Below are 57,671 nucleotides of genomic sequence, written 5' to 3' on the forward strand. Positions count from 1 at the left end.
AAAAAATGGTTGCTGAAACCGGGAACTCCCAGTTTGGGGCTTCAGGCGTTTCGAGAAATGCGTTTGGAACGTTTTTTTCCGGAAATTCGCGGGCTGGGCCCTGACTGTTCCGACGAAAAATTGGGAGCTTTGCTGGACGGCGTTTCCCAAAAGTTGCCGCAGCTTCCGGATTTGGATTCGCAAGAAATTTTGGCGTTTACGGCGTTGCTTTCCGGGGCGGAAAATGTGCAGGCGGTAAATCGCTTTTTGTCGCGGATGACCAACGAAGTCTCGCTGTTAAAAAAATGTCCGCTTTTGTTTTCGTTCTTGCCCGACTTGCTTTCTCGCGCCAGCAGCCCGCAAACCGGTTTTGACGATGAATTCCTTCGCCGGGCAGCAGTAAAGCTTGGCGGTCTGAAATTGGCCGCGCTCTATTTGCCATCGACGCCGCTTTTAACGGATGCTACTAGGGAGCAAGCCGCAGAAATTTTTGTGTCGCGGGCAAGTGCGCTTGGCGTTTTGGACGCTTCGCCAGAGCCGTTTTTGAAAGGGGCGGACTTGATTCAAATGGGGCTTCGCCCGGGGCGTTTTTTTGGCGAGCTAATCAAAGAAGAATTTGAATGGCAACTGCAAGGGAAGATTTCTTCCCATGAGGAAGCTTTGGCTTTTGCCAGAAATCGTTTGGAATGTGGAAGAGGGGCTAGTGATTAGGGGTGGGGGTGCTCCGACTAGTTCGACTGGTTCAGCAGGCTCACCAACCGGCGGTTACCGAGCTTGCCGAGGTGCATCAACCATGGTTCGACAAGCTCACCAACCATGTACTTTGTCATTGCGAGCTGCGTTAGCAGCGCGGCAATCTTAGGCACATTGAAACACGAAAAAGCCTCCGGGGAGAATCCCGGAGGCTTGAAATGTGATTTGCCGAGAATTACTTCACACGGATTTTCTGAATTTCCTTGCCCACGCGGACGATGTAAGTGCCGGCGTTTTGCAATTCCATGGAAAATTCCGGGGAGTTCACCACACCGCGACGCAGCACGCGGCCTTGCAAATCGAGTACTGCAAAGGCGGAGCCGATGCGGGCGTTCTGGATTTGGAGAGTGCGGTTTTGAACGTGGAGATTGAAGCGGGGATGCGCGCTAAAGTGGAGAGCATCCGGATCTTCAGAACTGGAAGAACTCGACACGCCGCTGGAGGAACTGGGAGCTTCCGAGGAGCTGGATGCAATCACGCTCGAAGAACTCTGCACCGCCGAAGAGCTGGATTGCACAACCGCCGAGCTGGACGACATAATGCCGAACGAACTCGATGATACGGAAGAACTGGAGGCGATCATGCTCGAAGAACTCTGCATCGCCGAGGAGCTGGAAGCGATTGCACTCGAAGAACTTTGTGCTACGGAAGAACTGGACCCCTGCGAAATTGCCGTGCTGTCGAATACCGCCGTATAGATCGCATTACCGGTAACCGGCACAATACTCGGACTCCAGCCTTTAAATGTGTAGTCGTATTGAGTGGAAGAGGGCTTGGTTGGAGTGTTGCCGTTGTATGCCGGAGTTGCTCCGTAGCCAACCTTGGTACTTTGTAATGTCGTGAAACCATTCCTGAAAGTGACCATAAAGGTCTTCAGGGAACTGTCGAATACCGCTGTGTAGGTCGCTGGCTCCGTAGCTGTCGCAAGGTTCGGGTTCCAGCCATAGAATGTGTAGTCGTATCCTGTGGTGGAGGCCTTGGTCGGCGTCTTGCCCATATATTTAGGAATACTGCCGTATTTAGCGACTGAATTTTGCAAAGTGTCGCCGTCAGCATTCAAAAAGACGATAGTAAGCTTGCTATACTTGGCTGACAGCGTGGTATTTCCCGTAAAGACGGTAGTCGGTTCTACCCGTGAGTCAAGCGAATCAAACCAGCCAATGAAATAGAATCCCGAATCGGGAGCGGGAGGTTCCGGGACAGAGTCCAACCCACCAGCCGCATTTGTCGGACGGCTTGCCCAAAGGTTGCCTTCGGTGTCCATAAAATCAACAATATATAGAGAATCGGACTCTAATGCATAATAAGCCGACACCTTTTTGTCGCTGGAAAGCGTGGACTTTTCCGAGAATATATTGCCGTCGGTATCGAGCCAGGCGACAAAGACATAGCCCGAGGCGGGTTCGGGAGTTTCGGGGAATTGAACGACCCCTTTGTTGTTGGAATAACGGTTAGTGGGTACGCCTTCGTCATCGAAAACGACCTTATAGATTGCCTTGTTCTGAGCATCGGCAAAAATGGGATAGCCGCCGTTCCGGCTCCAGATTTTGCTGTTTTCTTCCGTGCCCCCTGTGGAATTGAGCTGCCAGGCAAACAGGTCACGCTGCATATTGGCGGTGGAAAAGCCGCCCACATTGATTTTGCTGGCCGAACTATCGCTGCCAATGGCTGCCAGAGAAAGGGAGTCCGAATCAAAATAGACATTTTGCAAGGAACCCTTGCTTAACCCCACCAAGGCACCGGCGTAACCAACAGTATAAGAGTTGCTCGTTTTAAAGGAATAAGAAACGGAATCCGTCGCACTGTAGGCGTTTTTGATGGTCATACCGGAATCCAAATACCCCGCAAGTCCGCCTGCATAAAGAAGGTGTCTATAACTGCTGTTAGGAGACACTGCGCTGGTATCCTTGGCACGAACACTTCCCGTATTGTATGAATCCAGAATCTGCCCTTTGTAGCTCCATCCTATGAATCCACCCACATAGGAATATAAATTGGTATTGGAAGAAGAGGTCGAGACGGTCCCTGTAATGTTTCCGCTGTTTTGGGAGTTGCTGATGGTCACCGTGCTGCTGGAAGAGGCGTAGCCCACGAAACCGCCGGAGTAGGAGTGGGAGTAGGAGTAGGAGTAGGAGGAGTTTGCGCTCACCGCCCCGCGTTCGTGGAATGGCTGATGGTCACCGTGCCGTTGGCGTCGCCCACGAAACCGCCGGAGTAGGAGTGGGAGTGGGAGGAGTAGGAGGTGGAGTTTGCGCTCACCGCCCCCGCGTTCGTGGAATGGCTGATGGTCACCGTGCCGTTGGCGCCGCCCACGAAACCACCGGAGTAGGAGTCGGAGTAGGAGTAGGAGTAGGAGTCGGAGTTGGATCTGGAGTTTGCTCTCACCGCCCCCGCGTTCGTGGAATGGCTGATGGTCACCGTGCCGTTGGCGCCGCCCACGAAACCACCGGAGTAGGAGTCGGAGTAGGAGTAGGAGGTGGAGTTTGCGCTCACCGCCCCCGTGTTCGTGGAGTTGCTGATGGTCACCGTGCCGTTGGCGCCGCCCACGAAACCACCGGAGTAGGAGTCGGAGTGGGAGTAGGAGTAGGAGGAGGTGGAGTTTGCGCTCACCGCCCCCGCATTTGTGGAGTTGCTGATGGTCACCGTGCTGCTGGAAGAGGCGTAGCCCACGAAACCACCGGAGTAGGAGTGGGAGTGGGAGGAGTAGGAGGTGGAGTTTGCGCTCACCGCCCCCGCGTTCGTGGAATGGCTGATGGTCACCGTGCCGTTGGCGCCGCCCACGAAACCACCGGAGTAGGAGTCGGAGTAGGAGTAGGAGTAGGAGGTGGAGTTTGCGCTCACCGCCCCCGTGTTCGAGGAGTTGCTGATGGCCACCGTGCTGTTGGAAGAGACGTAGCCCACGAAACCACCGGAGTAGGAGGTGGAGGTGGAGGTGCTCACCGCCCCCGTGTTCGAGGAGTTGCTGATGGTCAGCGAATCCGTTGCATATCCCACAATTCCCCCGGCATAACGCTTCGACTGAACAGAATCGCCCATAAAGGAAACGGAGTCCATTACGCCCGAAGCCCGCCCGGCTATTCCCCCTGCGCTTCCTCCGTGATAATTTCCCTTTGCCGAAGTTACCGAACCCGCCGCCGAAATGTTTCGCAGGTTTCCCCGGCTATAGCCTGCAATCAATCCCACATTGCTCACCGAATCATTGGTGTAAACGGAAGCCCTCTGCAAGGACAGGTTCTGCACCCAGCCGTCGCGGGCAATCACGCCAAAAAGCCCCAAGTTCAGCGTGTCCGTCGCTTTCGTACTGGAATCCTGGACTTTCATCCCATAAATCGCAAATCCCCGCCCATCTAGAACGCCTTCAAACGCCGTGGAGGTGTCCTTGCCAATCGGGATCCAACTCACTGATGCCAAGCTTGCCGTATCTCGCCCAAACACAATGTCGTTGTCCAGCACCGCGTTGATTGCCGTGCTGCCCCCATTTACCTGTTCCGCAAACCAGGCAAGCTCCTCTGGCGTGGTAATCTCGTAAAAAATCTTCCCGCCGATTTTTCGGGTCGATTCGGGTTCGCTGGTGCCGCCCGTCCAGGCGGCAAAGGCCTGTATCGTCGCCACCAACAGAAAGAGGAGTATTTTGGTGTATCTCATGGGTTATTTCTCCTTATTTTGAATTTTCGCGGAATCGGGGGCAATTTGCAACTGAATATCCCCGGTGACAAAAAAAGTTTTTGTTTCGTTTATTTCAATCGACGACGATGGCTTTTTTTCTGACTGGCTATTTGAAAATTCGCTTTTCATATAAGCACCGAACCCAAATAAGCAGATTAGCCCGAAGAGCATTAAAGCGGACATGACTCGCCAAAAGCTGCAGCAATCATTGTCTTTTTCGTTTTTGTCGTCTTTGCTTTCAGAATATTCAGAGGGCGGTTTTCTATACGGCAAATTCAAAAATTGACAAAAACATTCTGCATCTTTATGACAACGGACAATTTTGCCCACAACAAAGCTGATGATTCCATAAATGGCGACAGTAATCCCTAAAAAGACAAGCACACTGCAACACAACGCCAAATAATCTTTAAAGGCTGCTAGGTTATCGCTTAAGAAACCTTTGAAAATAATGCAAAAAGCCGCAACCAAACAGAGCAAAACCAAGAACAACTTTCCAACAAAGTGGGGCGTTGACTCATACTTCGCCCTGTTCCACTCAAATTTCAAAAGCGTGGAAACGGCAGAATCGATGTTTTTTAGGGTAAGAAAATTTTTCTTCTGCTGCAATTCCTCCAACTCGTCAAGAATCTTTCTATCCTCTTCATCATTCGGATTCAAGCGACATTGAAAGAAGCATTTAGCTTCATGATAAGAATGGAATACGACCGGGAATATGTCTTCTTCGGGTTGCTTATCCGATTCCGGTAAAGTGGTTCGCTGATACAGCCGGTGCAACGCCTGCAAGCCGTCCCGCAAATCGTCCCTCCATTTCTTGCGTTCTTTGGTGATATTGTCCACCCGAATGCGGTTGTCGGAAGTGTTCTTGGTCACTAAAGCCGTGAACAGGGAACCGCTAAAAAATCCAGCGATAACAGTAAAAATGTTGTCCATATTCCAGCCCTACATCTAAAAGTCGTCCCCATCGGCGGAAACTTTTTTCACTTTGAAATCGTCATCCGTTTCCAACCGAATTTTTCGCCTAGAAAAGAACGCACCCGAAATCAGTAAGGCATTTGGATTGTTTTGCTCTAAGGTAAAAGAATTCCTCACGTAATAAAGTTTCGCATCCACGGGAACTTTTTCCATATTGACGAATACATTGTATTCATTGAATTCGTCTTCTTTGCCTTCTGTCTTTTTCCGATAAAGATGGTTTTCCGTCCCTCGGATTTGGAAGAGAATCTTTTTGTCCTCTACCGAAAATTTTGTGACTATGGCGTAAATGAAATAAGTTTGGGAGGTTTGTGGAGAATTTTTAGGCACTACAAGTTCTCCTAATATAAAGTGATTTTATGAATCTCTACGGAGCTATCATAGAATTTCCCTTCATCCACTTCTACCAGAATCTTTTGGTTATTGCCTTTGGCAATCAGCAGCGTTTGAAGCTCCCACTGGCGCCCATCTGTAGGGACCTTAAATTTGTCAGAAATTTCCTTCAGTTCGGCTTTGTCGTTTTCATTCCAAAACACGTTATATGTTTTCTCACCCCGTTCCAGATAGTAGCCGTCCACGCCCCGAATGGTAAACGAACCATCCGAAGACAGGGTTTTCACGTAGCATTCGATTTTATAAGGCATCCCTTCTCCTTTTGACAATTACTCGTTCCAAAAATCTTCCGAGTTCAATCTTAGCCGGGTTCCCTTCCAGTCCGGATACACCACGTCCGGCGTCATTCCCAGCATTTCCAACTCTTCCAGCAGACGCTTCTTCGCCTGTGCGGGGACCCTGACCTTTCGCCGGATCATTCCGTCCTGCGGGTCGTCTTTCCACTGGGCGAGCTTTGTCCTGTCGCCATCCATTCCGTAAATCAGGAACGCCCCCTGCTGCGCTCGGACGCGGGGGTTGTCCAGTAGCGGGTGGACGCAAAAAATGCTCTCCATATCCTTTTTGTCTATCCATTTTTCGAAATAGGGCTTTTCCGCCCGGATTTCATGGACCAGGTGCTGGATTTTTGAATCCGTATTGAACGCCTTGCGGTTGTTTTCTTCGTCTGCCCGGAGGTTTCGGATGTCCAGCCCCTCCTTGTAGTCGTAAACGGCGATGTTGGCGACGACGCTCACCGCGTCCGAATGGAAATTCTTGATTTTGTGGTCCGGCGCTTCATAGACATAGATGACGCCATCCGCATTGCCGAATTCCTTTTCGGTCATGCCGTAATCGGGGTCGATGTAGCAAGCGAAAAACAGGGATTGCAGGGCGCTGGTCGTAATGTCCAAAAGACGGGTCGGAATCCCGTAATGCTGCATGAGCACCAGGCGTTCAAAGGTTGATTTGCATCTGGCGAACTCGTCCGGAATGCGGCGTTCCGTTTCGCGGAACAGCTTCGCTTCCTTTTCCATGTTTCTTCTGCCGATGCCCGGCGTCGCCCCCGTACTCCCGAAATCCTTTCCTTCCCCACGAAAATAATAGCGCACACCCGAACGACGGTTCCCGCACACGTCCAGCCCGTAATGTTTGTAGTGGTTCAGGCATTCAATCCAGTCTGCGATCGAGCGAATTTCGTCCATTTCAGTCCTTTGCCGGTGCGTAAATCATTGCGTCTTTCTTTTTTTTTCGCAGAAGTGCGCTTCTGCGAAAAAAACATCTCGGGAAAAGGTTTTGAATGCGGCCTTTTCCCGACTCGGAGCCGCTACCGAGCTAAAAGGGGACAGGTTGGAACACTTCCGGCAAGGAAATCCGCTTGTCGGGGTTAGGATTCGTGTCCTCGGAGTTGATTTCAGTCAAACTTGCAAAGATCCGGTGGGGATTTGTAACCTTTTCGTATTGACAAGTTTACAAATCCGACTTATATTTTGCTTGTCGGTCACGAAAACTTTCGCAGAAGAGTACTTCTGCGAAATTCACTGCTGGGCCGGCTTGCGCCCGGAACCTCCCGATTTTCCAAAATTTTCGTTCCAATAATCACAATTTCTTTGCGGAGCAGGATTTTGCGCCCGCTTCGGGTTCTTCACGAACTCCCAGAACGCTTCCTGTACGCGCCGCTTGCTCTCGAAAGTCGGGTGCACGTAAAAATCCAGCGTGGTGTGGGTGCTGGCGTGACCGAGAAGTACCGAGAGAGTTTTCAGGTTCGCATCGGAAGTCAGCGCATGGGTGGCGAAGCTGTGCCGCAGGGTGTGGATGTGGGCGTCCACTTCAATTCCCGCCGCCTTCAGGAACTTTTTAAAATGGTTCTGCAATGTCCGCTGGTCGTGCTTCACCAGAAAACTGTCCGGGGAATTTTCCCTCGCCATTTTCTTCAGCCATTGGAGCAGATTTTTCGGGATGGGGATTTCCCGGTGGCCGCTTTCGCTTTTCGGCGGGCAGAGCTTGCGGACGGTCTTCGGGGGCTTGGCGATTCCCATTTCGGCTGCGTTTTTTGTGTCCGATCCATTTGCCGTTTCACCCTTTTCATTCGGCAAGCGTTCCAGCGTCCCGTGAATTTTGATGGTGTTCCGAACAAAGTCAAAGTCCGAAAATTTCAATGCGCAGGCTTCGCCGAGGCGCATCCCGGTGAACGCAATCAGCAAAAGGCTCCGGGCCGAATTTTCCAGTTTCGGGTTTTCGTTCTTTTCCAACGCATCAATCAGCGCGGCCAGTTCCTCAGGCGAGAGGGGAACCGCTTCTCCCTTCCGAATCGCCCCAGCGTGGGGAAAGTCCAGCGCACCAAAATCCTCCGGTGAAAGCGCCGATTTCAAAATCTGCAGCAAGGTCGCCAGCACGAAATGCCTCGTGGAATCCGCAAGCTCTCCGAGAGCGCTTTCCGCAAAATTTCGCACGAGAGCCGAATCAAAACCGACCAGTTCCACTTCGCCAAAATACGGCAACAGATACTTTTGCAAAATATTCCCGTATTTCGCCCGGGAACTCTCGCTCCAGCCCAAGCATTTCTTTTCAAACCACCTTTCCGCCGCTTCCTTGAACTGCATGGAATCTCCTTTATTACATTACGGTGCAAAGTTTGCAAAAAAAGACGTACTCTGGCGACTTGCTGTCTGGCGTTTTTCCGTCATTGCGAACCCGCCAAGGAGAAAATCTGCCTCATTTGAAAGCGACCGTCATTGCGAACCCGAAGGGTGAAGCAATCCTTTTCACGCAGACAAGATTGCTTCGGCTTTGCATCCCTGAAACTAGGAATCTCCGATTCCGTAGTTGAAGTATCCCTGGAAGGGACAATTCGCCTAAAGGAAGCAGAGCTTCCAAGGCTCATGGGCCGCTATCGCGGCTCGCAATGACGGGTGGGTCGCAGGGATTGCTTCGCTATTGTGCCTGGCGTTTTTCCATTTGCCCAAACTCTTGCTGACAATTTTTGAGTGTTTTTCCATTTGCCCAAACGCTCACTGACAATTTTTGGGCATTTTTCCGATTGCCCATGAGTTCGCTGGAGATTTTTAGGCGTTTTTCCGGTTGCCCATGAACCCGCTGGAGATTTTCGGGCGTTTTTCCATTTGCCCAAACTCTCGCTGGGGATTTTACGTCATTGCGAACCCCGCAGGGGTTATACGACACTTGTCAATTTATTGACTTAGTGGAGTTATACTCGAAGTGTAGAAGCAATCCTTTTCCGCTGACAAGATTGCCACGCCGCTATCGCGGCTCGCAATGACGAGGTGCCAGCACAGATTGCTTCGGCTTTGCATCCCTGAAACTAGGAATCTCCGATTCCGTAGTTGAAGTATCCCTGGAAGGGACAATTCGCCTAAAGGAAGCAGAGCTTCCAAGGCTCATGGGCCTTGCTCGCAATGACGTACCGCTGGCTTGGATTGCCACGGCGTTATCGCGCCTCGCAATGACGAGGTGCCAACAAGGATTGCTTCGGCTTTGCATCCCTGAAACTAGGAATCTCCGATTCCGTAGTTGAAGTATCCCTGGAAGGGACAATTCGCCTAAAGGAAGCAGAGCTTCCAAGGCTCATGGGCCTTGCTCGCAATGACGTACCGCTGGCTTGGATTGCCACGGCGTTATCGCGCCTCGCAATGACGAGGTGCCAACAAGGATTGCTATGGCTTTGCATCCCTGAAACTGGGAATCTCCGATTCCATAGTGGAAGTATCCCTGGAAGGGACAATTCGTCTAAGGGAACAAGTTCCCAAGACTCATGGGGCTTTGCATCCCTGAAACTAGGAATCTCTGATTCCATAGTTGAAGTATCCCTGAAAGGGACAATTCGTCTAAGGGAACAAGTTCCCAAGACTCATGGGCGAAGGCGAGCACCTCGCGACCCGCGGGAAAATTCACCTTGTGAAAAGAAGTTCTTGTTTTGCAGAAGAGTTCACCTTATGAAGAGCCATTCCACTTTAAAAGGGAGTTCCCCTTGTGAAAGAAAATCCTCCGTCTGAAAAAAAGTTCTCCTTGCAAAAGAAAATCCCCCGCTAGAATAAATGACCCACATTCGTCAAGGCGAAAAACGCAAAGCGGCAGGAAGCCACTTCTCCCAGCTCATTTCCAGCGGAAAACTTTGAAAATGCCGAGCGGAACGGCAACCGTAATGATGGGAATTTGCAGCAGTTCCGTAATGGGAATGGCAAAGAGAAGTCTGGTTTCGCGAAGCCGAATCGCTCCAATGGACAAAAAAAGCACATCGATGGCGACTTTGCTCGCAAAAGGAATGAAAAACCAGGCCCAGGGGAAATCGAGAAACAGGGCGAGCCACGGGGAAATAAAAAGCCACACGTAGAAAGTGTAAATCAGAGTCAGGAAAAACGTGTAGAGGTGATTGCTGTAGCTGGTACCGTTGCTGGACCAGCGAGCGCGTTGATTCAAAAGCCCTTTAAAAGAATCGACGGGCGCGGTTTCTACGACGGCGTTTTCATCTAGGTTGTAGCAAAAACCGACATTCGGTTCCTGAATCATTTTGTGCACAAGCATGTCGTCGTCGCCCGAAGAAAGGTGCACCAGATCGCCGAATCCGCCGACTTTAAAAAAGAGTTCTTTTTTGTAGGCGAGAGCTGCCGCGCTGGCGACCATCGGGATCCCCATGCTGAATCCCGCCGCTTCAATGGACGTGTAGCCGAGGGTTTCCAGTTTTTGAAAAGCGTGGACAATGCTCGGCGAACCCGAATTCTTTTTGGGACCTTGCACAATGGCGATATTTCCGCGGAAACGGCTCGCCATCGAGCGAATCCAACCTCGGGGCGGAATGCAGTCGGCGTCCATCGTCATTAAAATTTCGTGTTTCGCCGTTTTAAATCCCGTTTCCAAAGCCCGCTTTTTGGGGCTTTCCAAAAAGGGCGCGTCCATAGGAATATGCACAACGGAAAATCTCGGGTGCCCGGCGGCAAATTCTTCCAAAATTTGAGCGGTTCTGTCTGTAGAGCGATCGTTTACGCAGATGACTTCCCATTCTCCGCTGTAATCCTGAGCGTCCAAAGCCTCCAAAGTCCGTCGGGCGTGTTCTTCTTCATTGCGAAGGGGGACTATAACCGAGACGCTCCAGAGTTTTTCCGGCTGCCCGCCATTCTTTTTTGCCCGCAGAAGCCCTATGGACAAAAACAGGAATAAGGACACGTAGAGCGCGGAAAGAACGCTGATGATACAGAGGCTGAGCATAACGCGCAAAATATATTTATTATTATGCCGAATTATGATTCATCCTTCCGCCTATGTGAGCCAGAACGCCAAAGTTGCAGACAGCGCCTGCATCGGGCCTTGGTGCATTGTGGAAGATTTTGCGGAAATCGGAGAAAATGTGGTTTTGGAATCGCGGGTCCATGTTTTGCCCTTTGTGAAAATTGGAGCGGAAACGCGGATTTTTGACGGGGCGAGCCTCGGCAACGTGCCACAGGATCTCAAGTTTGCGGGGGAACGGACTTTTTTGGAAATCGGCGAGCGTTGCGTTATTCGGGAATACGCGACTTTGCACCGGGGCACGGCGGAAACGGGAAAAACCGTTGTGGGGGATGAATCGCTGGTGATGGCGTACGTCCATGTCGCCCATGATTGCCAAATCGGAAAAGGCGTGGTCATATCGAATCGGGTACAGCTTGCCGGGCACGTTCAAATTGGGGATTATGCCAATTTGGGCGGAACCGCCGGCGTTTCGCAGAATTGCCGGATCGGGGCTTATAGTTTTGTCGGGGCGGCGCTGAAGGTGGACAAAGATGTGCCGCCTTATGTGAAGGCTCTGGGAAATCCGCTGCGCTTTGCCGGCGTGAATCTCCACGCCCTTCGTCGTTTTCCGGAACGTTTTTCGGTCTCGCGGATGGTGGAAATCGAAAAGCTCTACCGGGACTTTTTTCACTCCCGCTGTCCGGTCGAAGAAAAAGCAAAAGAAATGGTGAAATGTCAAGATTCTACCATTCGGGATTTTTTTCTTGTCGAAAATCGCCCGTTGATCCGCTAGCTCTGTGGTTTAGTGATTAGTGATTAGTTGTCAGTTATCAGTTGTTGGAGTTCATAGGAAATTGCGATCGAAGCAATCTCTCCGAAAGGGATCGTCATTGCGAGGAGCAAAGCGACCCATGAGGCTTGGGAACTTGTTCCCTTAGACGAATTGTCCCTTTCAGGGATACTTCAACTACGGAATCGAAGATTCCAAGTTTCAGGGATGCAAAGCCGCGGCAATCTTTTTTACGGAAAAGATGACTTCGTCATTCTCTTTATTCATTCCTCGCCATGACGCACTTTTGAAGCGTCTTCGTTGTCATTGCTCTCCAATTTGAAGAATTCTCGTTGTCACTTTAGAGGGCTGCCTAAATGGAAAAAGCGGCAAATTGTCGCTTCTTTTGAAATTTTTAGATGGCTTTAATTTTGGGATTTATATATAAAATTCCACCTCGATTTGCTTGCTTGGTGCCCTTCGATAAATTCAGGGACCGTCGGTTAGTGCACCTCGGCAAGCTTGGTAACCGCTTGTCGAACTAGTCGAACCATGGTTAGCGACTAGTGATCAGGAGGTAGTGGGGAGTTGGAAATATAGGAGAAACGGCTAGCCAGAATGCAAAACACCTCGCAACCCGCGAGAAGAAATTTTCCTTGTGAAAAAGAAATTCCTGTATTGAAAAAGAGTTCCACTTTGCGAAAAAGATGTTCACACTTTGAAAAAATTTTTAATTGAGAGTATCTGGTGGAAGATCGTATATAATTCCCTTAATTTTGAAAGAAAGCCTCTAATGCTCCGGGATACCAAGAGTTGTTTGAACGGTCGTAAGCTTCAAAACCGCCGACTTTGGTGAATCCCCAGAATGTCCAACTGATGTCGAATTTTTCGGCGGCGGCAATCGTCTTTTTATTCCAGAGAGCCCAGTATTTATCGCTCGGACCGTCCGTTCCGCAGCTGCTGCGGGACCCTGCCGCCACCCCGAATTCCCCCATATTGAGCGGCACATGGTCTCCATTTACATCCGGGTAAAGTCTTCTGGCGAGGCTTACATAGCTGGCTATATCGGTTTGTGCCGTGTTGGCGTAAGAATTGTCGGCGTCGCATTTATAGCCGTGGCCTTCATGACTAAAGGTGTAGGGCTCGTAATAGTGTCCCGAATAGATGATGTTGCCGTCCTGCGGAAGTTTCAACGCTTCCAGATCGGCGAATTTTGCCGCATGATAGGATTCGAACATGATTGTCTTTCCCGGAGCGGCGGCGCGGATGATGCTGTAGGCGCTGAGCATCACGTCGTTCAACACGTCCGCATTTTTAATAGTCGGTTCGTTCAGGATTTCCAGAACGAGCATGGAATCGGGAAACGCGTTCAGCACCGTGGCGACCTGCGCCCAAATGGCCAAAAAGTGAGCTTTTTCGGCTTCGTAGGCGGCGGAATTGGCTTCGGGATTGTCAGCATAATTATTGGCAGCATTCATCAGTTCGTAATACCAGTGAAAATCGACAATGACTGCCAGCCCTGCCTGGATGGCCAGTTGCACATCTTCGACGACACCGGCAAGGCGGTCGGGGTTGACCTCGTGGGTGACGGGGTTGGAATTGTGTTGCCAGCGCACCGGAATTCGCACGGAATTGAACCCCGCATTTTTGATAATCTGGAAATCCTCGTCCAAAATGGGGTTGCCCCATCCGCCGTCGAGGTAATCGTTATAGCCGTAATTATAAGGATCGGCGGGAAAGTGGCAATCTTTATCCTTGCATACACTATAAGATTGCGAATCCCAGGCGTTTCCCAGGTTCATTCCCCTGCCGAGCCGAGCGTTCATGGCTCTCCCTTGGGAATAGTCGATGGGAATGGCTACTTCTGTATCGGAAGTGGAACTGGAAGATTCCGCTTTGGTCATGCCGCCGTCGTCGGAACAACCGGTTACGAGGATGGCGAAGAGAAGTGCCGAGAAGAAAATTTTCATGAAAACTCCTTAAAACCGTTTTTCCCAAAATAGATTATTTGCGAAAGGGGACGTTTTTTATCGCCAAAAAAAGATGTTTTCAATAGAAAACGGCGAAATTGGTGTGATTTACAAAAAAATAGGGCCCAAATGCAAGACTGAAAGCGTTTTTTTGCAAAAAAGCGAATTTGAAATGGAGAAAATCTATTTATATTGTTGCTTACTGGATTTTTGGAGAATGTGAAAAAAATATGAATGCTACGCAAAAACCCATTTGGAAGTGCTTGTTGGCAACGCTTCTTTTGGTTTCAATCGCTTCTGCCGGTTTTGAAGATTATCGAGACCGGGATCAGTCACGCTTTATCATGAAACCCGCAAAACCGTTCCGCCCCGATAAGGATGTCGTATCGGTAGTGATGCGCGAAGCCATTCCGCGTGGCGGCGGGTATACTTACCAATACCCGCGCGAAAACCCTGAACCGGTCATGACGGACAAGTATGCGAAAGAAGGCGCGCTTTCCATGGAAATCGAGCTTATCGCGAGCGATTATTCCGGCGTGGCCATTTGTATTGCCGGTTCCGTGGATCTCACTCCGTATTTGGAAGAGGGCGTTTTGGAATTTTGGATTAAGGGCGAAAAGGGCGGCGAAAACGCTTTGTTCGTGCTGGTGGACGATGGCGTGAAAAGCGGTGGCGAATCGCTTCAGGTCAAGCTCCGTTCCAAAAGCCTTGGCGAAATTACGACGGAATGGACGCATTTCAGCATTCCGTTGAAACTTTTCGGAATGACGGGTCTGTATTGGGATGCGAAAAACACCCGTGACGTTATGCTTCCCTTTGCGTGGGACAAGTTCAAGGGATTCCGCTTGGAAGTCCGCAAGGATGAAAACGAATCCTTCAAGGTGTGGATTGATGATATTGTAATCAAGAAACACGGCAAGCCTTATGAAGGCCCGGCCAACTATCCTTTCCGCAATGCGATTTAAGAGGGCTTTATGCGTAAACTAGTTTCTTCTTTTCTTATCGCTTCTTGCGCAGCTTCGGTTTGGGCTACACCAACCCAGTTGCAGTTGGACTCGATTCACGCCTCTTTGGATACGCTTTCTAGCAATATGGAATCCACTCTGCTGGGCAAGGACGATCTTCCGGTCGCTGTTTCCGGTTTTATGGCGTTCCGCGTCAAGAATTTCCATTATTCCAATACGTCTCCGGCGTTTGCTAGCGACAAGGCCCGTATGGCGGTGGACGCTATTTTTAAGGCGAATATCGTCGCCATGCCGAATTCGTACATGACTTTATGGACGAATTTTGCGTTCCCGTTCGACCTTTCCGGCACGTTCGGTAACAAGTATGCGACGCAGCCGACGGGCGTTCCGACTTATGATGAACGCGTTCTGTACGATCATTCCACGGACTATTATTCTTCGACTATCGATGAAGAGTTCAATGTCGGAGCCGATATTCGGGCGGGTGTCTTCGGGGCTTATATTACCGCCGGCGGTGTGATTTGGATGAACTCCTCTCCGCTGACCATTTGGGAACGTGAAACCGCTCCCCGTTTTGCCTGGCAATACGAACTTTTCGAGGACGAAAAGACGGTCAGCACTTACTACAAGGAAAAGGTTTTCAAACCGGTGAAAGAAGGCGGTCGTGCGTTCTGGACGAACCGTTCTTTTGGTGGCGTTTTTGCGAATGTCTATCAGCTGCCGTATAATATGAAAGCGCAATTGCTGGTCTCTCAGCCGATGGATGCGGATATGGGAACTCGCGATGGTCTTCGTCTTTATGCCGGTCAGCCGGGCGAACTGGAAACCTACGGTTTGCACGATATGCGCGGCTCCATTTACCACGCCCGTATTGCCAAAGAAAAAATTCTGGACAATTTGACGGTTGGTGCGAACTATATCGGGGTTGTTTTTGACAAGGGCATCATTTACGAAGACGAATTCCGGGGCCAGTGGATTACTGCGGGTTATGATCCGATGCTTTTGAATACCCACGTGGCTTCTATCGATGTGAAGGGAAACATCACTCCGAAGCTCTACTTGATGGCGGATATCGCTTTGAGCATGACGGATTCCATCAATTTCTATGAGTCGGAAGAGGCTGCCGATGGATATGCCGAAGACGCTTACAATTCCGCGATGGCGACTCCGCAAGTGGGCGTGTATATCAAGGCGCAAAGCAAATACATTGACGGTTGGCCCATTACGGTGGAAGGCATTTATTTGCCGAAAGATTTCTATTCCCCGTATTCTTTGAGCAATCCTTCCCGCTTTACCAGCTGGCGTAAGGATGAAGCCTACCTGAACGGAGGTTCTCTCCGCTATACGCCGAATATGATGGGCTTGAACTTCAAGCTGGAACCGACTTTCAATCGCGGCTATTTTGATTTGCAATACGGTCAGCACCGCCAGGTGGAAGAAGGCAACGATGTGATTGTTTTCAACTATCGCTTGAACGGTCGCAACATGTGGGAAAGCACCAATTCTTGGACCAAGCACAAACCGATTTTCTGGGCGGACTCGGGAAATGCGGATCCGAAAGCGAGTGGTTATGTTGCCCGTACAGGCATTTTGGAGCCTGGCATCGGCATTAAGCTTCGCCGTCAGCGCGGTGGACTTTATGGTGGAACTTGGGAAATGTGGGAATCCTTCACCGCGTATGAAAACGTGCAGCAAATTGCCAAGGGAGAGGTTCCGAGCCACGCCAAATGGTATTCTTTCCTTTCCTTTATGGGTGGCTATGACATTGGGCACTGGTTCGGCACGGATCGCAATATCATGATGACGGGCTATGCTGCGCTTTCCGGAGTCTCTACGACGATCGCTCCGATTGCCTACAGCGAAGACCAGACTGATATGCTCCTTTGGAGCTTCTTCGGGCAGTTTGAACCCGCCATTGCCGTAACGCCGAAATTCCACATGGTCGGTCTTCTCGGTATTGAAATGTTCCGTTCCAAGAACGCCTTTACCAGCTATAGCGTATCGAATGGCCTTGCCAAGACTTCTTCCCTGTATGGAGAAGTTAATTCTTCTTATTATTCCTATGCTCCAATAAATTATTTGGAAACTGCCATCGGAATTGGTTTCGATTGGGACTTTGCAGATAGAGCCGGTCTGCACGTCCGTTATAAGTGGATGACCCATTCGGATGAAGTCCTCTCTGTGAACGATTGGCATATGCATTATATTTCGGCGGAAACCAAGGTCTGGTTCTAAAGGAGAGAGCGTAAACAATGAAAAAGAATATGAAAAAGTTTTTGATCGCTTTCCTTGCTGCTGCCGTAACAGTCCCCGCTGCAACAGAATGGCAAACTCAAGAAAGGCTGGACGCTAAAGTAGATTCCATTCAGGCGAAACGTGGAGTCGTTATCGGCGGGAAAATTCGCGCGGCAGCTCAAGCTTCGTATTTTGACACCGATCAGGATCCGACCGGAAAGAATAAAATGCCGGAAACGGAGCGAAATGAAATGGCGAATGCCGACATCGATTTCCATTTTCGTCCGTATGAATTTGTTCGGGCTAATGTGATGTTCCGAATGGGCGCGGGAATGCAGGAGTATTTCTCGTCCGCCTCCAAAACCCTTTCCGTCGGCTGGATAAACGTCGAAGGGAATATTGGAAATAATTTCTATTGGGTTGTCGGTGATTTCAGGCAGCAATACAGCCCGCTGACTCTCTATTCTCCGGATGTGGAAATTCTTTACGAGCCGACCATTTTCGCTCGTAAACGTCACATGGCGGAGTCGCAGGAACTTCTTGAAGGCAATCAGCGCAATTTGCAGGGTGCCAACGTGCAATTCCGCGAGTATTTTGGAAAATCTCTTGGGGAATTCCGTGCCGAAGCGATGGTTGCCCGTATCAATAGAACTTCGGTCTTGGATCTTTCTGGTGCCGAAGGCAATATCTTGCCGAACGATTCCGTTGCCGGAGCGAGTCAGGCTGCCAATATGGATAAATGGGTAGTTGCCGGGAATTTGGAATTGTTGCCGATGGACAAAAATCTGTATATCGGCGTGACTCCGATGTACATCTTCGACAATGAAGATTCCTATTCCTACACCTATCGTCATCAAAATCTGTTTGTTGGCGATCCTTATGAATTGCAGCCGATTAACCCCTTTGATATAGATCCGCAGAAAACATTGATTGTCAGTGGCCGTGTCGGTGGCGATATCGCCGGTTTCTTGGGCAACAAGAACCTGATCCTCGATCTGGTCGCGGAATATGCCTATTCTTCGGATGATGTTTACAACCATTCGCAGATTCCTGTTGTCGATGAACTGGGAAATCCGGTGATGAATTTGGAAACTGGTGAAACGGTGATGCAGGACGTTGCTGCAAAGGAAACCTTGGACGGTTCCGCCCTTTTAGTAAACTTGAATGTGGGCTATAAGATGGATGCCGACTGGAGCCTTGTTCTTGGCGTGGACGTTGTCCGCAATGACAGCAACTGGTTCAACAATTTGGCGCAGTCTCCGAAATTCTTTGCTCGCCGCATTCTGAATTCGGATGTGGATGGCAATTCGATTAAATATGGCGTCAATTCGCCTCTTTATTCCACCTTTGACGCTCTTTATAATTATTCCCCTAAGTTCTCTCCTGTGGCAAGCTCTTTGCGAACGGATGACTCTGGTTTGAAAGATGGACAAATGGACAGCTACAATATAGCTCCGTTCAATAAGAGTTCTTGGAAATCCAATGTCTATACGCGGGCGCAGTTGGCTTTACTCGAAGAAATGAGCGATCCGGCTTTGCAGCTTTCGTTGCCAAACGGTCTTGCCACTTCTAACCGGATGGGTGGTCGCGGCAATCTGGTATTTGACTTGAAGGATTTTGCGGAAGCGCAGGTTCTCGGCAGCTACTTTACACAGGTGTCTCCGCTGATTGGCTATAAGGAAGCGACCTATTTGGAATTTGGCGGCGGGGCCAAGGTCGATGTGTTCAAGATTCTCGGATTCCAAAAGCCGCTCGAACTTTCGGGTTCCTATAAACATTCCGAACGCAAAATCGATACGGACAATTGGGCGTCTTTGGGCTTGGTGGATGGAACCGCGGAACTCAAGAGCGATTTCATTAACGCCGGATTGTATGTACAATATCTGCCGCGACTCGGATTTACCGCCGGATTCCAGTATGTCAAAACGGAATACAATACTTACGAAGGCTTGCATAGTGGATTGGTTGCGCCTTTGATGAGCGGCAAGCAAATGCAATGGATGGTCGGGCTCGACTATTCTCTAGCCAAGAATGCTTGGCTCTCCATCAATTACGGAATGATTTCGGTTTCGAACGAATACAACACGGCTGCCGTGGTAGCTTCCGGCTCTGCTGACGAAGCCTTCAACTTGCCTTCTTACTACGATGTTTCGACGGATGCAAAGGGAAAGTTCAAACATGAATTTAGCCAATCGATCATCGAAGCTTCCATTAATGTGGAATTTTAGTGGGAGGGACTAACGAATGAAAAACTTGAATATGAAAAACTTGCTCAGCTTCTCTTCGGTGTTGTTCCTTTCTGCAACGGCGGTTTTTGCACAGCCCGAACAGAATGAGACTGCACAACAGTCGGTGGCGAATCAGCAAAAGTCCCTGCTCGAAAAATTGGACTCGCTGAATGACGCCGTTCTCGGATTGCGGGTAAATGGATCGGTCAAAGCGGGAGTCTTGACCTCCATGGCGAAATCCGACCAGTTTAGCGACAATTCCCCGACGCAGGAAACGCAGGCTTACACCACAGCGAATCTGGTCTTTACCGCAAGACCGAGTTCCGAAACCGAGGCTAGGGTGGAACTTCGCTTGCATAAGGATTGGCAGAGTGCCTACGAAGAAAACAACAATCCGGTTATTGGGCATTGGTTCTCGTACGATGGCTTGATTCTGAATAAGCACGTTTCGTTCAATTTAGGCTATATGCGAGTCGGTTATACGCCTTACACGTTGTGGACTCCGCAACCGAACTTTTTGCAGGAACCGGAAATTTTTGCAGAGGAACGTGCCGAAGCAATGGCCGATCGTAACTTGGACACGACGAATAATCGTCTGCTTCATGGTTTGAATGTTGTTTATAACAGCGGCAATCTCGGCGTTATAGATAATATTCAGGCGCAGGTGACCGGAGCGCGTTTGCGCAACATCGCCAAGAAAAACGACGAGTCTTTCTTTGATTTCGATTGGGCTGATCGTTATCTGTTAGGTGCACGGGCTGGTGTAGATGCTTACGGTGCCCATATCGGTGCGAACTATGTTTGGGTTTTTGACCGCGAACTCAGTTTTTTGGCTCACGACTTGGACTTGGAGGATTCGCTTGCCTTGGATGAAAATCAGGTATTTTCCGGCGAAATCGGCTTTGATTCCCAGAAATTGCTTCCGGATCTTCCCGTTGTATTTGGCGTCACTGCGGAATTTGCCATGTCCTGGTGGAATGCGGATCTGTACTATTCGGGAAAGAAAACTTCAGAAGAGTATTCGTTGAAAAAGGGAACTGTTCCGAATGAGGATGGAGGACTGGATTCCATTGCTTATGTGACGGTAATAACTTCGACAAACAATGAAACCTTTAAGGAGGATTTTGCTGACGATAACGGGACAAGCTTCTACATTGCGCCGTATGTGAAGACGTCTTTCGCCGATTTTAATTTGGAATTGCGTGGACGTTATTTGCAGAATGATGAAAAGTTCTGGTCAGAATTGGCTTCTGCCCCGGCTTATCGTGGGAATGCGGTGATTTTGAATGCGAACGGTCTCTATTCGGATTCCGTCTATGCGGCTTTGGTGTCCGCATTCGGTATGTCGAGTCTGGAAAATCTCTACTTCCGAGTGTATAATTCGAATCCTTATAATGCTTCGAATATTCAGTCTGCGTCAACGGCGAATGTCCTTTCGTCCGGCGCATCGGAATCCAGTTTGATGTATTCCCGCCTATATAATAACTACAAGAACGTACATGTTTACCGCAATGGCTACAATGCCAATACCGTTAAACGCTTGGACTTGAACGATGCCCTGTTTCTGATGGACGGATCGCTGGATATGGCTCTTCCGTATGGTATTGCTACGCCGGATCGCAAGGGATTTGATGTCGCTTTTGATGGTGACTGGAATGCGGCGATTCATTTGAATGTGCGTTTTTCGCAGTATAATCAGGATGCCATTGACAACAAATACACGCAGTTTGGTGTGGGTGCCGGCGTTCGTTTGGACAAGGTGCTGCAAGAATTTGGCGTAGATGTTGATCGCATTTTGATTCAAGGCTCCTATGCCCACTCCGAAGAAGATCATTACTTTGAACGCAAATCCGACCGTATTATGGCTGGCGTTTCTGCGGAAATTTGGGGACCGATCGGCTTCCAGGCTGGTTTTGAACAGTTCAAAATGGAATACGGAATTGCTCTGCCTGTGGCGACAGCCGCTTCCATCAATAAAGTCGAAGAAATGCTTTTCCGTGTTGGTCCGCGAATCAAGATAGCTCCGGCTTCCTATTTGTCTGTTCAGTATGGACTCTTGACCGATAAGGTTTCGTTCATCCGCTCTGATGAAACAGGAGTGGTAAATGATGAACTTTCTATTGACAAAAACGTGATTATGGCAGATGTAACGGTAGCGTTCTAAGAGGTGCGACTATGATGAATAAAACTCTTAATCTTTTTATGGCATTGAGTGCTGTGGCTATCACGGCTTGCTCCTCGATGGATGTTTCTTCATCGGAAGCTTTGGAAGGAAACTACCCGAAAGATTTTACTGTAGAAGCTTATCTCTCGGTTCATCCTGAATTGGCCGGTCTGCAAATTCAGGATCTTATCAAAGCTCACAATGATTCGCTGATGCTGGAAAGCGAAGCGATTGCTGCGGATACTGCCGCATTTTTTGCGGACACGGCTTCTTTGCACCAGATTTATGTGAATCCATATTTTGCCGGTTATAGCGAAGAGCTTTGGGTGGAAGACTGGACTCCAAACGTTATCAGCGAAACGGTCTGTGGCCTGGATACCACTTATGTGACTGTTAAGCCCGACACATTGAAAGCGTTAAAAGTCTGGCTTGGCGAAATCACCTATGATGCCGCTGGAAAAATTATCAGGGTTGAAGGTTTTTCGGATTCTCTCAAAACGGAGCCGGTTGCTTTTGACATTGACGGCGTACTTAATACAATTGTAAATCGCTCGCCAAGTAACACGGGAACAGTCGTGGATTCAACGGATTGCAAAGTTGTAGAGACCAGAACCGAGGGAGAAATTCCAAAGGACAAGAGGAGACGCCTGGTGAACTTCAACTTCAACGACAATCTGCTGGATTTGGTCGAACTGGAATCGCTTTTGCAGAACGATTTGAATATGGACGTGATTGCTCTTCAATTTATCATGTATGGTCAGTCTCATGGCTGGGCGTATCGAATCTGTACAGATGAAGAAAAGAATAATCCCGTGCAGACGGAAACATATCCGGCTGTTAAACTTTATTGCGATGATGACGGTATCATCCGCGAAATTGCGGAGTGAGGATTCTTATGAACTTGAAATTGATCGCTCTTTCTTTTGCCTTGGGCATGACGACGATTGCCAATGCCGCTGCTGATAAGGTAGTGGGATATTTCCCGTATTGGAGCCAGTATTCCCAGTTTGCTCCGAAAGATATTCGCTATAACATGGTGACGCATATTCATTATGTGTCGCTTTCTCCCGCATCTGACGGTTCTCTCGCCTTTGCGGATGAAAACGATGTGGAAAATTTTAAGGAATTGGCGAAGCTTTCTAGCGAAAACAACGTGAAGTTGATCGTCTCGGTTGGCGGAATGGAGCAAGAGGCTACTTTGGCGGAAATCGCTGCCTCTGACGAATTGCGTTCAACTTTTGTAAGCAATGTCTCTTCTTGGCTCGCCGAAAATAATGCGGCGGGGCTGGAATTGGATTGGCAGAATCTAACCACAGAAAATGCGGAAAATTTTGCTAAGATGGTTGCCGCATTAAAAGAAGGTCTTGGCGACAAGATTGTGTCGGTGACGGCTTACCTTCCCGCTGTTGAAGCCTATTCTGCAGAAGCTTTAAATCAAGCGGATTATGTAACGGTTTTTGTTCCGGATCAGATGACCGAAGAGGTTTCTGAGCTTAAACCGAATCAGAGCACTGCCGTTTTTGAAGAAGCGATGAATGCTTTGACTTCCAAGGGCGTAGATAAAGACAAGCTTGTTCCTGTTGTGCTTTTTTACGGCAAGAGCTTTGCTGGAGCCAAGGGCTTGGGCGATGCGCAGTCGGGAATTGGCAGCGGAAACGAAGGCTTGATTTCTTATAAGGAATTGATGACCAAGTTCGATTCCCCGGATTACAAGGTTTCTTTTGATGAAGCGACCAAGTCGGAAGTGGCTGTGAGCGATATGGAGTCCATTGTATTTATGGGAATTCCTTCGGTGAAAGCTCTTTCGGAAGTTGTCAAGAACAATGGTTATGCGGGAGTCGCTGCTTATGATCTTTCGCAGGACCATCATGAACCGCTGGTTTCGTTGTTGGTGACGATCGGGCTGGAACTTCGTCCGGATGTGAATTACAAGTCGAAAAAGAAATAATTTTGAACAGAATTTTCCAAAACGCTGCGGAGTCGCAGCGTTTTTTGTATGGGACTTATATGAAAAATTCCACCCGATTTGCTTGTAATCACTAAAGATTTTCGCATTGCCAAAGGAGGGGATCGGGTGAAGGGAAAAGGGGGCGTTTTGCATTTTCTTCAAAGCGGTGAAGCATCTCGTTGTTGGCGAGAAAAGTTCATCTTTTGAAAAAAAATTCACCACTTTGAAAAATTCACGTTGTGAAGAGCTTCTCCATTTTGAAAAGAAGTTCCCTTGTGAAATGCCTCGTTTGAAAAAAAGTTCGCTCTTGCGAAAAAGATGTTCACACTTTTGGAAAATTTTTCATTGAGAGTATTTGATGGAGGATTGTATATAGTCTACCCTTAAAAAGTCACTTTGCGAGCGCAAGATAAGGACGTTCGCATTTTTTGTTCATTCCGTTCCACAGAAGGCAAAAAAAGTATAGCCATTCCAACAGGACAAAAAAGCGCCTCATGGCCCTCTTGAAGTTGAACGCCGCTGCTGCAAGCTTTGCATTGAGCATGTCGCCAAAGATTCCCTTGTAGAAATTTCTACCCATACGGTGGTCGCTTTTCAGGTGGCCGTTGATAGGCTCGATGCCTGCCCTCTTGCAAAAAAGCTTGTGAGCCTTTTCCTTCTGGTAGTAAGTCGCGTTTTTCTTCGGGACGTCCGGTATCACGATCTTTGTCGTTCCGGATTCCTTTTGTCCGCGGTAGCCTCGGTCGCATGCGGCCTGGCTCGGCCTGAATCCAAGCATTTGTTCGACATGGTCAAGCGTATCGTCTATCGTATGTCCGTCATACTCGTCCCTGAACGAGACCGCGCCGACAATGATGCCGCTGTAGCTCCGGGCGATTGACACCTTGTTGCCGAACTCGTATTTCTTGTGTTCCTTGCCCTTGCCGATGCATTTTACTTCGGGTTCGTGTAGCGAATAGACTTTGTTCTTGTCGCATTTCTTCTGTGCCAGAACTTTTTTGAAAAGCTCGATTTTTTCTTTGTACGTGTTCAACAAGTTCTTGCTGGCGAGATTTCGCTCTAATTCACGGACGAGCCGTCCCGCGATTGTCTTCTGCCTGCGATCTGCCTTGCGCGCCTTCTTGGCGTTCTTCGGGTGATTGCGAAAACGCTGGTCACGATGGACCTTCTTCAAGGTTCTCTTGTAGGACTGTCTCTGCGGAAGGCCGTGTTCTTCCACGATTTTCTGTACCTGTTCTATTATCTTGTTCGCAAGTTTGGCGTCTGTAGGGAACGTGATGTTCTTTTCCTGCACGGTCGTGTCAAGAAAGACCGTGCCGCATCCTGTCGGTCCTTGTTTATCGTGGTCATCGTTGACGAGGATACTTTCCTTGAGGATCATGTCCATGCCCGCTTCGCCAATCATGTGCCGGAAGTGAACAAGTTCGCTCGGGTCGCAGGGTTGCTCCGTCGAGAAGAACCGTTCTCCGCAAAAATACTGGTAATAGGCGTTTTCCTGAAACTGCTCCACGACGGACTCGTCCGATACGTTGCGGATGTGCTTCAGGATGATAAGCCCGGTCATGAGACGGATCGGCTTGTTCGGCGCACCCATTTTGTCGTCAAACAGTTTCGAAAACTCGGTCTCGAACTTGTTCCAGTCAATCTTGTTCGCAAGAACGTAAAGGGGATGCTTGTGGTTCAACTGCTCCTCAAGGGAACAGAAAAGGCTTGTCTGGGCGGAGGATTTTGGCGGTCTGTACATGGGAAAAATTGCAAGGTTTTTAATCCCATTTTAGAAATCCTTGCAATAATTTCACAGGGTAGAAATCAATTTTCCCCAATAGTTATGCGGGTTGGACGAGATTTTAAGGGACGACTATATAATTTCTTTTTGGATCTCAATTCCCGTTTTGTGTTGGATAATCGTTAAATTCAGGGAAAACGTCATCCCGCCGTTTTTCATCTTCTCTTATAAAAATATAGTTCAAGTTTTTAAGTGCAAAGCTCGGCTTACGGAACGTCCCGAGTTTCTAGAAAAGGGTACTTCGACTGGTTCAGCAACCGATGAATGCAAGATTTTGTGAGGAATGAACGCTGCGGAAGAAGTCGTCCTTATCGTGTTCGTCGGGAGGAACTCTTGATGCGACGAAGTGCTGCACAATATTGTCCAGAAAATAAATTTCCCTCAAAAAATGATGTCCGCGCAAAAAAGTATTGCCGCCCGCAGCAGCGGGCAAGATGTTGTACCCATCTGGTTGGAGCAGGAAAGGTGGCGGGCTTTGCCACTCTGTTCTTCCCCCTTTCCCGTGAAAGGACACCGTACGAAAGAGCGCATTTTTGTTTGTGAACGCTGCACTCCCTACCCGCAGGAAAACTTCTTTTCCGAAATAGAAATGCTCGTGAGAAATTCTTGTTTCAAAAAAAACTCCTGTTCTGATGGCATAAAAAAGTCCGCGAAAGCGGACTTGGGGGAATACTGTATAATATTAGTGTTTATTCCAATGGAAAGACGCCTGCTTGGAGCCTTGGCGAACGCGAAGAATGTAAGAACCCGTCGGAATGTTTTGCAAAGAAATCAGGTGGGTTCCGGCGGAAAGGTTCTGTTTTTGCTTGGAAATTACTTTCCCTGCCGACGTATAAATTGCCCAGTTTACCCATCCGGATTGAGGGATTTGCAAAAGCAGACTGCCGTGTTGAATCTCGGTGCGGAACGGTGCGATTTTTGCAGAAGCAATAATGGGAGTAGCGTAGTATTCTTCTTTATTTTCTGCGGAAGCCAAAGCGCTGTCACCGATGATCACCGTAATGCTTTTTTGGAATGCTTCCCAGTTTTCCGTTTCCGGAGCTGACGCGGTAATGCGGACTATGGCGTTGCTTGTTCCCGCTTGGATTTGTGTTGCCAACTTGGTTAGGTAAGGCGTTGATTCTTGATCGTTGTAGGTATAGCTGGTAGCGGTTCCTCCATTTAATGTGGTGTCGGGGAGTGCGTTTGCTTCGCTGAGTTCGCCAAGAGTGAGCGTGCGGTTTTTGAATTTCGAATGAAGACGCTGTTGTCCTTTTGCAAAAATAACCGTGATGGTATCATTTAATGCGCGATATCCAGTGACTGCCGGGGCGGACACGACAATTTTTCCTTCGCCATAGGATCCTGTAAATTGAAGCATGGGCAGCGAGACTCCGTATGTTGCTCCATAACAATAGTTTTTATTGTTGCAGATTCCCATTTTGACCGAGAAAAGGTCCGGGGACAAAGATTGGAAAGACATCTTCCCTCCCTCTACGGTAGTCGATTTTTTTGCTAGAAGGGTTTCAAAATCGCTGCTGCCCGTGTAATTTCTCATTTCGTGGCCTTGAGAGCAGTTTCCCCCATAGCGGCAGGTAAAATCCGTGATTTCGGAGGTTTGCTTGGGTTCCTCTTCGACGACGATGACGGATTCGGAACCGTCATTTCCGGTAAGAATGGCAAAGCCTGCACCAACGATGGATGCCGTGGAACCAGATACGGAAACGGCTTCGGTATTGCTGGACGTGTAAGAGCAGCCTGCTGTTAAATCCACAGAACCGGCGGTTTCGCTGACGGTCTTGCTTTTGAAGTGGCAGGAGCCGGATTTGCCTGCGACAAGGGAGTCCGCCCAGGGGCGAATGTGTTTTTGAAGATAGTTTTTGACGATGGTTCCAGAGGCGGTGTAGCTTGCATTATTCAATGCCTCTTGGGTAGTCAAGTTTTCGGAACCGTCAAAAATGGCGGAGCCCTCTTCAGAATTATCGACAGTGCTTCGGTATTGGCGCAGGCTCCAATTGCAGTTGCTGATATTGTTCTGATCCATGAACGTGAGCCATTCATTTGTGGCACTTTCGTTGGCTGTCCCTTTTCCGTCGGCACTTGTGGTTCCCCATTCCGAAATGAAAACGGCATTTCCACTGTTCATAGCGGCGGTGGCTCTAGTTCCGTAAGTGCTGACGCTGTGCGTACCAGCATAAAAATGAAGAACGTAGGCGATATTGGTTCCGCTGACTCCGCCGTATGAAGAAAGTTGCGACCAGCTCGGCGTGCCGACAAGAATTAAGTTTTGCGTGTATTGGCGAATCTTTGGTACAATGGTGTTTGCGTAATTGGAAATTTCCGACCAGCTTTGATTTACCGGCTCATTGAAAATTTCGAAAATCACATTGGGGACATCGGCGTATTTCTGCGCCACCTGGGAGAAAAACGCCAAAGCCAGATCCTGCTCATTTGTGGCGCGGTGGCTGTGCCAGTCGATGATAATATAAATGTCGTTTTTGATAGCGGCTTCCACCATCTGTTCCAGCGATGCCAAATTGCTGCTGGGATTGCCTTTATAGGAGTAGTTTTCGTCCAAAGGGTCGCTCTCATCCGCTTTGTAATATTCGATGCCCATGGCAAAACGGAACACGTCAATTCCCAGATTTTTAGCTGCCCAGGAAATGACCTCGGGATTGTAGTATTGTGAGCCGGTGGCGTCCGACCAGAAAAGGCTTACTCCGCGCAAAACCACTTGTTTGTTGTTTTTTAGGCTGATGATTTTGCTGCCGCTAGTGCCAAGGGCTCCATAATTTTGGACGGGACCTACGCGAATCGGTTTGGCAGAGCTGACGTCGGCAAAAGCTGTTGCAGAAAACGCCAACACGCTTGCGCAAAGAAACTTGGTGAATGTTTTCATAAAATTCTCCTAAAAAAGGACCCAATCCCGAGAAAGTTTATTTTTGAATTTTCAAGAACTGCAATGTTTTTGCCGTTGAAAGACGCAAAACGTAAAGCCCACGGGCTGGTGCCAGTTCGTCCAGGGCGATTTCGCCCGAGCCATTCAGCATCCTGGTGGAAAGAAGCGTCCCGTTCAGGTTGTAAACGCTGAGTTTGGCGTTGTTCCCGACGGCGTTGAAATGGACGATGTTGCCGCTCTGACGGAGCAAAGCCTTGGTTAGTGCTTCCGTTTTGGGAATGGCATTTTGCCCGCTCAATGCTTTGACAACATTTCCGTTGCGATCCTGCAAAGCGATTTCGGCAAGGTCAAAGGATGCGTAGCCCGCTTTTTGCATTTTCACGTCGAATTTAATGCCGCGTACGGCTTTGAGAACATCGCTGGCGCTGATGACTCCATTCAGATTTGTCCATGCAGGGTAGGTGAGAGTGTTGAAATCGTTGTTTGCATTAGCGGTGATATCAATATCGATAGTTCTCCATTCGTCGTCCGTCGGTTGCAGGAAGTAGCCGGGTTCGCCACCTTCTTTGTCCTGATTCAGGGTTTCCTGGTCTAGAAGGGCGAAACGTATAACCCCTTTGCTACGGTAGGTAATGCGGACGTTGGCAAGGTCGCTCAAATCGTGGTAGGACTGCTCAGAATCAAAGGAGCAGGCGATTCCGGCAAATGGGTATTTCAAATTAGGATCGGTGCTGTAGGTGGGTTCCGGGGCGATGAACATTTCCATTGAAGCGATGTTTTTTCCGTCAGTCTGCTGGAAAATGCCCGAACTTCCCGAATCGGGGAACATTTTGGTTACGCCGAGGTCATCGGAATAGACTCCCCAGTGGGCAAGACCGGAAATGGTGGGCTGGAGAGCTGTGTCCTGCAAAACGCCGATGGGCTGTTTGGGGGTCTGCACATTGGCCGGATTCGGAACAAAGTCCGTGTAGTTGGTCATGTTGTAGAAATTGGGCATATTGCCGGTGAGCAGAAGCATATACAGAACATTCAAGGTCGATGCAAAATATTCTTCGCCGACCTGAGCGCGGAGGGAATCCTTGCCTTTGGTATTGGACAAAGTGTAGTAAAGGCCTTCTAAATACGATTTGGGATCGTCTGCGGAAAGCATAGAAAGACCTAGGCCTCCGGTAAAATCAGAGGAAACATAGACGTCGTTGTCCGAAGAGCCGTCCACATTGTACCCCGGCAGGATCATGCCGGCGTAACCATAGGAAGCGGAATCCAGCCACGGAACGATTTTATCGTTGGATGTTTTGGCTTTCGAAATGCCATACCAGGCGTAGCCCCACGCCATGCGCCATGGCGTACGGGTCGCATCGTTGTAAAATCCGAGATAGCCGCTGGTGACCGATGCGTTTGTTTCGGTAGGCTGGTGAGTGTTCCAGTCGCACCAGTCGGGCATGAGTCCCGTTTTGGCATTTTGGCAAAGCTGTACTTCGCTTGTGGCCTTGTCCACTGCGGTTTGCCAAAAGGCATCGTTGGTAATTTCGTAAAAGAGCTGGAATGCGGCGACGGCAGCGTAGCTGGGATTAAAGGCGTCGTTCCAGTTGCTGCCCGGACGGATGGAAGCGTCGCTATTCATATCGTTGCTTTTGATCCAGGCGATAAGCTGTTTGGCTTCGTTGAGGTAGGTGGGGTTGTTCCACTGTTTGGATGCCATCACCAGGGCGACCGCTGCGTCAAATTCGGCATCGCTTGCTGTACCGGAACCGATGCTTCCGTCATAATTGTCCACCTGCCATTCCATGCCTTGACCGCTCCAGCTGCTGCAACCGTTGCCGTTCAGACCTTTGCCGTAGCACTTCCAGTATTTCCATAGCTTGTCGAATTCCGACTGGTGATCTTCATTTGTAGAGGACATATAGACCATCAGGAGCATTCCGTAGGCGATGCCTTCCGAAACGGAAAGTTCGGCATGGGAGTTCGGGCTGATGATTCGCGCTGTTCCCGAGGGCATTGCTTTATTGGCGTTTTCGGATGCGCCGCCGTATTTGGCGTAAAATGTTCCCGCTTCGGTGTACCACGCCTTTTTCCAAACATTGAAATGGCTTTTGATGGAGTCCGTTACGGCAGATTGAAACGTGTTGCCATAGGGATAAGCCTTATTTTGCGGAAAGGGATATTGGGGGGCGGCGTTTGCCACGGAAAACGCAGCAAAGCCAAGAAACAATAGAAAGGATTTCGATAAATTTTTCATATATTCCCAAAAATAAGCGATAAATTTTGAACGGGGAGCTTTTTTCGTGTATAAAATTATTAAAGAATGCGTTGTGTAATTTGGATAAAATTCTAAAAGTGTCTTGCGTCAATTTTGAAAAGTAAAAAAGAATTAACAATAGGAAAAGATCTTGATGATGGAGTCTTTTGAAAAAAAAAGTTAGCGTAGAAAAAAATCTCTTTCTTTTTTGCGGAAAAAAGATATATTAAATGGCAAACCGTCCTTACTGGACATTCACATTAACAAGAGAGAGAAAACTATGAACAAGAAAATCTTTGCAGCAACCGCCGTTCTTGCCGCAGTGACCATGTCTTTCGGCTTGGACACCTGGGTAGGTGCCAATGGCGAATACCGTGTCGAAACGGGTTTTGACGATGGCACAAACACATACGGCTATTGGTATGATTATAACGATGCCAACGATGGCGGTTCTTCCACCATTACATGGCCTGTTGGTCCTGGCAATGAATATGACGACAATGCTCTGGACCCGATTATTGATCACTGTGGCGGCCTTTGCGCAACCGTGTCTCTGGGTGCTGGCTTTGACTACCCGTTCGTGGGGGTCGGCTTCAACGTTTCCGGCGGCGACCAAAAGGGTGAGGATGTTTCTAGCTGGGGTGGTATTTGCATTGGTTACAAATCCACGGGCATTGCTCCGGCACTCGAAATCTCTCCGGAAGACGAAGGCACTGTGACTGAATACAACAACTACAAGGCTGCGTTGAAGATTGCAGCGGCTCCAACGGTTGTAAACCTCGCTTGGAGCGATTTTAAGCAGGAAGCCGGTTGGGGCAAGAAAGTCAATCAGTCTGAAGTTCTTGCGAAGACCGCTGCTGTCAAGTTCAAGATGGCCGGCAAGGCTGGTGCTACCACCGAATTTAACATCACGACTATCGGTGAATACGGCAAGTGCGATGGCTCTGCTGCTATCCAGTCTGTAAAGGCTGCTTCTGCATTGAAAGCTTCTGTTGCTGGTCGCACCCTTTCCCTCTCCGGTGTCAAGGCTGGTGCAACGGTTGAAATTCTCAACCTCCAGGGTCAGGTGATGCTGAAGAGCGTTCTCAACTCTGCCAACGCTTCCCTGTATCTCGCCAACATGGATGCCGGTATCTACATGGTTCGTGTTGCTGGTCAGGCAAACCTCAGCCAGAAGATCGTTCTCAAGTAATTGAGTCCAAATTTTGGAAAATGGAATGGAATCTGTGATACAGATTCCATTCTTTTTTTGTAAGTGAAAATTTTGCTTTCTTTTTTAGGCGTGCTGTATATATTTAGGGTGTTCTAAAATCGTATTTTGCGATGCGAAAATTTGTGGAGATCCTATGAAGTTTAAGTTTCCGATTTGTTCTTTAGCGTTGTGCGCTTTGTTTGGTTTGAGCGCATGTTCAGACAGCAGCTCGTCGTCGGGGGATGATTCTAATTCGAGTTCGTCGGTTTCGATTGTTGTGCCGGGTAGTTCTTCCGGTGGGGCGCAGTCGGAGGTCGGCAGGCTCCCTGCTACGGCAAACGCCCAGTATCCGGACGCGTTGTATCCTGTGTGGAAAGATTTCCATTACATAACATTGGAAGACGAAGCGACCAGATATCCGAATTGGGGAGCTGAATTTGGTGAAATCTTTGCCCCGTATATTGCTCAGGGTTTGTCTGCTGGTCGCGTTATCTGGTCCACTTCCACCAACAACAACTGCTGGATTGATGAAGCAAGTGGTTCGCCGATGTATAAACGTGGCTGTACGGTATCGGAAGGTATTGGATATGGTATGCTGATTACCTTGTTTGCCGGTGACTGGGACGCTTTCAATCGTCTTTGGATTTACAGCAAGGCGTATCGCAATACACCTTATGCTGGAGGAAACGGCTTGATGCCTTGGCTCACCGCTTCGTTTTCCTGGACTATTCCTGATGACGCCAGCGCAACCGATGCCGATTTGGACATCGCTACCTCCTTGATCGTCGCCTATTATATGACGGGAAATTCGGCGTATTTGGAAGACGCTTTGACTTTGGTCGCCGCCCTTTGGGAACACGAAATCAACAAATCCAATCTGTTGATTTATTCGGGTGACACGCCTATGTGGACCGGAAGCGATCCGGTTTATAACTTGAGCTACTTCTCTCCGGTTGCACTGCGCCTGTTTGCCATGGTGGACCCCAATCACGATTGGACGGGTGTACTGAATGCCGAATATGCGTATATGCAGCAGGTTCAAAAGGCGGGAACTGGCGTTTTCCCGGATTGGAGCAATGGTGCTGGAGTGGCGGTGAATCCGAACAACAACTCGGCGGACAAGACCTATTGGACCTTTAACAAGGAATCGGTGCGTATTCCGTGGCGTCTCGCTTGGGATTACTACTGGTTCCAGGATGATCGTGCTGCACAGGTGTTGAACACCTTGAACTCTTTCATTTCTGCCAAGTCGGGTGGCGATCCGGTGAATCTTCCGGCGACCAACTTTACTTGGAATGAATCGGCCGGACCGGATATTGTGAATTCGAGACTTTCGCTGCACTGGAAAGGTGCTTGGTGTCTGACAGCCATGGCGGGAGCCGACAGCTGGATGGATGCCTGTGCGGCGGACTTCAATGCCCAAATAATGGAAACGTCGGCTTCAAGCTATTTCATCAATATTCTGCATATCATGATGAGTCAGCTGATGAACGGAAAATATGTCAAGCCGTTCTAGTACGATTTGAATTTTCGTTGTGAAAGCGTCCGGTTATATGCCGGGCGTTTTTTTGTGCTTGGATGGAATAAGCGCGCTCTAAAAATTCATTTTCAAAAAAATCGCTTGCGTGAGAGCGGTTGGTTAAAGCGCTTAATGAGCTTGCCAAACTAGTTGAAGCACAGTCAGGAGAACGGCCCTCCTTAATTCTTGCCAACGCAAAAACTTTTTACGAAAAAAGGTTTCCACAAAAGCTTCTCTCGAGCGTTGTACAAGATGGAGGCTTAAAAATTTCATCTTCAAGGAGGAAACCTATGAAAGAAAATTCCCAAAATGTCGCCCCGCACGATTCCTTTTTCCGCTCGGTTTTCAAGAAGCCTGAGCACGCCGCCGAGCTACTGCGCTTTGCTGCCCGAAAAAACGAGAGCCTTGCCGAGTTCCTGAAGACCGTGGACCTCTCGACCCTCACTGAGATTTCCGAGTCCTTCAGCGACACGGAGAGCTTTGGTTACGCGGACTTGGCGTTTACCGTCAGGATTGCAAACCACGGAACTGCGCCCAATTTACAATCAACGGACTTGCTGGTGGGCATCCTCGAAGAGCACAAGTCCGCGAAGGATCCGACCGTCGTCAAGCAGCTCATAAACTACTGGTTCCACATTATGGTCAAGAACCAGAAGAACGTCCCGACCGTCGCTATTGTCTTTTACAACGGCAAGGATCGCTGGAAGCTGGACGCGAAGACTATGTTCCCGCAGTATCCGACGTATTACCACAAAATCGGTCTGCCTTTTGTCTTTGAACTCGTGGATCTCGGGGACGCTCTAGATGCGGAATCCATCAAAAATCTTTCGGCGAAGATGACCCTCGCTCTGCTGGCGATGAACTATGCGTTCCACGGGGAAAATAAGGGAGTGCACCTGCGGGAAGCTGTTAAGCAACTGGCCGCCATGCCCAAAGACGAGGCGGGTCGCTTTCTCGACGAAACGTTTCTATATTTGAAACGCTGGTTGAACAGCACGCAGAAGGAGGAACTTCGCATGGATTTCATCACCGCGTCGGAAGCCTACGGCTACGAGACGATCGCCGAAGCCGAAGAGAAGGAACTCGCCGCCAAGTACGAGGAAGGTCTCGGAATCGGCATGGAAAGGGGACGGGAAGAAGGAATTGAAATTGGAGATTTGAATGCGCGCAGGGAAATCGCGAAAGCGCTTAAAAACAATGGAGCATCTCTAGACCTCATCGCGAATGTTTCCGACCTCTCCGAAGAAGAAATCCGAAATCTATAATTCATATTTTTAGGACTTAAGCCTCGCTTTGTGCGGAGCTTTTCTCATTGGGATTCAGCTCTTTATTATGCCGAAACTCCTCCGAGAGGAGGCGGAAAGCTTCACCACGGAAACATTTATATATTTGAAGCGTTGGCTGAACAGCACGCAAAAGGAGGAACTTCGCATGGATTTCATCACCGCGTCGGAAGCCTACGGCTACGAGACGATCGCCGAGGCTGAAGAGAAGGAAATCGCCGCCAAGTACGAGGAAGGTCGTGACGAAGGGATTGGAATCGGTATGGAAAGGGGACGGGAAGAAGGAATTGAAATTGGAGATTTGAATGCGCGCAGGGAAATCGCGAAAGCGCTTAAGAGCAGTGGAATTTCCGCGAAAATCATCGCCGATGCCTCTGGTCTCTCCGAGGAAGAGATTCAGAAACTGTAATCCATTTGGCTTTTGAAAGAGCCATGGTGTCTATTCGTTTTTGCTTTCTTTTCACCTTTTATCGCTAGCCGCTTTGGGGTATTCTGATGGCGTAGGAATTCCTTGTTGCTAATCGCTCCCTAAAGTAGTGCTTTTTTACTTTTCCATGAACTTTTTGTGACTGTTTTTGAAATGGGGATTTTTATATTCTTTTTCGATGATGACGGATTCTTTGCAAAATAGTATGATTGCAGATTCTGCGGCGGTGGACGCCGTCGTGGAACCCGTGAAAATGGATTTGTCCGTTCGCACGGATTCGCTCCCGCAAACGATTTTGAAGGGCGATACTTTTGAATTTAAGGTCGATATTTCCTGGCAGGCTCCGGCGGGGCAGAGTGCCGTTTTGATTCTTCCGGCGAGTTCGGCGAATGCCAAGGGAATTACTCAGCTGGGCGTTCGCGAGGAACATTTTCGCAAAGTTCTTGGAGACAAGTCCGTTTCTCATACGCGGTTTATTTGGACGCTTTCTGCGGACGATACGGGCACGGTTTCGATTCCGGCGCTGCGTTTCCAGATTCCGTCGGCGAATGGACCTTTTGAATTGGAATCCGAAAGCGTGATGTTCCACATTGGCGAACCCGCGCATTTGGGAGCTTATGCTGCTTTGGGCGGGGGAATTTTCGTTTTGCTCTCGGTTTTTGTGGCGTTGCTATGGCGGCGAAAAAATCGTTTGTCGGCGAAAGCAAAACAGGAAAAGCGAGATGAAGATGCTTTGGCGGAGCAATTTTTGCTGCTGAAAAAACGGGTTGCCAAGGCGGATAGCCGGATGTGGTTGCTCGATTTGGAAAAAATTTGTAAATCATGGGCTATGCGGCGTTTTGGAAACGACAATCTGGAGGATCTGGCTAAGAACGGGCTTTTGGACGGCTGGCAACCCTTGCTGAATGAATTTGCGCATGCTCGTTATGGCGGCGGAGAACGAGATGCTTTCCAAAATAAGGAGTCGTGGAAAACGGCGTCGAAACTTTTAAATATTCAAGAAGACGAATGAGGACAATATGACAAACGTTCAGGAACTTTCTGAAAAAATTAAGGACCGCGGACATTTTTGCGTGGATCTTTTACGCGAAGTGGAAGGAACTGTCATCGGGCAAAAGGATATGGTGAAGAGCATTCTCACCGGGATTCTTGCCGATGGACATATTTTGCTGGAAGGCTTGCCGGGACTTGCGAAAACGACTGCCGTTCAGGCTTTTGCGTATGCGGTTTCGCTGGATTTTAAACGCATCCAGTTTACCCCGGATTTGCTTCCGGCGGATTTGCTTGGAACGACGATTTACAATGCCAAAGAGTCCCGTTTTGAAACTCGCAAGGGTCCGCTTTTTACCAATCTGGTTTTGGCGGATGAAATCAACCGTGCTCCGTCGAAGGTGCAGAGCGCGCTTTTGGAAGCGATGCAGGAACGGATGATTACGATTGGCGACGAAACGTATAAGTTGGACGAACCTTTCTTGGTTTTGGCAACGCAGAACCCGATTGAACAGGAAGGAACTTATCCTTTGCCCGAAGCGCAGGTGGATCGCTTTCTGCTCAAGGTAAAGGTCGGCTATCCGGGCAAAGACGATGAAATGAAAATTTTGGAAGCGGTCAGCGGTTCGGGATTGAAAATGCCACAGGCCGTGGCGAACAAACAGGATATTTTGAATGCTCGTGAGCTGGTCAAGGAAATTTATGTGGATGAACGGATTCGCGAGTATATTGTGAATCTGGTTCTTTCGACCCGCGATCCGGGTAGCATTAAAAAAGCCGAACTGGCGAACTTTATTTCGGTGGGGGCTTCTCCCCGCGCTTCCATTGGCCTTGCAAAAGCGGCGAAAGCCCATGCGTTCATCGAAGGGCGCGGCTATGTGACTCCAGAAGACGTAAAGGCGGTTGCCATGGAAGTTCTCCGTCATCGCATTATTTTGAGCTACGAAGCGGAAGCAGAAGAGGTTTCTGCGGAACTGGTCGTACAAAAAATTCTGGATTCGGTCGAAGTGCCTTAATATGCTGTCCAAGGATGTTTTCAAAACGGTAAAACGCATCGAGTTGTCGGTGCGTGGCCCGCTGGATGCCATGATGGCGGGTGCTTACCACAGCTCGTTCAAGGGCAATGGCGTTGAGTTCAGCGAAGTCCGCGAATATGTTCCCGGAGACGATGTGCGCTCCATCGATTGGAATGTGACCGCCCGCATGGGAACACCCTACATCAAGAAATTTGTAGAAGAGCGCGAACTGACGCTGATGCTGATGGTCGATGCCAGTTCGAGTTCAGAATTCGGCTCGGGCAAGGAGATGAAGGGCGAAGCGATGGCGGCGATTACCGCACTGCTTTCTTTTGCCGCTGTCCGCAACAACGACAAGGTCGGGCTTTTGATTTTTACGGATCAGGTGGAACTTTTTATTCCGCCGGCGAAAGGCAAAAAACACGTTCTGCGTCTGGTTCGGGAAATCCTCTATTTTAAGCCGGAACATCATAGAACGAATTTGCAGCAGGCGCTTGAATATGTGGGCGGAGTTTTGAACCGTCGGGCGATGGTTGTCGTGATGTCGGATTTTATGGACGCCGGTTTTGAAACGGCTTTTAAAATTCTTGGAAAGCGTCACGATATGCTGGCCGTTTCGGTGATGGATCCTAGGGAATCGGAGCTTCCTCCGGTGGGTCTTGTGGAGTTTGAAGATCCGGAAACAGGAGAAACGATGCTTGTCGATACGGGGGATGCAGCTTTCCGTGAAGCTTTTGCGTACGAGGCGAAGAAAGCGCAAAAGGCGACGAAAAATTTGTTTCAGAAGATGAACGTGAATTATGTGCAATGTCTGGTTCATGACGAGTTTCGGGATACGGTGGCTCCGCTCGTGGAACATTTCAGAATGCAGCAGAGGCGTCGGAGTTGATGAGGTTCGGATTTAGAAAAATGGGAAAATTCTGGAAAGTGCCTTTGATGGCGTGCGCATTAGTCGTGCCGTCGCTGGCGATGGATGTGTCTGTCCGGTCGGCGACGACCGCTTCGCAGGTTTTTGTGGGCGACAGGTTCGATTATGAGATTTATGTGACCGCTCCGGAAAGTGCGTGGGTGGATTTGCCCAGCTTTGTCGGCAATCTGGGCAGTTTTGAAGTGAAGGATATGCAGCACAAAGAGATGCCCGCTGAAGGAAAGAAAAAGAGTTTTGTGTGGCGGGCGACGCTGAATACCTTTGTCGCTGGGGATTTTTTGATTGCGCCGCAGGAAGCGCGTGCGATTGTGGGTGCGGATACGGTGATTGTCCGGACGGATCCGGTGGCGGTCAAGGTGGTGACCCGGACGGATGGTTCCGAGGAGGATATTCTCGATGTGGAAGGGCCGTTGAAAGACTCCCGTTTGCCGACGTGGTTGCGCGTGTTTTTGGTTATCGTTTTGGCGGGCTTGCTCGTGCTGCTCGGCTGGTTTTTGCACAAGAAGTTCCGCAGGGAAAAAGAAAAGCCACGGCTTCCGCCTTACGAAGAAGCGATTCAGGCTCTTCGGGAATTGCAAGACAGACAGTTGCTGGCCTTGGGAGATCAGGCGGGATTTTATACGTCGCTGAGTTTTATCGTGCGCCGTTATGTGGAACGCCGTTTCTTGGGAGAATCCCCGTCGGAAGGAATCTTGGACGCGACTCTTTTGCAGTTGAAGTCCCGCATTTCTCAGATTTCCGGCTTGCAGGAAGCCTATAAGCAATCTTTGGTGGAATTGGAAAAGGAAACGTATCCGGTGAAATTCGCCAAAATGAAAATCGGCGACGACCGCGGTGTTTTCTGGAACGATTGGGCTTCCCGTTTGTTGGAAGACACCAAGCCCGCTCCCGAAGAAAAGAAGGAGAAGGCAAATGGATCTCGCTAATTTGCATTTTCAAAATCCGGAAGCTTTTTTCTTGCTGCTGTTTGTGCCGATTCTGGTGGCGGACTGGTGGTGGCATTCCCGAAAGCGGAAAAGTACCATCAAATTCCCGGCGTTGGCTTTGGCGAAAAAAGCGGCGAAAGGTTCGCATGCGAAAGCCCGCTATATTGTTCCGGCCTTGCGACTGGCGGCCCTCTGCTGTTTTATTGTGGCTCTGGCTCGTCCGCAAAACGCAACGGAAGTGGAATACACTTCGACAGATGGTGTTGATATTATGCTCGCGTTGGACGTGTCCGGATCCATGGGAACTCTGGATATGCTCACCCGTATGGATCAGGCGAAACTCGGCGTCATGAATGCGGAAAAAGTTTTGAAGAGCGGGCGTTTCTGGGATTATTCGCGCTTGGGATACGCCAAGAAGGTCATCGCGGAATTTATTCAGAAACGGGAAAGCGATCGCATCGGGCTTTCGGCTTTTGCGGGAAATTCCTACACGTTGGTTCCTTTGACTTTGGATTACGGCGCTTTGCTGGAAATTTTGGCGAGCGTAGATGATTCTACCGCTTCGGGAAATGGCACGGCGATTGGCGACGGCCTGATGACTTCGCTCGCGCGACTGGAAAAATCCGACGCGAAATCCAAAGTGGTCGTTCTTTTGACGGATGGCAACGACAATGCAAGTCTGGTTCCGCCGTTGCATGCCGCCGAAGTTGCCAAGGCTTTGGGCGTCAAGGTTTACACGATTGGCGTCGGAAAAAAATCGGGAACGTTTTTGGCTTTTCAAAGAAACCCTTGGACCGGGGATATTTCGTGGGCGGAAGAGCCGATTCCTCTTGAAAACGGGCTGGACGAAAGAACGCTGAAAGAGATTGCGGCAAGTACGGGCGGGCGTTTTTACCGGGCGGAAAGCAAAGAGGATTTGGAAAAAATCTATTCGGAAATTGACCAGTTGGAAAAAACGGAAATACAGACGATTGCGTATGCGCGGTATTCCGAAAAATTTTATCCCTGGCTCTTTGCCGGTGCGCTTTTGATCTTGCTGGAACTGGTGCTTTCGAATACGCGATTTGTGAGGATTCCATGAGATTTGCCGAGCCGAATTTTTTGTGGTGCCTGTTTACGTTGCCGCTCTTTTTGCTGCTGTTTGTCTATGCGTATCATCGGCGGAAAAAACTGGCATCCCGATTTGCTTCCATTTCGATGCTTCCGAAAATTGCCGTGTCGCTTTCGCCGTGGCGTCGAATAGCCAAAACAAGCCTGCTGCTTTTGGGAATCGCCTTTTTGATTATTGCGCTGGCCCGCCCGCAGTGGGGACGGCAAATGGAGCATATTGAACGCAAAGGTCTGGATATCGTTTTGCTTCAGGACGTTTCGTTGTCGATGCTTGCCGAAGACGTGAAACCGAACCGCCTGATTCGTTCCCGTCATGAAATTTCGGCGTTTTTGGATACGCTTTCCGGCGATAGAATCGGCTTGGTTGCTTTTTCGGGCGAGGCGCAGACGCTGGTGCCGCTGACTTTAGATTATGGAACGGTTCAGCTGATTCTTCGGGATTTGGAACCGGGATGGCTTTTGCCGGGAACGGATTTGGCTGCGGCGATAGATAAGGGCTTGCAGATGTTCCAGCGTTCCAAGGTGCCGTCCAAGTACGCGGTGATGGTTTTGATGAGCGATGGCGAAGAGCAGGATGCGAAGGCTGTGGAAAAAGCGAAAGAAGCTGCGGAAGCGGGGATTCGGATTTACACGGTCGGCATTGGGTCTAAAGAAGGCGTGCCTATTCCGGAACCGACGAAAAACGGTGATGTCGCTTACCACAAGGACCGTTTTGGAAATATCGTGACGACCCGGCTGGAAGAGCGGACGCTCTCGGAAGTGGCAAGCATTACAGGGGCGCGCTATTTTTACGCCAGTCCGGGGGAATTTCAGTTGCAGAAAGTGCTTTCGGAAATTGAAAGCATGGAAAAACGGGACACTTCTTCGGATCAGATGGAAAATTACCAGGATCGGTATCAGATTTTCTTGGCGATGGCGGCGCTGCTTTTTTTGGCGGAAGCTTTGCTTTCGGAACGAGGAAAGAAACGGAAACAGCTTGCGGGGCGTTTCAGCTAATAGGGATTTTGTATAAATGAAAAAATGGCTTTTGATATTTTGGGTGGCCGCTGCGGCTTATGCCCGTCCTATCAATGACGGAAACCGATTGTTTGCGGACGGGGATTTTCAAGGTGCTTTGGAAAAATACGAAGAAGCTCGTCAGAGCGAACCGTCGAATCCGATTCTTTTTTACAATATGGGAACCTGCCTGTATAAGCTCGGCGATTACGAGAAAGCGCAAAAAGAATTGGAAAGCGCTACGCGAATGCCCGATTCTTCGCTCTCGTCCAAGGCGGCGTTTAATCTGGCGAATACTTTTTACCGGATGGGCGAAAAATCCAGCGAGCCTTCGGAGCGGATTGCCAAGTGGCGCGAAGCCGTCGGGTATTTGAAGAAAGCGATCGATTTGAATCCGGATTTTGAAAATGCGAAACGCAATGTGGAAATTGTGCAGCGCAAGTTGAAAGAAGAAATCGACAAACAGAAGGAACAGAATCAGCAGAATCCCAATAACGATCAGGAGCAGCCCGAACTTTCGGAAAAGGCAAAACAGATTTTGGCGCGTGCTTTGCAAATGTGCAAAAACGAACAATATTCGCCGGCAAAGGAATTGCTGGAAAATACGATGGCAAGCGATTCGACGGCTTCTAGCTTTAGCTCTTACATTCAGCGGATAGAAGATGTGATAGATATTAAGGCGGGGCGAAAACCCAAGAGCAAAATCGACCAGTCCAATGCAGATAATGATTTGGGGGTGATTTGATGGTTGTCGGAAATTTAAAAGCGACTCGAATTGTATTGGTTCTGGCGGCTGTTGCTTGTGCGGCGAATGCCCCGAAATCCGCTGCCGAGTATTATTCGGATGCAGCGTACCAGTATATTGAAAACCGTTTGCCGACGGCGGCGATTACCTGCAAAGAGGGATTGTCGTATTATCCGGACGACGTCAAATTGCAAATGCTGGCGGACAGGATTGACGAGTCCAAGGATGAACAGAAAAATCAGAACAAGCAGAATAATCCTCAAAACGAAAACAATTCCGACAAGAATCAGGACCAGAACTCGGAAAATTCCAATTCGGACAACCAGCAACAAAACGACAATTCGGAGCCGGGATCTTCGGATAGTTCCAGCAGCGATTCTCAATCGGACAGAAATGACGGCGGCTCCAGCGGTTCAAATGGAAACTCCAGCGATTCCAATCAGGGTTCGGGCGAGGGCAATTCCAGTTCGCCGGATGAAAGTTCCAGCGATTCTCGGGAAAGCGACGAACGGCCCGCAGGAACGCCTGCGCAAATGAGCCCGCAGGAAGCTTCGCAGCTGTTGAAGGACTTTGATGAGGAACACGGCGAGCGGAAACCTTGGAAACCAGCCCGAGGCGTCGCTAGACCGGAAAAGGACTGGTAGTATTTGGAGGGGGATTTTAATCCTCCTGCAAATGCTCACCATCAAATTTTTCAAAACGCGAATTTCTTTTTCGCAGGGGGATTTTTTTCGCAGACTGCGAGGTGCTTTGCCTACCTAATCGTTCAACTATGGAATCGGAGATGCCAAGTTTCAGGGATGCAACGCCGTGGCAATCTGCGCGGGCAGCCCGTCATTGCGAGCCGCGATAGCGGCCCATGAGCCTTGGGAACTTGTTCCTTTAGGCGAATTGTGCAAAGCCGTGGCAATCTTGTCAGCGTGAAAAGGATTGCTTCTACACTTCGAGTATAACTCCACTAAGGTAACAAAGTTACCAAGTGTCGTATATCCACATAGAGGATAACTCCACTAAGTCAATAAATTGACAAGTGTCGTATAACCCCTGTGGGGTTCGGGGTGACGTAAAAACAACCGCCTGCTCAAGGAACGCAAGCGAGCCGGCAGTCCCGTACACAATCCGTCCCAGCGAGGAACAAAGCGACCCATGAGCCTTGGAAGCTCTGCTTCCTTTAGGCGAATTGTGCAAAGCCCCATGAGCCTTGGAAGCTCAGCTTCCTTTAGGCGAATTGTGCAAAGCCCCATGAGCCTTGGAAGCTCAGCTTCCTTTAGGCGAATTGTTCCTTTCAGGGAGCTTCGTAGGAGACTACCATTTCTCCCAACTAACCAGGCAAGATTCTTGCGTTAGCGACCGACGCCCGGATGGGTTCGGACAAATTCTTGGAATTTGGCTGAACGGACGCCGCGCTTCGCGAAGGATTTTGCAAAAGAATGCGCGGCGATAACGCTAGGGAGCGCCCCGCTTGGCGGGGAACGCCCAAAGAAAAACAGAACGGTTAAAATTCGTAGAAGACGCGTCCGCCGATTTCTAGGCTATGGTGCCACAGGGTTTCGGAAAGGTCATTGTATCCGCTGGAGCTTGTGCTCACGCTGCGGATGAAGTGCGGGCGGTAACGGACGGCGATGTCCATGCCGAACGGGCGAATTTTGTAGCGCATATTGGCGGAAAGGGCGAAGGCGTTGGCGGCAAAGACGGCGGATTCGCGAAATTCTCCTGAGTATTTGTCCATGCCGATGGCTGCATCGTGAACGGAGAGGCGGGAAAAGGAATAGGCCAGGCCGGGTCCGATTTGAAAATCTTCGGGCCAGAAGAAATAGTAGCGGTATTCGGCGGCAAATCGCCAGTAGTTGGCATCGTTGCCGGTTTCGTAATCGGAGCCTTTGCCGTAATTGACGTCGATATTCCACATTCCGAAGGAAACGGCGACGGTGTGCTGGTTGAAATTGACGCCGATTTCGGCGAGCGGCAGAGGAAAGGAGCCGATGGAGGGAATGAAAATTCCCTCGTCCCCGTCCGATTTCATATAGCCTTTTCCGTCGAGGTCGCCGCCCAAGGAAAGGGACGCGTCCAGCCCGATGGAGATGAAGTAACTGCGATGCCAAATGATTTTTTCGTGGCTTTCGGCAAAGCAGAGCGAAGTCCAAACGGCGACTGCAAAAAGAAGGAAGGCTTTGCGCATCGGTTCCCCTACATGGCTGCGTATCGGAACATTTCGTCGATGCAATGCTTGGCGCGGTGCATGGTCTCTTCGGGAAGTTCCACTTTGGTTGCCGCTTCCGGGTGACGCAATGTTTCCAGAATGTTTTCGAGCGAATTCGATTTCATGTATTTGCACATGCTGCAGCTGCCGATGAAAGTCTTGTCGGGAAATTCGTATTGCATCCGCGCGTTGAGTCCGCATTCGGTGAGGAGCAGGATCGGCGTTTCTTTGGGCTGTTCTTTGATGTAGGAAACCATTTGTCCGGTGCTGCCGACATAATCGCTGAGCAGGGCGATTCCCGGATGGCATTCTGGGTGGCTGACGACGCGTAGCCCGGGATTTTGTTCGCGGAAAAAGCGGATGAGTTCCGGGTCGTATTTTTCGTGGACGTAGCAGCAGCCGGAATACAGGACGATTTCTTTTTGAATGCCATTTTTGCGGAGCATTTCTTGCAGGTTCTTGCCCATTAGACGGTCGGGGACAAAAACGATTTTATCGTTCGGCAGGTTGGCGATGATTTTATAGACGTTGGAACTGGTGACGCACACGTCGCATTCCGCTTTGACGTCGGCTGTCGTGTTGATGTAGCAGGCAAAAGTGTAATCCGGGTATTTTTCGCGGAGTTTGCGCACATCGTTTCCCGTGATGCTGTCGGCGAGGCTGCAACCGGAAAGCGGACCGGGAATATAGACGTCTTTGGTCGGGTTCAGAATTTTGGCGGTTTCTCCCATAAAGCGGACTGCGGCAAAGACAATCATGTCGGCTTGAACTTTGGTGGCATCCTGGCTGAGCTTGAAACTGTCGCCATCGTAGTCGGCAACGCCTAAAATGATTTCGGGAGCGACGTAGCTGTGGGCAAGGATAACCGCGCGGCGTTCTTTTTTCAGTTCGTTGATTTCGTTGATGAGGGGAACCAGCTTTTGGCAATGCTCCAAGGTGTAATTGCAGAGAACGGAGCCGGGCTGGACGGTTTTGAGACGGTCGAAAAGTTCTTGAGCTGTCATAGTGAAACCAATTTACAATTTTAGAGGGGCTGTGTTGGGGGAATCTACTTTGGCTTTTAAGATTTGCCGGCTTTGATGGGCGAATAGATTCTGGCGGCTGGAATTTGGTAAAGCCTGTTTTCTTCGATGCAGTAGGCGGAGAGTTTTTTGCCATAGACGCAGCCGGAATCCAGTCCGTGGAAACCGGGAATATCGACGAGTCCTTTCGCCGCCCAATGCCCAAAGACAATCGGTTTGGACCAGGTGACGCATTCAAACCAGGCAGGGTTGGCCGGGGATTTCATCTCTTCGGCGGAACCGCTCCAGGTGCGAATCGAAAGCAGCACGTTGGGATTCATGTCCTCTAGACGCTGTTTGCCGGGTTCGAGTCCCGCGTGGACAAGGAGTGCTTGAGGCGTATCATACCATAAAGGCCATTTTTTGACAGCATTGGCAATCCAGAACGGATCTTCCAAAGAATCGAAGAAGCGTTTTATTTTGTCCGTCCAAAGTTCCTGCGGAACGCTGATGTATTTCAGCAGATGCGCTTCCCAGTTTCCCAAAACGCTTTTGAAATGGTTCTGCTCTACGGTCTGGACGGTTTTTAGGGCGTTCGGTCCTTTGCCGATAAGGTCGCCTGTAAAATAGATTTCGTCGTCTTCCGGACTAAAGCGCACCGCGTCGAGCATTTTCATCATTTCGTCGTGGCAGCCGTGCACGTCGCCGATGAAAATGGTTCGTTTCATTCTTGCGCTCCGAGGTCTTGTACGGATTTACGGAGCGATTTCTCTTCGGCTGGGGTGAGTTCGCGAAATTCGCCGGTGGGCAAATTCCCCAGGGAGATTCCGGCGTATGTGACTCGCTTCAAATCGCGGATGGTGTAGCCGACCGCTTCGAGCATCCTTCGGATTTCGCGGTTTTTCCCTTCGCATAGGACCATTTCCACAAAGCCTTCGTCAAAGAAAATTTCTTCGGCGTGACCGTGTTCCATAACGCCCCGCTCGTTTTCTCCGATTTCTACGCCATCGACAAGACGTTGGGCGTCGCTGCGGGAAAGGGGGCGCGTTGTCCATACATAGTAACTGCGGGGGATTTCAAATTTCGGATGCGTCAGTTTGTAAAGCAAATCGCCGTCGTCGGTAAACAGCAGCAGCCCGCGGCTTTGCAAATCCAGACGTCCGATGTATTTCATGGAGCGAAAGGCCGAGGGCAAATAGTCGTAAACGGTCGTGCGTCCTTGCGGATCGTGAGCCGAGCAGACGCAGCCTGCGGGTTTGTGAAAAAGGATGATTTTGGTTTTGGCCGGCGGCTGGACTTTCCGCCCGTCCACTCGCACGTCGTCGGATTCGGAAACGGAAAAGCCCGGCTGGTTTAGAACGGTTCCATTGACGGAAACCCGTCCCTGCAAAATGATTTCATCGGAAGCCCGGCGGCTGGCGACTCCGCATAAAGAGAGAAATTTGTTGATGCGCATTTAAATTCCTTGATTTGGCTCTTGTTTTTCGGGATATAGAAGCCCAAAGCGAAGTCCCGCAGTGCTGATTCGAAAACTTTCGGCGTGCAGTCGGGAGAGCAGGCTCCTGAGCCAGAAAAGCCCGCAGATAATCACGTCGCTGCGCCCTTTTTCCAGTCCGGGCATACTTCCCCGGAGTTCTTTGGAAACGTTGGAAATTTTGGTGATGACTTTTTCCAAATCTTCCAGATTCATTTCCAGCCCTTCGATGGCCTTGAAGTTGAATTCGGGCTGATTCAAAAATACCATGGCAAGAGCGGTCGCCGTTCCTCCGACAAGATAGATGGGCTTTTTGGCATAAGGTCGCAGAGGGTTGCCCTTGAGAACTTCCTTTTCCCATTTTTTGTATTCCGGGCCGGGAATGACTCCCATTTTTTTGAAGAGGAAGAGGGAACCGATGGGAACAGATACGGCTTTTTTCCCATCTGAAACTTCGGTTGAACCGCCGCCAATATCTACGGTCACGATGTCTTTGCCGTGCCATTCTTCGACCGCTCGGAATGTGTAGGCGGCTTCTTCTTCGCCGGAGATGATTCGGGGCTTGATCCAAAGGGCTTTTTCGACTGCCGCCATCAATTCTTCGCCGTTTTCCGCTTTACGTGCGGCTTCGGTCATCGCGCAGGCTTTGATTTCTGCCCCAAGAGCGTGGGCGGTGGAACGGAAAGACGAAAGAATGCGGGAAAGTTCCTCGAGCCGGGCTTTAGAAATTTTTTGCGCATTGTAAATGTCTTCACCGAGTCGGCAGATTTCCACTTTTTGGATTTTGGGTAGCAGGATTTCTTTGCCGCTGTCGTCTTTTTCAAAGTCGGCAATCAGAAGGATTGTCGAGTTGCTGCCGATATCCACGGAAGCGGGTAGAATTTTTAGGGGATTAGGCATCTTGTTTTAAAAGTCCTTCGCGAATGCGGGCGGCAATCTGTTCCGGATTTGTAAAGAACTGTTTTGCCAAAGGAATCGTTTCTTCTACCAATTCCGCGGAATATTTTTGCATCCAAGCGGCGACGATTTTTCCCGATTCGCTGCCGAGTTCCTTGCCCGTTTTGATTTCTTGCGCCATTTTGAGTGCGAGAAAAAGGGCGAGTTCAAAGGCTTTCGGATTTTCTTTGTTTTCGAGTAAGCTGTTTACCCGGGAAATCTTTTCTTCAAGTCCCAGGGATTCTATTTCTTTCAAGTCGTTTTCGGAAATCATAGGAATAATGTAGAAAAGTGACGCGGAAAGCTAAGGAGAGTATTTGTGGAAGCATCTCGGCAGAGCAAAAAAGGGGGGGGGGGCGATTCTCCACCAAATAGCCGCGATGAAAAATTTGGGAATTATGGACAATCTTCCACCAAATACTCTCAATTAAAAATTTTTCAAAGTGTGAACATCTTTTTCGCAAAGTGGAACTCTTTTTTTCAATACGGGAATTTCTTTTTCACAAGGAAAATTTCTTCTCGCAGACTGCGAGGTGCTCGCCTACGCCCATGAGCCTTGGGAACTTGTTCCCTTAGACGAATTGTGCAAAGCCCCATGAGCCTTGGAAGCTCCGCTTCCTTTAGGCGAATTGTCCCTTCCAGGGATACTTCAACTACGGAATCAGAGATTCCTAGTTTCAGGGATGCAAAGCCGAAGCTATCTGCGCGGGCAGCCCGTCATTGCGAGCCGCGATAGCGGCCCATGAGTCTTGGGAACTTGTTCCCTTAGACGAATTGTCCCTTCCAGGGATACTTCAACTACGGAATCGGAGATTCCTAGTTTCAGGGATGCAAAGCCCCATGGGCAGCCCCTTTTCCCTTCACCCTATCCCCCGCCACGCTTTGTAGTTGGAAGTTTTGGTTTTGTGGGGTGGAATTGGATATTGCGCCATAGCGAGAAGGGGGAACTTTTTTCAAACTGGGCTTTTTCTTTCGCAAGGGGAAACTCGGTTATCTGTTATCAGTTCCAACTCATAACTCCCAACTCCCAACTCCCAACTCTTAACCGGTCCCTGAGCCTGTCGAAGGGCAGCAACCGGTTATCGAAGCGCACTACCCCCTAACCACTTCCCAATAAATCGGCTGGAAGGCTCCTCCCAAAAAAGAAAGGCTCGGAAGAATCCGAACCTTTCTTTTGCACAAAGAGAGAATGGAAAAATTACTTGGCTTTTTTGGCGACGGTCTTTTTCGGAGCCGCTTTTTTCGCTACGGGCTTTTTCGCCACGGCGACTTTCTTTGTTGCCGGCTTGACTGCTTTGACAGCTTTAGTGGTCTTGGAAGCTGCTTTTACCACCGGTTTTGCCTTGGCGACAGCCTTTTTCGGAGCCGTTTTTTTCGCTACGGGCTTTTTCGCAGCGGCAGCTTTCTTTGCCGGCGCTGCTTTGGCAGCTGGAGCCTTTGCCGTTTTTGCTGCCGGCTTTGCAGCCTTGGCGACTGTTTTTTTAGCTGCAGTCTTTGTTGCCGGAGCCGCTTTTTTGGTAGTCTTCGTGGTTTTAGGTGCCATATTTTTGTTCCTTTTTTTTTGATGTTGATAACTATAATTACAAAATAACTTGATTTACACAAAATATCAACACTTTTTCAATTTTTTTTCGCAGCGATGCCCGTTACTTGGAAAAAAATGCTACAGGGATTCTTTGCGCACAAAGTCGATGTAGGCTTCGATTCCTTTTTTGGCGGTCTCGTAGAGATTGCAGAACCGGGTGGCGAACGGAGGAATTTTGCCCGCATGGATGCCAAGGGCATCGTGTAGAACGGTAACGTGCCCGTCGGTATGCGAACCGCCGCCGATGCCGATAGTGATGGACTTCACGGCTTGGGTTATCTGTTTTCCCAAGGCTTCGGGAATGTGCTCCAGGACCATTTCGTAAACGCCCATTTCGGAAAGCGCTACGGCTTCTTTCAGAATCCGCCCAGCTTCTTCTTCGGTTTTGCCCACTTGTTTGAAACTGGTCGCGGTCTGCGGCAAAAGTCCCAGATGCCCGCAGACTTCAATGCCGTTCTGGAGAAGGGTTTCGATGATTTCCGGCTTGTAACCTTCAAGTTTGACAGAAGACGCTCCCACATCGATAAAGCGTTTGGCGTTTTCCAGTGCTGTTTTCGGATCGCTGTCGCTTTGAAAAGGCATATCGGCGACGACGTGGGTGTTGGGAGCTCCGCGGACGACCGCAGAAACAAAAATGAGCATTTCGGGCATTCCCACGGATTGCGTGCTTTTGTAGCCGAGCATGGTGTTGGCAAGGCTGTCGCCGACGAGAATCTGGTCGATTCCCGCAGCTTCGGCAATTTGAGCAAAGCCAAAGTCGTATGCGGTGATTTGGGCGATTTTTCGTTTGCCCTTGCATTCAAGAATCTGTTTTGCAGAAAGCATAATTTCTGACCTCTTGTAACCAGTGGTAAGATTTGACTTCCCGGTTTTCGCCGAGATGATTTTTCAGGTATTTGAAAAATTCGCATTCGAGGAACCGCGGATTGTGCAATTGTTCCCGAGTGGAGAGCCGGGCAATGTCTGCCAGAAATTCCGGGGAATGCTCCGGCTGGAGGACGCCTAGGCAGTTTTGGCAGAGGGCTCCGCCGTTTTCAAACAGGAAATCCGCGGGGAAATTTTGAATTTCGGCTCCGCAACGGACGCATTCATGGAGGGAAAGGGCGTAGCCTTCGCAGTCGGCGACGTGCCACATCCAACGGACAAGGGTTTCTTGCGGCTTTTCTCCGCGGTCCAGAATTTGCAGGGCTTTTTCCGTGTAGCGGAAGACCAGCTCTTGAGAGGGGCCTGCCGACAAATAGCGCAAAAGGATTTCGGCGATGACTTCCGCCATGGCGTTTTTTTCCAAGTCCTTCCGCAAATGGGGAAACCAGTCGATAAGGCTAGCTTCGCGAATGAAATGCAAGTCGCTTTTTCCGGAATCGTGAAAGACGATTTCGCTTTCGGCAAGGGGATCCAGGGAGCTTTTAAACGGGCAATTTTTGCTTTTGGCACTTTTGACAAGGAAGGATTGCACGCCAAAATCGGAACAGAATCCTTTGACAATCAGCGAAGAATCGCTGTAAGGCATCCTGTGCAGAATAATGACTTTTGCCCGTTTTAGCAATTATTTCGCTCCGAAACCGTCGTCGAGCCTTTTGCCGCCGAGGACGTGGCAATGAATATGCCAGACGGTTTGTCCGGCGTCGCCTTTGCAGTTGAATACGAAACGGGCTCCGCCTTCGCCAAGGCCTTCTTGTTTCGCTAAAAGCTGTGCACGGTAAAGCAAGCGTCCCATCAGCGGGGAATCGGATTCTTCGAGTTCCATCAGACTGGTGATATGCTTTTTGGGAACGACCAGAAAATGGACGGGAGCTTGCGGGTTCAAATCTTTGAAGGCGTAAAATTCGTCGTCTTCGTAGATTTTAGTGGAGGGAATTTCGCCATGGATGATTTTACAAAAAATACAATCGGACATAGAATACCTTTGTTTTGCGAAATTATAATAGCAAAAAATGGGGAATTATATACAATCTTCCTCCAAATTCTCACAAATAAATTTTTTTCAAAGCGTGGATTTCTTTTTCACAAGGGAAATTTCTTCTCGCAGACTGCGAGGTACTCGCTTACCCATGAGCCTTGGAAGCTTCGCTTCCTTTAGACGAATTGTCCCTTGCAGGGATACTTCAACTACGGAATCGGAGATTCCTAGTTTCAGGGATGCAGCGCCCCATGAGCCTTGGAAGCTTCGCTTCCCTTAGACGAATTGTCCCTTCCAGGGATACTTCAACTACGGAATCGGAGATTCCTAGTTTCAGGGATGCAAAGCCATAGCAATTCATATGGGCTCCTCGTCATTGCGAGCAAGGCGAAGCAATCCTTGCTGGCATTCCGTTATTGCGAGGTACTCGCTTACCCATGAGCCTTGGGAACTTGTTCCCTTAGACGAATTGTCCCTTGCAGGGACAATTTAGTTATTAGTTTTCAGTTCCAACTCCTAACTCTTAACTCTTAACCGGTCCCTGAGCCTGTCGAAGGGCAAGCAAATCGGGTGGAGTTTTGTATATAAGTCCCAAAAAATGCGCTTCAAAAATGCCATCGAAGAGCTTTTGAGAATGAAATGAAGCCGGAAAAAGAATGGGAAGGATAATCGTTACGCCCTTTTAGCGTTCGGAAAAGGGCCGATCGTGATGAGTGAGCCTGTTAAATTACGGACGTTCGAGGCTCGCCAAATCATTTTTCTTTTCGCTTTTTCGAGGATGAACTTTTCTATCTTTTCGCCGCTATGTTTTCGCTGGTCGTAACCCTTGTCATTTTGGCTTTTTCCATGTTCTTTTTTGTGCAGGGGAAAATCCGCTCGGATATCGTGGCGTTGGTGTCGCTCGTTCTGCTGATGGTTTTTGGGGTGGTTTCGGTAGAGGAGGCGCTGGCCGGTTTTTCCAATTCGATTGTTTTGATGATGCTCGGGCTGTTTATTGTGGGCGGAGCCGTTTTTCGCACGGGGCTTGCTCGCGTTGTGGGACAGAAAATCGTCAAGGTCGTCGGCAAAAACGAGGATGTGCTTTTTGTGGCGATCATGCTGGTGACGGGCTTTATCGGAGCTTTTGTCGGCATTACGGGAACCGCCGCTTTGATGCTTCCGATTGTGATGAGCGTTTCGGCAGGCACCCGCTCGGGCCCGAAGCGCTTTTTGATGCCGATGGCTTTTGGCTGTAGCCTTGGCGGATTGATGACGCTGATTGGAACGCCGCCGAATATGGTGGTGAGCGACGCCCTTGTCAAAGCGGGCTACCCGGCGTTGAAGCTTTTTTCATTCACGCCGATAGGCTTTTTTGTCCTTTTGCTGATGATTGCCGCCATGTTTCCGGCATCTCGCCTCCTTTGCAAAAAAAAGGACGTGCAGAAAGAAAGAGAGGTGCATTTCAAGTCTTTGAGGGAGCTGACCGAAGAATACAGCCTTTCCCGCAACGTAACGCGGGTTCGTGTGCAGAACGATTCGCCGATTGTCGGCAGGTCTTTTGCCGATTTGAAATTGCCGAATACGTATAATCTGACGGTGATAGAAATCGAGCGACCGGGGCGCGGCAAGTTTTTTGGAACCAGCACTCGGATGTTGGCAGGTCCGAGCAGCGTGTCGATGGGCGGGGACATCTTGTTTGTTCTAGGGGATTCGGCGGATGTGAAAAAATTTGCCGAGGAAATGCGTGCGCCTGTGATTTCGGCGGGCGAAACGGGTTCTCCGCTGCATTTTAGGAACTGGGGAATTGCCGAAGTGCTTCTTATGCCGGATTCCTCTTTGGTGAACAGGAACGTTCTTGAAACGAATTTTCGGGCGCAGTTCGGGGTGAATGTTCTGGGAATCCAGCGCAAGGGGGCCTACATTTTGCACGATTTGAAGGACGTGCACTTGGAATCTCGGGACACGCTTTTGGTGCAAGGCGCTTGGGAAAATATCCGCAAGCTGTCGGCTTCCAATTCGGAATGGGTTGTGCTCGGCGAGCCGCTGGAACTGGCGGATTCCGTTCCCCTGGATCATAAAATGCCGTTTGCAGCGGCGATTCTCCTTTTGATGGTCATTCTGATGGTTTCCAATGCGGTGCCTCCGGTGGCGGCGGTTTTTATCGCGGCGTTGCTGATGATTCTCTCCGGCTGTTTTCGCAATGTGGAGGACGCTTACAGTTCTATCAACTGGGAAAGCACGGTTCTGATTGCAGCGATGCTTCCCATGTCCACGGCTCTGGAAAAGACCGGGATTTCGGGAATGATTGCGAAGGAACTTGCCGAAAACCTTGGGGCTCTTGGACCTTATGCGCTCCTTGCGGGCATTTATTACACGACGTCCTTGGTGACGATATTCATCAGCAATACGGCGACGGCGGTGCTTTTGGCGCCGATTGCGATGAGTGCGGCAGCTGGACTCGGCGTGAGTCCGTATCCGTTCCTGTTTGCGGTGACCGTCTCTGCCAGTTGCTGTTTCATTTCGCCCTTTTCGACTCCTCCGAATGCCCTGGTGATGAACGCTGGACGTTATGTTTTCCGGGATTACCTGAAAATCGGGGGTCCTTTGCAAATCGCCATGGGTGTCGTTATGACTTTTGTTTTACCTTTGTTTTTCCCGTTTTAAACGGGAAAGATTTTAAATTGTGTCCCACAAGACTCTATGAAGGAAAGGATATATGAATTTTTCGCAAGTTATTTCCGAAGAATTGAAAATTGAAGAATGGCGCGTTGCCAAGGCTCTGGAACTGATGGATCAGGGCGGAACGATTCCTTTTATCGCCCGTTACCGCAAAGACCAGACGGGAACTTTGAATGAAATTGAACTGCGCGATATTCAGCACCGCCGTGAATACCTGCAAGAAATCGAAGAACGGAAAACGACGATTTTAAAAAGCATCGAAGAACAGGGCAAGCTGACTCCGGAATTGAAAAGCCAGATCGAAGCGTGCAAGGACAAGACGCTTTTGGAAGACCTTTACGCTCCCTACAAACCGAAGAAGCGTACGCGGGCGACTATCGCCAAGGAATGCGGTCTGGAACCGCTGGCCCGCATCATCATGGCTCAGGAAGAAACGGACAATACGCCGGAAACCATCGGGCTTATCTATTGTTCCGAAGAAAAGGGACTCGCCGATCCGAAGGCGGCCATCAACGGAGCTTGCGACATCTTGGCGGAAGAGCTGGCGGACAACGCGACCTATCGCCAGTATTTGCGTGCGCAGATTGAAAAGCAGGGCCTTATGGTGTCCAAGGTTCGCAAGGAATTTGAAAAGCAGGAAACCAAGTTCAAAAACTACTACGACTTTTCGGAAGCGGTTTCGAAAATCCCGAGCCATCGAATGCTCGCTCTGCGCCGTGGCGAAAAAGAGAAGGTCCTCCGGCTTTCCATCGATATGCCGGATGCGGAATTTATTTCGTATTTGCAGAGTCAGGTGATTCGGAACGAGAGCGTCTGGAAACCGTATTTGGAAGAAATGTGCAAGGACGCGTGGGAACGCTTGCTCAAGGCGAGCCTCGAAAGCGAAGTCCGCTTGCTCTTGAAGGACAAAGCCGAAGAAGAAGCGTTCAAGGTGTTCAGCAAAAACCTGCAAGACGTTCTGCTGGCACCTCCGGCTGGGCACAAGGCGGTTCTGGCTTTGGATCCGGGTTTCCGCACGGGTTGCAAAGTGGCCGTTTTGGACAAGAACGGCAAGTTTATGGATCACGGCGTAATCTTCCCTCACGAACCGCAGAAGCGTGTCGCCGAAGCGGGCGATTATATTGCCGCGCTGGTCGAAAAATACGAAGTCGATTTGATTGCTATCGGCAACGGCACGGCCAGCCGTGAAACGGACGCTTTCGTGGCGGACATGTCGCACAAGTTCAAGGGCAAGAAGCCGGCTCGTGTGATCGTTTCGGAAGCGGGCGCGTCTGTCTATTCCGCAAGTCCACTCGCCATTCAGGAATTCCCGAACGAAGACGTGACGACCCGCGGCGCGATTTCCATCGGTCGTCGTTTGCAGGATCCGCTGGCGGAACTGGTGAAAGTCGATCCGCAGTCCATTGGCGTCGGGCAATACCAGCATGATGTGAACCAGCGCGAACTCAAGAAGCGTCTGGACGAAGTGGTGGAAAGCTGCGTGAACATGGTCGGCGTGGATTTGAATACGGCAAGTGCTCCGCTTTTGACCCATGTCGCTGGCGTTTCTTCGGCTTTGGCGGAAAACGTGGTCAAATACCGGGAAGAAAACGGGGCGTTCAACAGCCGCGAAGAGGTGCTCAAGGTCAAGGGCTTTGGTCCGAAGGCTTATGAACAGTCCGCAGGCTTTTTGCGCATTCCGGGAGCGGAAAACCCGCTGGATTGCAGTGCGGTTCACCCGGAAAACTACGGCTTGGTCGAGAAGATGGCCGCTAAAGCGGGCGTTCCGGTCAAAGATCTGGTCGGCAATGCCAGTGCCATCAAGTCGCTTTCTTTGGAAGAATTCCTTTCGGACACGGTCGGCAAGCATACTTTGGAAGACATCTTTGCCGAACTCGAAAAGCCGAGTCGCGATCCGCGTAGGGAATTCCGCTATGCCAAATTCAACGACAACATCAAGAGCATCAACGATCTTGTGACCGGCAGCTGGATGGAAGGCGTGGTCACGAATGTGGCGAATTTCGGAGCGTTTGTCGATATCGGCGTTCATCAGGATGGTCTGGTGCACGTTTCTGAAATCAGCGACAAGTTTGTGGACGACGCCAAAACGGTTCTCACCGTGGGCGATGTGGTCAAGGTGCGGATTCTCGGCGTGGATGCGGGGCAAAAACGCATTAGCCTGTCGATGAAGCAGGAACAGACGGATGGCGTTGCCGGTGCGGGTCGGAATGCGCGCAACCAGCGTGGCGGGCGTCCTCCGCGTCGTGAAGTCGGCATTCGTCCGCATGCGACCATTGCCGATTTGAAGGCGCGTCTGGGTGGAGCCAATCCCAAGAGCAAGCCGAACGTTCAGACGCAGAACAAGCTCTCGTCGATGCTGAAAAAATTCAAAAAAGGCCTGTAATTTTCAAAATAGGGTTAAATTCGGGCGAAAAGAGCTTCTTTTCGCCTGTTTTGACGTAGGCTCCTTTTTGTGAGGATAAACACATATTGTAGTGGATAACCTGTTGAAAACACAATATGTTGTGGATTTTGGAACGGACTAGCACAGCTGGTCCGTTTTTTTTGCTAATATGCAATTCAACAAATCACAAAGGATGAGATATGGTCTATGACGAGAGATTAGATGGAAATATGGATGTGGAAGCCCAGCAGCTCTACATCATGAAGCGTTCCGGCGAACGCGTGGCTTTTGACGGGGAAAAAATTGCGAATGCGATTCGGAAAGCGAATCAAGAAGAAGGAATCCTTTCGGACAAATTGACCGAGGAACAGATTGCGACGATTGTTTCCGGCATCGAAAAGGACGCACGCAATGCGAGCCGGGATCTTTCCGTGGAAGAAATTCAGGACAAGGTGGAAAATTTCCTGATGTCCACGGGACGCTATAATGTGGCTCGCTTGTATATCACATACCGTTATAAGCACAACGAGCTCCGCAAGATGAGCAATATCGACCAGAAAATTTCGGGCATCGTCGAGCGGGACAACGAGGAAGTCAAGCAGGAAAACTCCAACAAGAATCCGACGGTGCTTTCGGTGCAGCGCGACTATATGGCGGGCGAATGGAGCCGTTACTACACCGGTCGTTACCTGCTCCCCGAAGATGTGGTTTCTGCGCATAAGAACGGCCTGATTCATTTTCACGATGCGGATTATTTTGCGCAGCACATGCACAACTGCTGTCTGGTGAATCTGGGGGATATGCTGGACAACGGTACTTGCATCAGCGGTACGCACATCGATTCGCCCAAAAGTTTTAACACCGCTTGCACGGTGGCTTCGCAGATTGTCGCACAGGTGGCTTCGAGCCAGTATGGCGGCCAGACGATTACCATGTCCCATTTGGCGCGCTATGTGGATATCAGTCGGCAGAAAATTTCCAAGCGGCTCCGTGAAGAGTTTGCCGAAGCGGGGGTTGTCGTTGCCGAAGACAAATTGAAAAAAATCGTGGAAGATGAAGTCCGCAAAGAAGTGGAATCCGGCTGCCAGACGATTCAGTATCAGCTGATTACGCTGCAATCCACAAATGGTCAGGCTCCTTTTGTTACGGTCTTCCTTTACTTGCACGAAGTTCCCGAAGGGCAAATTCGCGACGACTTGGCTCTCATCATCGAAGTCATGCTGAAACAGAGAATTTTGGGAGTCAAGGACAATCTCGGTTTTTATATCACGCCGGCTTTCCCGAAATTGATTTACGTATTGCAAGACGACAATATGGAAGAAGGAACGCCGTATTTTTACTTGACCAAACTGGCTGCCGAATGTACTGCTCGCCGGATGGTTCCGGATTACATTTCCGAAAAAGTGGCGCTTTCCTTGAAAGGGGATTGCTACCCGTGCATGGGTTGCCGTTCTTTTCTGACGCCGGATCGCTTTACGGATGCGGGCAAGGGAAATCTCAGCAATGCCCAAAATTATGTAGAGGGAAAGCATCGGTATTACGGGCGCTTCAATCAGGGAGTTGTGACCATCAATTTGGTGGATGCGGCCTGTTCTTCGGGTGGCGATGAACAAAAATTCTGGGAAATCATGAAATCCCGGTTGGATCTTTGCCACAGGGCGTTGCGCTTGCGCCATGAACGCTTGCTGGGCACGCCTTCGGATGTCGCTCCGATTCTTTGGCAGGACGGCGCTCTTGCTCGGCTGAAGTCGGGCGAAGTCATCGATCGCCTGCTTTTCGACGGCTATTCCACTATCTCTCTCGGTTATGCGGGTCTTGCGGAATGCGTCTATTATATGAAAGGCGTTTCGCACACGAGTCCGGAGGGCGAAGCGTTCGGGTTAAAAGTGATGCAGCTTCTGAACGATTCCTGTGCGGCTTGGAAAGCGGCAGAAAATATCGACTATTCCGTCTATGGGACGCCTCTCGAAAGTACGACTTACAAGTTCGCGAAAGCCTTGCAAAAGCGTTTCGGCAAGATTCCCCATGTCACGGACAAGAACTACATCACGAACAGTTATCACATCCACGTGACCGAAGAAATCGACGCGTTCTCCAAGCTTTCCAAGGAAGCGGAATTCCAGAGGCTTTCTCCGGGCGGTGCCATCAGTTATGTGGAAGTGCCGAATATGCAGAACAATATCCCGGCGGTGCTTTCGATCATGAAGCATATTTACAATTCCATTCTGTATGCGGAATTGAATACCAAGTCGGAC

The 57,671-nt window shown here is 49.7% G+C and carries 45 protein-coding genes (2 of these 45 cut by a window edge); 23 read left to right on the plus strand and 22 right to left on the minus strand.

Going from position 1 to position 57,671, the window contains the following annotated elements:
* Positions 1–690, plus strand: the 3' portion of a protein-coding gene (locus tag BGX14_RS10445; RefSeq protein ID WP_233126519.1) for a CCA tRNA nucleotidyltransferase. It extends 621 nt beyond the left edge of the window; only the last 690 of its 1,311 coding nucleotides appear in the window; its start codon lies beyond the left edge, outside the window; the stop codon is at positions 688–690.
* 217 nt (positions 691–907) lie between these two features.
* Here the strand turns inward: BGX14_RS10445 and BGX14_RS10450 are convergent, their stop codons facing one another.
* From BGX14_RS10450 to BGX14_RS10495, 8 genes are all read right to left on the minus strand, one after another.
* Entirely contained in the window at positions 908–2,881 is a 1,974-nt protein-coding gene (locus BGX14_RS10450; protein WP_095879859.1) for an InlB B-repeat-containing protein, read from the minus strand.
* Positions 2,878–4,377, minus strand: a complete 1,500-nt coding sequence (locus BGX14_RS15580) for a hypothetical protein (RefSeq protein ID WP_158223298.1) — start codon at positions 4,375–4,377, stop codon at positions 2,878–2,880. Before BGX14_RS15580 ends, BGX14_RS10450 begins: the two co-directional genes overlap by 4 nt.
* A gap of 3 nt (positions 4,378–4,380) precedes the next feature.
* Positions 4,381–5,196, minus strand: a complete 816-nt coding sequence (locus BGX14_RS10465) for a hypothetical protein (RefSeq protein ID WP_143394221.1) — start codon at positions 5,194–5,196, stop codon at positions 4,381–4,383.
* Positions 5,197–5,346: 150 nt separating this feature from the next.
* Positions 5,347–5,703 (minus strand): hypothetical protein, encoded by a 357-nt coding sequence (locus BGX14_RS10470; protein WP_095879861.1) that lies wholly within the window; start codon positions 5,701–5,703, stop codon positions 5,347–5,349.
* 11 nt (positions 5,704–5,714) lie between these two features.
* Entirely contained in the window at positions 5,715–6,017 is a 303-nt protein-coding gene (locus BGX14_RS10475) for a hypothetical protein (RefSeq protein ID WP_095879862.1), read from the minus strand.
* 18 nt (positions 6,018–6,035) lie between these two features.
* Positions 6,036–6,947 (minus strand): FRG domain-containing protein, encoded by a 912-nt coding sequence (locus BGX14_RS10480; RefSeq protein ID WP_095879863.1) that lies wholly within the window; start codon positions 6,945–6,947, stop codon positions 6,036–6,038.
* A 333-nt stretch (positions 6,948–7,280) separates the two neighbouring features.
* Positions 7,281–8,345 carry a site-specific integrase gene (locus BGX14_RS10485; protein ID WP_095879864.1) on the minus strand — a complete coding sequence of 355 codons (1,065 nt, stop codon included), beginning with the start codon at positions 8,343–8,345 and terminating at the stop codon, positions 7,281–7,283.
* A gap of 1,510 nt (positions 8,346–9,855) precedes the next feature.
* Positions 9,856–10,965: a glycosyltransferase gene (locus BGX14_RS10495; RefSeq protein ID WP_073302815.1), complete on the minus strand. Its 1,110-nt coding sequence runs from the start codon at positions 10,963–10,965 to the stop codon at positions 9,856–9,858.
* 34 nt (positions 10,966–10,999) lie between these two features.
* On the opposite strand from BGX14_RS10495, the gene lpxA reads away from it, so the two are divergent.
* Positions 11,000–11,758 (plus strand): acyl-ACP--UDP-N-acetylglucosamine O-acyltransferase, encoded by a 759-nt coding sequence (gene lpxA / locus BGX14_RS10500; RefSeq protein WP_095879866.1) that lies wholly within the window; start codon positions 11,000–11,002, stop codon positions 11,756–11,758.
* A gap of 746 nt (positions 11,759–12,504) precedes the next feature.
* Here the strand turns inward: lpxA and BGX14_RS10505 are convergent.
* Positions 12,505–13,704, minus strand: coding sequence for a glycoside hydrolase family 5 protein (locus BGX14_RS10505; RefSeq protein ID WP_233126520.1), 1,200 nt, complete (start codon positions 13,702–13,704; stop codon positions 12,505–12,507).
* 167 nt (positions 13,705–13,871) lie between these two features.
* On the opposite strand from BGX14_RS10505, the gene BGX14_RS10510 reads away from it, so the two are divergent.
* The 6 genes from BGX14_RS10510 to BGX14_RS10535 are packed head-to-tail and all read left to right on the plus strand — an operon-like array spanning position 13,872 to position 23,244.
* Positions 13,872–14,669: a carbohydrate binding domain-containing protein gene (locus tag BGX14_RS10510; protein ID WP_233126521.1), complete on the plus strand. Its 798-nt coding sequence runs from the start codon at positions 13,872–13,874 to the stop codon at positions 14,667–14,669.
* Between the two features lie 9 nt (positions 14,670–14,678).
* Positions 14,679–16,904, plus strand: a complete 2,226-nt coding sequence (locus tag BGX14_RS10515; protein ID WP_095879867.1) for a hypothetical protein — start codon at positions 14,679–14,681, stop codon at positions 16,902–16,904.
* 29 nt (positions 16,905–16,933) lie between these two features.
* Positions 16,934–19,132, plus strand: a complete 2,199-nt coding sequence (locus tag BGX14_RS10520) for a hypothetical protein (RefSeq protein ID WP_233126522.1) — start codon at positions 16,934–16,936, stop codon at positions 19,130–19,132.
* Positions 19,133–19,148: 16 nt separating this feature from the next.
* Positions 19,149–21,296 carry a hypothetical protein gene (locus tag BGX14_RS10525; RefSeq protein ID WP_073302806.1) on the plus strand — a complete coding sequence of 716 codons (2,148 nt, stop codon included), beginning with the start codon at positions 19,149–19,151 and terminating at the stop codon, positions 21,294–21,296.
* A gap of 11 nt (positions 21,297–21,307) precedes the next feature.
* Positions 21,308–22,183, plus strand: a complete 876-nt coding sequence (locus tag BGX14_RS10530) for a hypothetical protein (protein WP_143159318.1) — start codon at positions 21,308–21,310, stop codon at positions 22,181–22,183.
* An 8-nt stretch (positions 22,184–22,191) separates the two neighbouring features.
* Positions 22,192–23,244: a glycoside hydrolase family 18 protein gene (locus BGX14_RS10535; RefSeq protein ID WP_073302804.1), complete on the plus strand. Its 1,053-nt coding sequence runs from the start codon at positions 22,192–22,194 to the stop codon at positions 23,242–23,244.
* A 391-nt stretch (positions 23,245–23,635) separates the two neighbouring features.
* On the opposite strand, the gene BGX14_RS10540 is transcribed toward BGX14_RS10535, so the two are convergent.
* From BGX14_RS10540 to BGX14_RS10555, 3 genes are all read right to left on the minus strand, one after another.
* Positions 23,636–24,988, minus strand: a complete 1,353-nt coding sequence (locus BGX14_RS10540) for an IS5 family transposase (RefSeq protein WP_198951199.1) — start codon at positions 24,986–24,988, stop codon at positions 23,636–23,638.
* 724 nt (positions 24,989–25,712) lie between these two features.
* Positions 25,713–27,908 carry a cellulase family glycosylhydrolase gene (locus BGX14_RS10550; protein ID WP_095879870.1) on the minus strand — a complete coding sequence of 732 codons (2,196 nt, stop codon included), beginning with the start codon at positions 27,906–27,908 and terminating at the stop codon, positions 25,713–25,715.
* 37 nt (positions 27,909–27,945) lie between these two features.
* A complete protein-coding gene (locus BGX14_RS10555; RefSeq protein WP_073302801.1) occupies positions 27,946–30,147 on the minus strand; it encodes a glycosyl hydrolase family 8 in 2,202 nt (733 codons plus the stop codon).
* Between the two features lie 280 nt (positions 30,148–30,427).
* Here BGX14_RS10555 and BGX14_RS10560 point away from each other — a divergent pair, with 280 nt between their 5' ends.
* The 12 genes from BGX14_RS10560 to BGX14_RS10615 all read left to right on the plus strand — a co-directional run bounded on the left by BGX14_RS10560 (position 30,428) and on the right by BGX14_RS10615 (position 41,923).
* Positions 30,428–31,339, plus strand: a complete 912-nt coding sequence (locus BGX14_RS10560; protein WP_095879871.1) for a T9SS type A sorting domain-containing protein — start codon at positions 30,428–30,430, stop codon at positions 31,337–31,339.
* A gap of 154 nt (positions 31,340–31,493) precedes the next feature.
* Positions 31,494–32,855: a glycosyl hydrolase family 8 gene (locus BGX14_RS10565; protein WP_095879872.1), complete on the plus strand. Its 1,362-nt coding sequence runs from the start codon at positions 31,494–31,496 to the stop codon at positions 32,853–32,855.
* A gap of 293 nt (positions 32,856–33,148) precedes the next feature.
* Complete coding sequence (locus BGX14_RS10570; protein WP_095879873.1) at positions 33,149–34,123, plus strand: Rpn family recombination-promoting nuclease/putative transposase; 975 nt, start codon at positions 33,149–33,151, stop codon at positions 34,121–34,123.
* A 166-nt stretch (positions 34,124–34,289) separates the two neighbouring features.
* Entirely contained in the window at positions 34,290–34,550 is a 261-nt protein-coding gene (locus BGX14_RS10575; RefSeq protein WP_198951200.1) for a hypothetical protein, read from the plus strand.
* A gap of 196 nt (positions 34,551–34,746) precedes the next feature.
* Complete coding sequence (locus BGX14_RS10580; RefSeq protein WP_073302798.1) at positions 34,747–35,580, plus strand: hypothetical protein; 834 nt, start codon at positions 34,747–34,749, stop codon at positions 35,578–35,580.
* A gap of 7 nt (positions 35,581–35,587) precedes the next feature.
* Positions 35,588–36,574, plus strand: a complete 987-nt coding sequence (locus BGX14_RS10585) for a MoxR family ATPase (RefSeq protein WP_095879874.1) — start codon at positions 35,588–35,590, stop codon at positions 36,572–36,574.
* Position 36,575: 1 nt separating this feature from the next.
* Positions 36,576–37,463, plus strand: a complete 888-nt coding sequence (locus BGX14_RS10590) for a DUF58 domain-containing protein (RefSeq protein ID WP_073302796.1) — start codon at positions 36,576–36,578, stop codon at positions 37,461–37,463.
* 20 nt (positions 37,464–37,483) lie between these two features.
* The gene (locus BGX14_RS10595; protein WP_095880353.1) at positions 37,484–38,428 is read left to right on the plus strand and encodes a hypothetical protein; all 945 of its coding nucleotides are present in this window, start codon (positions 37,484–37,486) and stop codon (positions 38,426–38,428) included.
* The gene (locus tag BGX14_RS10600; protein WP_073302793.1) at positions 38,415–39,509 is read left to right on the plus strand and encodes a VWA domain-containing protein; all 1,095 of its coding nucleotides are present in this window, start codon (positions 38,415–38,417) and stop codon (positions 39,507–39,509) included. Before BGX14_RS10595 ends, BGX14_RS10600 begins: the two co-directional genes overlap by 14 nt.
* Positions 39,506–40,534, plus strand: a complete 1,029-nt coding sequence (locus BGX14_RS10605) for a VWA domain-containing protein (RefSeq protein WP_073302791.1) — start codon at positions 39,506–39,508, stop codon at positions 40,532–40,534. The genes BGX14_RS10600 and BGX14_RS10605 overlap by 4 nt, the downstream gene beginning before the upstream one ends.
* A gap of 16 nt (positions 40,535–40,550) precedes the next feature.
* Positions 40,551–41,279 carry a tetratricopeptide repeat protein gene (locus BGX14_RS10610; RefSeq protein WP_095879875.1) on the plus strand — a complete coding sequence of 243 codons (729 nt, stop codon included), beginning with the start codon at positions 40,551–40,553 and terminating at the stop codon, positions 41,277–41,279.
* Positions 41,279–41,923 carry a hypothetical protein gene (locus BGX14_RS10615; RefSeq protein ID WP_095879876.1) on the plus strand — a complete coding sequence of 215 codons (645 nt, stop codon included), beginning with the start codon at positions 41,279–41,281 and terminating at the stop codon, positions 41,921–41,923. The genes BGX14_RS10610 and BGX14_RS10615 overlap by 1 nt, the downstream gene beginning before the upstream one ends.
* Positions 41,924–42,774: 851 nt before the next feature.
* Here the strand turns inward: BGX14_RS10615 and BGX14_RS10620 are convergent.
* From BGX14_RS10620 to BGX14_RS10670, 10 genes are all read right to left on the minus strand, one after another.
* Positions 42,775–43,458, minus strand: a complete 684-nt coding sequence (locus BGX14_RS10620; protein ID WP_078775591.1) for a hypothetical protein — start codon at positions 43,456–43,458, stop codon at positions 42,775–42,777.
* Positions 43,459–43,466: 8 nt separating this feature from the next.
* Positions 43,467–44,483, minus strand: a complete 1,017-nt coding sequence (gene nadA / locus BGX14_RS10625; protein ID WP_095879877.1) for a quinolinate synthase NadA — start codon at positions 44,481–44,483, stop codon at positions 43,467–43,469.
* Positions 44,484–44,539: 56 nt separating this feature from the next.
* Positions 44,540–45,208 (minus strand): metallophosphoesterase, encoded by a 669-nt coding sequence (locus BGX14_RS10630; protein WP_095879878.1) that lies wholly within the window; start codon positions 45,206–45,208, stop codon positions 44,540–44,542.
* Positions 45,205–45,936, minus strand: coding sequence for a pseudouridine synthase (locus BGX14_RS10635; protein WP_095879879.1), 732 nt, complete (start codon positions 45,934–45,936; stop codon positions 45,205–45,207). Before BGX14_RS10635 ends, BGX14_RS10630 begins: the two co-directional genes overlap by 4 nt.
* Positions 45,937–46,854: a phosphatase gene (locus tag BGX14_RS10640; RefSeq protein ID WP_073302777.1), complete on the minus strand. Its 918-nt coding sequence runs from the start codon at positions 46,852–46,854 to the stop codon at positions 45,937–45,939.
* The gene (locus BGX14_RS10645; RefSeq protein WP_073302775.1) at positions 46,847–47,164 is read right to left on the minus strand and encodes a hypothetical protein; all 318 of its coding nucleotides are present in this window, start codon (positions 47,162–47,164) and stop codon (positions 46,847–46,849) included. The genes BGX14_RS10640 and BGX14_RS10645 overlap by 8 nt, the downstream gene beginning before the upstream one ends.
* A 924-nt stretch (positions 47,165–48,088) precedes the next feature.
* Entirely contained in the window at positions 48,089–48,433 is a 345-nt protein-coding gene (locus BGX14_RS15865; RefSeq protein ID WP_198951201.1) for a hypothetical protein, read from the minus strand.
* A gap of 120 nt (positions 48,434–48,553) precedes the next feature.
* Positions 48,554–49,300, minus strand: coding sequence for a 3-methyl-2-oxobutanoate hydroxymethyltransferase (panB, locus tag BGX14_RS10660; protein ID WP_073302771.1), 747 nt, complete (start codon positions 49,298–49,300; stop codon positions 48,554–48,556).
* The gene (recO, locus tag BGX14_RS10665) at positions 49,275–50,021 is read right to left on the minus strand and encodes a DNA repair protein RecO (protein WP_143394222.1); all 747 of its coding nucleotides are present in this window, start codon (positions 50,019–50,021) and stop codon (positions 49,275–49,277) included. Before recO ends, panB begins: the two co-directional genes overlap by 26 nt.
* Positions 50,022–50,372 (minus strand): histidine triad nucleotide-binding protein, encoded by a 351-nt coding sequence (locus tag BGX14_RS10670; RefSeq protein ID WP_073302767.1) that lies wholly within the window; start codon positions 50,370–50,372, stop codon positions 50,022–50,024. It abuts the gene before it with no gap.
* Between the two features lie 816 nt (positions 50,373–51,188).
* Here BGX14_RS10670 and BGX14_RS10675 point away from each other — a divergent pair.
* From BGX14_RS10675 to nrdD, 3 genes are all read left to right on the plus strand, one after another.
* Positions 51,189–53,018 (plus strand): SLC13 family permease, encoded by a 1,830-nt coding sequence (locus BGX14_RS10675; RefSeq protein WP_095880354.1) that lies wholly within the window; start codon positions 51,189–51,191, stop codon positions 53,016–53,018.
* 52 nt (positions 53,019–53,070) lie between these two features.
* Entirely contained in the window at positions 53,071–55,416 is a 2,346-nt protein-coding gene (locus BGX14_RS10680) for a Tex family protein (protein ID WP_095879882.1), read from the plus strand.
* 200 nt (positions 55,417–55,616) lie between these two features.
* On the plus strand, positions 55,617–57,671 hold the 5' portion of the coding sequence (nrdD, locus tag BGX14_RS10685; protein ID WP_198951203.1) for an anaerobic ribonucleoside-triphosphate reductase. 255 nt of this gene lie beyond the right edge of the window; the window shows 2,055 of its 2,310 coding nt (coding positions 1–2,055); it begins with the start codon at positions 55,617–55,619; its stop codon lies beyond the right edge, outside the window.

Source organism: Fibrobacter sp. UWS1, from assembly GCF_002300445.1.
Lineage (GTDB): Bacteria > Fibrobacterota > Fibrobacteria > Fibrobacterales > Fibrobacteraceae > Hallerella > Hallerella intestinalis.

What these genes read in the sequence shown, in the direction of transcription:
- BGX14_RS15580 (WP_158223298.1), bottom strand. Translation starts at nt 4,377, where the DNA reads ATGAGATACACCAAAATACTCCTCTTTCTGTTGGTGGCGACGATACAG.
- BGX14_RS10475 (WP_095879862.1), bottom strand. Translation starts at nt 6,017, where the DNA reads ATGCCTTATAAAATCGAATGCTACGTGAAAACCCTGTCTTCGGATGGT.
- BGX14_RS10480 (WP_095879863.1), bottom strand. Translation starts at nt 6,947, where the DNA reads ATGGACGAAATTCGCTCGATCGCAGACTGGATTGAATGCCTGAACCAC.
- BGX14_RS10485 (WP_095879864.1), bottom strand. Translation starts at nt 8,345, where the DNA reads ATGCAGTTCAAGGAAGCGGCGGAAAGGTGGTTTGAAAAGAAATGCTTG.
- BGX14_RS10495 (WP_073302815.1), bottom strand. Translation starts at nt 10,965, where the DNA reads ATGCTCAGCCTCTGTATCATCAGCGTTCTTTCCGCGCTCTACGTGTCC.
- lpxA (WP_095879866.1), top strand. Translation starts at nt 11,000, where the DNA reads ATGATTCATCCTTCCGCCTATGTGAGCCAGAACGCCAAAGTTGCAGAC.
- BGX14_RS10505 (WP_233126520.1), bottom strand. Translation starts at nt 13,704, where the DNA reads ATGAAAATTTTCTTCTCGGCACTTCTCTTCGCCATCCTCGTAACCGGT.
- BGX14_RS10515 (WP_095879867.1), top strand. Translation starts at nt 14,679, where the DNA reads ATGCGTAAACTAGTTTCTTCTTTTCTTATCGCTTCTTGCGCAGCTTCG.
- BGX14_RS10520 (WP_233126522.1), top strand. Translation starts at nt 16,934, where the DNA reads ATGAAAAAGTTTTTGATCGCTTTCCTTGCTGCTGCCGTAACAGTCCCC.
- BGX14_RS10525 (WP_073302806.1), top strand. Translation starts at nt 19,149, where the DNA reads ATGAAAAACTTGAATATGAAAAACTTGCTCAGCTTCTCTTCGGTGTTG.
- BGX14_RS10530 (WP_143159318.1), top strand. Translation starts at nt 21,308, where the DNA reads ATGATGAATAAAACTCTTAATCTTTTTATGGCATTGAGTGCTGTGGCT.
- BGX14_RS10535 (WP_073302804.1), top strand. Translation starts at nt 22,192, where the DNA reads ATGAACTTGAAATTGATCGCTCTTTCTTTTGCCTTGGGCATGACGACG.
- BGX14_RS10540 (WP_198951199.1), bottom strand. Translation starts at nt 24,988, where the DNA reads ATGTACAGACCGCCAAAATCCTCCGCCCAGACAAGCCTTTTCTGTTCC.
- BGX14_RS10550 (WP_095879870.1), bottom strand. Translation starts at nt 27,908, where the DNA reads ATGAAAACATTCACCAAGTTTCTTTGCGCAAGCGTGTTGGCGTTTTCT.
- BGX14_RS10555 (WP_073302801.1), bottom strand. Translation starts at nt 30,147, where the DNA reads ATGAAAAATTTATCGAAATCCTTTCTATTGTTTCTTGGCTTTGCTGCG.
- BGX14_RS10560 (WP_095879871.1), top strand. Translation starts at nt 30,428, where the DNA reads ATGAACAAGAAAATCTTTGCAGCAACCGCCGTTCTTGCCGCAGTGACC.
- BGX14_RS10565 (WP_095879872.1), top strand. Translation starts at nt 31,494, where the DNA reads ATGAAGTTTAAGTTTCCGATTTGTTCTTTAGCGTTGTGCGCTTTGTTT.
- BGX14_RS10570 (WP_095879873.1), top strand. Translation starts at nt 33,149, where the DNA reads ATGAAAGAAAATTCCCAAAATGTCGCCCCGCACGATTCCTTTTTCCGC.
- BGX14_RS10575 (WP_198951200.1), top strand. Translation starts at nt 34,290, where the DNA reads ATGGATTTCATCACCGCGTCGGAAGCCTACGGCTACGAGACGATCGCC.
- BGX14_RS10580 (WP_073302798.1), top strand. Translation starts at nt 34,747, where the DNA reads ATGATGACGGATTCTTTGCAAAATAGTATGATTGCAGATTCTGCGGCG.
- BGX14_RS10585 (WP_095879874.1), top strand. Translation starts at nt 35,588, where the DNA reads ATGACAAACGTTCAGGAACTTTCTGAAAAAATTAAGGACCGCGGACAT.
- BGX14_RS10590 (WP_073302796.1), top strand. Translation starts at nt 36,576, where the DNA reads ATGCTGTCCAAGGATGTTTTCAAAACGGTAAAACGCATCGAGTTGTCG.
- BGX14_RS10595 (WP_095880353.1), top strand. Translation starts at nt 37,484, where the DNA reads ATGGGAAAATTCTGGAAAGTGCCTTTGATGGCGTGCGCATTAGTCGTG.
- BGX14_RS10600 (WP_073302793.1), top strand. Translation starts at nt 38,415, where the DNA reads ATGGATCTCGCTAATTTGCATTTTCAAAATCCGGAAGCTTTTTTCTTG.
- BGX14_RS10605 (WP_073302791.1), top strand. Translation starts at nt 39,506, where the DNA reads ATGAGATTTGCCGAGCCGAATTTTTTGTGGTGCCTGTTTACGTTGCCG.
- BGX14_RS10610 (WP_095879875.1), top strand. Translation starts at nt 40,551, where the DNA reads ATGAAAAAATGGCTTTTGATATTTTGGGTGGCCGCTGCGGCTTATGCC.
- BGX14_RS10615 (WP_095879876.1), top strand. Translation starts at nt 41,279, where the DNA reads ATGGTTGTCGGAAATTTAAAAGCGACTCGAATTGTATTGGTTCTGGCG.
- BGX14_RS10620 (WP_078775591.1), bottom strand. Translation starts at nt 43,458, where the DNA reads ATGCGCAAAGCCTTCCTTCTTTTTGCAGTCGCCGTTTGGACTTCGCTC.
- nadA (WP_095879877.1), bottom strand. Translation starts at nt 44,483, where the DNA reads ATGACAGCTCAAGAACTTTTCGACCGTCTCAAAACCGTCCAGCCCGGC.
- BGX14_RS10630 (WP_095879878.1), bottom strand. Translation starts at nt 45,208, where the DNA reads ATGAAACGAACCATTTTCATCGGCGACGTGCACGGCTGCCACGACGAA.
- BGX14_RS10635 (WP_095879879.1), bottom strand. Translation starts at nt 45,936, where the DNA reads ATGCGCATCAACAAATTTCTCTCTTTATGCGGAGTCGCCAGCCGCCGG.
- BGX14_RS10640 (WP_073302777.1), bottom strand. Translation starts at nt 46,854, where the DNA reads ATGCCTAATCCCCTAAAAATTCTACCCGCTTCCGTGGATATCGGCAGC.
- BGX14_RS10645 (WP_073302775.1), bottom strand. Translation starts at nt 47,164, where the DNA reads ATGATTTCCGAAAACGACTTGAAAGAAATAGAATCCCTGGGACTTGAA.
- BGX14_RS15865 (WP_198951201.1), bottom strand. Translation starts at nt 48,433, where the DNA reads ATGGCACCTAAAACCACGAAGACTACCAAAAAAGCGGCTCCGGCAACA.
- panB (WP_073302771.1), bottom strand. Translation starts at nt 49,300, where the DNA reads ATGCTTTCTGCAAAACAGATTCTTGAATGCAAGGGCAAACGAAAAATC.
- BGX14_RS10670 (WP_073302767.1), bottom strand. Translation starts at nt 50,372, where the DNA reads ATGTCCGATTGTATTTTTTGTAAAATCATCCATGGCGAAATTCCCTCC.
- BGX14_RS10680 (WP_095879882.1), top strand. Translation starts at nt 53,071, where the DNA reads ATGAATTTTTCGCAAGTTATTTCCGAAGAATTGAAAATTGAAGAATGG.